Source organism: [Enterobacter] lignolyticus SCF1 (assembly GCF_000164865.1).
Classification (GTDB): domain Bacteria; phylum Pseudomonadota; class Gammaproteobacteria; order Enterobacterales; family Enterobacteriaceae; genus Enterobacter_B; species Enterobacter_B lignolyticus.
In genome coordinates this window covers 1,948,382-2,001,519 of the sequence record NC_014618.1, presented here as the reverse complement: position 1 = coordinate 2,001,519, position 53,138 = coordinate 1,948,382, and the positions used below count along the sequence as shown (strand labels likewise).

The 53,138-nt window shown below is 55.0% G+C and carries 67 protein-coding genes, 3 tRNA genes and 1 pseudogene (2 of these 71 running past the window's edge); 14 read left to right on the top strand and 57 right to left on the bottom strand.

The window, feature by feature from the left end:
- Positions 1–296, top strand: the end of a protein-coding gene (locus tag ENTCL_RS09445; RefSeq protein WP_013365890.1) for an MFS transporter. Its footprint begins 1,126 nt before the window's first position; only the last 296 of its 1,422 coding nucleotides appear in the window; its start codon lies beyond the left edge, outside the window; it ends in the stop codon at positions 294–296.
- 23 nt (positions 297–319) lie between these two features.
- On the opposite strand, the gene ENTCL_RS09440 is transcribed toward ENTCL_RS09445, so the two are convergent.
- Positions 320–958, bottom strand: coding sequence for an RpiB/LacA/LacB family sugar-phosphate isomerase (locus ENTCL_RS09440; protein WP_013365889.1), 639 nt, complete (start codon positions 956–958; stop codon positions 320–322).
- 223 nt (positions 959–1,181) lie between these two features.
- Here ENTCL_RS09440 and yecR point away from each other — a divergent pair, with 223 nt between their 5' ends.
- Both yecR and ftnA read left to right on the top strand, forming a co-directional pair.
- Complete coding sequence (yecR, locus tag ENTCL_RS09435; protein ID WP_013365888.1) at positions 1,182–1,523, top strand: YecR family lipoprotein; 342 nt, start codon at positions 1,182–1,184, stop codon at positions 1,521–1,523.
- Positions 1,524–1,711: 188 nt separating this feature from the next.
- Positions 1,712–2,209, top strand: coding sequence for a non-heme ferritin (gene ftnA / locus ENTCL_RS09430; protein ID WP_013365887.1), 498 nt, complete (start codon positions 1,712–1,714; stop codon positions 2,207–2,209).
- Between the two features lie 33 nt (positions 2,210–2,242).
- Here ftnA and ENTCL_RS09425 read toward each other — a convergent pair whose 3' ends face one another.
- Positions 2,243–2,482 (bottom strand): YecH family metal-binding protein, encoded by a 240-nt coding sequence (locus tag ENTCL_RS09425; RefSeq protein ID WP_013365886.1) that lies wholly within the window; start codon positions 2,480–2,482, stop codon positions 2,243–2,245.
- A gap of 192 nt (positions 2,483–2,674) precedes the next feature.
- Here ENTCL_RS09425 and tyrP point away from each other — a divergent pair, with 192 nt between their 5' ends.
- A complete protein-coding gene (tyrP, locus tag ENTCL_RS09420) occupies positions 2,675–3,886 on the top strand; it encodes a tyrosine transporter TyrP (protein ID WP_013365885.1) in 1,212 nt (403 codons plus the stop codon).
- 42 nt (positions 3,887–3,928) lie between these two features.
- Here the strand turns inward: tyrP and ENTCL_RS09415 are convergent, their stop codons facing one another.
- Complete coding sequence (locus tag ENTCL_RS09415; RefSeq protein WP_013365884.1) at positions 3,929–4,594, bottom strand: YecA/YgfB family protein; 666 nt, start codon at positions 4,592–4,594, stop codon at positions 3,929–3,931.
- A gap of 454 nt (positions 4,595–5,048) precedes the next feature.
- Between ENTCL_RS09415 and ENTCL_RS09410 the strand changes: the two genes are divergently transcribed.
- Complete coding sequence (locus tag ENTCL_RS09410) at positions 5,049–5,720, top strand: SOS response-associated peptidase (RefSeq protein ID WP_013365883.1); 672 nt, start codon at positions 5,049–5,051, stop codon at positions 5,718–5,720.
- On the opposite strand, the gene ENTCL_RS09405 is transcribed toward ENTCL_RS09410, so the two are convergent.
- From ENTCL_RS09405 to ENTCL_RS09265, 30 genes and pseudogenes are all read right to left on the bottom strand, one after another.
- Positions 5,713–6,981: a Y-family DNA polymerase gene (locus ENTCL_RS09405; RefSeq protein ID WP_013365882.1), complete on the bottom strand. Its 1,269-nt coding sequence runs from the start codon at positions 6,979–6,981 to the stop codon at positions 5,713–5,715. The two genes, ENTCL_RS09410 and ENTCL_RS09405, sit on opposite strands and share 8 nt — an antisense overlap.
- 2 nt (positions 6,982–6,983) lie before the next feature.
- Complete coding sequence (locus ENTCL_RS09400) at positions 6,984–7,403, bottom strand: translesion error-prone DNA polymerase V autoproteolytic subunit (RefSeq protein WP_013365881.1); 420 nt, start codon at positions 7,401–7,403, stop codon at positions 6,984–6,986.
- Positions 7,404–7,550: 147 nt separating this feature from the next.
- On the bottom strand, positions 7,551–7,940 hold the full coding sequence (locus tag ENTCL_RS09395; RefSeq protein ID WP_013365880.1) for a tail fiber assembly protein: 390 nt from the start codon (positions 7,938–7,940) through the stop codon (positions 7,551–7,553).
- Complete coding sequence (locus tag ENTCL_RS22400; RefSeq protein WP_013365879.1) at positions 7,937–9,610, bottom strand: hypothetical protein; 1,674 nt, start codon at positions 9,608–9,610, stop codon at positions 7,937–7,939. Before ENTCL_RS22400 ends, ENTCL_RS09395 begins: the two co-directional genes overlap by 4 nt.
- 27 nt (positions 9,611–9,637) lie before the next feature.
- Positions 9,638–13,165, bottom strand: coding sequence for a TipJ family phage tail tip protein (locus ENTCL_RS09385; protein ID WP_013365878.1), 3,528 nt, complete (start codon positions 13,163–13,165; stop codon positions 9,638–9,640).
- Between the two features lie 51 nt (positions 13,166–13,216).
- On the bottom strand, positions 13,217–13,804 hold the full coding sequence (locus ENTCL_RS09380) for a tail assembly protein (protein WP_044611932.1): 588 nt from the start codon (positions 13,802–13,804) through the stop codon (positions 13,217–13,219).
- Positions 13,805–13,856: 52 nt separating this feature from the next.
- Positions 13,857–14,282 carry a YajG family lipoprotein gene (locus ENTCL_RS22905; RefSeq protein WP_013365876.1) on the bottom strand — a complete coding sequence of 142 codons (426 nt, stop codon included), beginning with the start codon at positions 14,280–14,282 and terminating at the stop codon, positions 13,857–13,859.
- Between the two features lie 31 nt (positions 14,283–14,313).
- Positions 14,314–15,024, bottom strand: coding sequence for a C40 family peptidase (locus tag ENTCL_RS09375; protein WP_013365875.1), 711 nt, complete (start codon positions 15,022–15,024; stop codon positions 14,314–14,316).
- A gap of 1 nt (position 15,025) precedes the next feature.
- Positions 15,026–15,781, bottom strand: coding sequence for a phage minor tail protein L (locus ENTCL_RS09370; protein WP_013365874.1), 756 nt, complete (start codon positions 15,779–15,781; stop codon positions 15,026–15,028).
- Positions 15,778–16,125, bottom strand: a complete 348-nt coding sequence (locus ENTCL_RS09365) for a phage tail protein (protein WP_013365873.1) — start codon at positions 16,123–16,125, stop codon at positions 15,778–15,780. The genes ENTCL_RS09370 and ENTCL_RS09365 overlap by 4 nt, the downstream gene beginning before the upstream one ends.
- A gap of 2 nt (positions 16,126–16,127) precedes the next feature.
- On the bottom strand, positions 16,128–18,647 hold the full coding sequence (locus ENTCL_RS09360; protein ID WP_013365872.1) for a phage tail tape measure protein: 2,520 nt from the start codon (positions 18,645–18,647) through the stop codon (positions 16,128–16,130).
- A pseudogene (locus ENTCL_RS09355) lies at positions 18,631–18,957 on the bottom strand (phage tail assembly protein T); the annotation flags it as partial. The gene ENTCL_RS09360 and the pseudogene ENTCL_RS09355, both read right to left, overlap by 17 nt.
- Complete coding sequence (gene gpG / locus ENTCL_RS09350; RefSeq protein WP_013365870.1) at positions 18,954–19,361, bottom strand: phage tail assembly chaperone G; 408 nt, start codon at positions 19,359–19,361, stop codon at positions 18,954–18,956. The pseudogene ENTCL_RS09355 and the gene gpG, both read right to left, overlap by 4 nt.
- A gap of 37 nt (positions 19,362–19,398) precedes the next feature.
- The gene (locus tag ENTCL_RS09345; RefSeq protein ID WP_013365869.1) at positions 19,399–20,136 is read right to left on the bottom strand and encodes a phage tail protein; all 738 of its coding nucleotides are present in this window, start codon (positions 20,134–20,136) and stop codon (positions 19,399–19,401) included.
- 7 nt (positions 20,137–20,143) lie between these two features.
- The gene (locus ENTCL_RS09340; protein ID WP_013365868.1) at positions 20,144–20,542 is read right to left on the bottom strand and encodes a phage minor tail U family protein; all 399 of its coding nucleotides are present in this window, start codon (positions 20,540–20,542) and stop codon (positions 20,144–20,146) included.
- A complete protein-coding gene (locus ENTCL_RS09335; protein WP_013365867.1) occupies positions 20,539–21,093 on the bottom strand; it encodes a phage tail protein in 555 nt (184 codons plus the stop codon). Before ENTCL_RS09335 ends, ENTCL_RS09340 begins: the two co-directional genes overlap by 4 nt.
- Positions 21,094–21,103: 10 nt before the next feature.
- Positions 21,104–21,379 (bottom strand): DNA breaking-rejoining protein, encoded by a 276-nt coding sequence (locus ENTCL_RS09330; protein ID WP_013365866.1) that lies wholly within the window; start codon positions 21,377–21,379, stop codon positions 21,104–21,106.
- Positions 21,372–21,695, bottom strand: a complete 324-nt coding sequence (locus tag ENTCL_RS09325; protein ID WP_013365865.1) for a DUF2190 family protein — start codon at positions 21,693–21,695, stop codon at positions 21,372–21,374. Before ENTCL_RS09325 ends, ENTCL_RS09330 begins: the two co-directional genes overlap by 8 nt.
- A gap of 85 nt (positions 21,696–21,780) precedes the next feature.
- The gene (locus tag ENTCL_RS09320; protein ID WP_203415275.1) at positions 21,781–23,808 is read right to left on the bottom strand and encodes a ClpP-like prohead protease/major capsid protein fusion protein; all 2,028 of its coding nucleotides are present in this window, start codon (positions 23,806–23,808) and stop codon (positions 21,781–21,783) included.
- On the bottom strand, positions 23,735–25,243 hold the full coding sequence (locus ENTCL_RS09315) for a phage portal protein (RefSeq protein WP_013365863.1): 1,509 nt from the start codon (positions 25,241–25,243) through the stop codon (positions 23,735–23,737). The genes ENTCL_RS09320 and ENTCL_RS09315 overlap by 74 nt, the downstream gene beginning before the upstream one ends.
- The gene (locus ENTCL_RS09310) at positions 25,240–25,455 is read right to left on the bottom strand and encodes a hypothetical protein (RefSeq protein WP_013365862.1); all 216 of its coding nucleotides are present in this window, start codon (positions 25,453–25,455) and stop codon (positions 25,240–25,242) included. Before ENTCL_RS09310 ends, ENTCL_RS09315 begins: the two co-directional genes overlap by 4 nt.
- The gene (locus ENTCL_RS09305) at positions 25,452–27,554 is read right to left on the bottom strand and encodes a phage terminase large subunit family protein (protein ID WP_013365861.1); all 2,103 of its coding nucleotides are present in this window, start codon (positions 27,552–27,554) and stop codon (positions 25,452–25,454) included. The genes ENTCL_RS09310 and ENTCL_RS09305 overlap by 4 nt, the downstream gene beginning before the upstream one ends.
- Positions 27,554–28,042 carry a DUF1441 family protein gene (locus tag ENTCL_RS09300; protein WP_013365860.1) on the bottom strand — a complete coding sequence of 163 codons (489 nt, stop codon included), beginning with the start codon at positions 28,040–28,042 and terminating at the stop codon, positions 27,554–27,556. Before ENTCL_RS09300 ends, ENTCL_RS09305 begins: the two co-directional genes overlap by 1 nt.
- A gap of 268 nt (positions 28,043–28,310) precedes the next feature.
- A complete protein-coding gene (locus tag ENTCL_RS09295) occupies positions 28,311–28,511 on the bottom strand; it encodes a hypothetical protein (RefSeq protein ID WP_044611930.1) in 201 nt (66 codons plus the stop codon).
- A gap of 73 nt (positions 28,512–28,584) precedes the next feature.
- Positions 28,585–29,157, bottom strand: a complete 573-nt coding sequence (locus ENTCL_RS09290) for a hypothetical protein (RefSeq protein ID WP_013365859.1) — start codon at positions 29,155–29,157, stop codon at positions 28,585–28,587.
- On the bottom strand, positions 29,154–29,639 hold the full coding sequence (locus ENTCL_RS09285) for a TIGR02594 family protein (protein ID WP_013365858.1): 486 nt from the start codon (positions 29,637–29,639) through the stop codon (positions 29,154–29,156). Before ENTCL_RS09285 ends, ENTCL_RS09290 begins: the two co-directional genes overlap by 4 nt.
- Before the next feature lie 14 nt (positions 29,640–29,653).
- Positions 29,654–29,935, bottom strand: a complete 282-nt coding sequence (locus ENTCL_RS09280; RefSeq protein ID WP_013365857.1) for a phage holin family protein — start codon at positions 29,933–29,935, stop codon at positions 29,654–29,656.
- The gene (locus tag ENTCL_RS09275; RefSeq protein WP_013365856.1) at positions 29,922–30,317 is read right to left on the bottom strand and encodes a phage holin family protein; all 396 of its coding nucleotides are present in this window, start codon (positions 30,315–30,317) and stop codon (positions 29,922–29,924) included. Before ENTCL_RS09275 ends, ENTCL_RS09280 begins: the two co-directional genes overlap by 14 nt.
- Positions 30,318–30,476: 159 nt before the next feature.
- Positions 30,477–30,740: a bacteriocin immunity protein gene (locus ENTCL_RS09270; RefSeq protein WP_013365855.1), complete on the bottom strand. Its 264-nt coding sequence runs from the start codon at positions 30,738–30,740 to the stop codon at positions 30,477–30,479.
- A 21-nt stretch (positions 30,741–30,761) separates the two neighbouring features.
- The gene (locus tag ENTCL_RS09265; RefSeq protein WP_013365854.1) at positions 30,762–31,133 is read right to left on the bottom strand and encodes a DUF6979 family protein; all 372 of its coding nucleotides are present in this window, start codon (positions 31,131–31,133) and stop codon (positions 30,762–30,764) included.
- A 511-nt stretch (positions 31,134–31,644) separates the two neighbouring features.
- On the opposite strand from ENTCL_RS09265, the gene ENTCL_RS09260 reads away from it, so the two are divergent.
- Positions 31,645–32,196 carry a hypothetical protein gene (locus ENTCL_RS09260; RefSeq protein ID WP_013365853.1) on the top strand — a complete coding sequence of 184 codons (552 nt, stop codon included), beginning with the start codon at positions 31,645–31,647 and terminating at the stop codon, positions 32,194–32,196.
- 27 nt (positions 32,197–32,223) lie between these two features.
- On the opposite strand, the gene ENTCL_RS09255 is transcribed toward ENTCL_RS09260, so the two are convergent.
- From ENTCL_RS09255 to ENTCL_RS22895, 16 genes are all read right to left on the bottom strand, one after another.
- Positions 32,224–32,571: an antiterminator Q family protein gene (locus ENTCL_RS09255; RefSeq protein ID WP_013365852.1), complete on the bottom strand. Its 348-nt coding sequence runs from the start codon at positions 32,569–32,571 to the stop codon at positions 32,224–32,226.
- Positions 32,572–32,581: 10 nt separating this feature from the next.
- The gene (locus tag ENTCL_RS09250; protein ID WP_013365851.1) at positions 32,582–33,619 is read right to left on the bottom strand and encodes a DUF968 domain-containing protein; all 1,038 of its coding nucleotides are present in this window, start codon (positions 33,617–33,619) and stop codon (positions 32,582–32,584) included.
- Positions 33,604–33,975: a RusA family crossover junction endodeoxyribonuclease gene (locus tag ENTCL_RS09245; RefSeq protein ID WP_013365850.1), complete on the bottom strand. Its 372-nt coding sequence runs from the start codon at positions 33,973–33,975 to the stop codon at positions 33,604–33,606. The genes ENTCL_RS09250 and ENTCL_RS09245 overlap by 16 nt, the downstream gene beginning before the upstream one ends.
- Positions 33,972–34,178 carry a hypothetical protein gene (locus tag ENTCL_RS09240; protein ID WP_013365849.1) on the bottom strand — a complete coding sequence of 69 codons (207 nt, stop codon included), beginning with the start codon at positions 34,176–34,178 and terminating at the stop codon, positions 33,972–33,974. Before ENTCL_RS09240 ends, ENTCL_RS09245 begins: the two co-directional genes overlap by 4 nt.
- Before the next feature lie 419 nt (positions 34,179–34,597).
- Positions 34,598–34,831 (bottom strand): DinI family protein, encoded by a 234-nt coding sequence (locus ENTCL_RS09235; protein ID WP_013365847.1) that lies wholly within the window; start codon positions 34,829–34,831, stop codon positions 34,598–34,600.
- A 720-nt stretch (positions 34,832–35,551) separates the two neighbouring features.
- Complete coding sequence (locus ENTCL_RS09225; protein ID WP_013365845.1) at positions 35,552–37,531, bottom strand: DNA cytosine methyltransferase; 1,980 nt, start codon at positions 37,529–37,531, stop codon at positions 35,552–35,554.
- Positions 37,528–37,785: a hypothetical protein gene (locus tag ENTCL_RS09220; protein WP_013365844.1), complete on the bottom strand. Its 258-nt coding sequence runs from the start codon at positions 37,783–37,785 to the stop codon at positions 37,528–37,530. The genes ENTCL_RS09225 and ENTCL_RS09220 overlap by 4 nt, the downstream gene beginning before the upstream one ends.
- Positions 37,785–37,964, bottom strand: coding sequence for a hypothetical protein (locus tag ENTCL_RS09215; RefSeq protein WP_013365843.1), 180 nt, complete (start codon positions 37,962–37,964; stop codon positions 37,785–37,787). Before ENTCL_RS09215 ends, ENTCL_RS09220 begins: the two co-directional genes overlap by 1 nt.
- Positions 37,961–38,614 (bottom strand): ASCH domain-containing protein, encoded by a 654-nt coding sequence (locus tag ENTCL_RS24140; RefSeq protein ID WP_013365842.1) that lies wholly within the window; start codon positions 38,612–38,614, stop codon positions 37,961–37,963. Before ENTCL_RS24140 ends, ENTCL_RS09215 begins: the two co-directional genes overlap by 4 nt.
- A complete protein-coding gene (locus ENTCL_RS09205; protein ID WP_013365841.1) occupies positions 38,607–38,960 on the bottom strand; it encodes a hypothetical protein in 354 nt (117 codons plus the stop codon). Before ENTCL_RS09205 ends, ENTCL_RS24140 begins: the two co-directional genes overlap by 8 nt.
- Positions 38,957–39,292: a DUF977 family protein gene (locus ENTCL_RS09200; protein ID WP_013365840.1), complete on the bottom strand. Its 336-nt coding sequence runs from the start codon at positions 39,290–39,292 to the stop codon at positions 38,957–38,959. The genes ENTCL_RS09205 and ENTCL_RS09200 overlap by 4 nt, the downstream gene beginning before the upstream one ends.
- Positions 39,293–39,294: 2 nt before the next feature.
- Positions 39,295–39,717 (bottom strand): PerC family transcriptional regulator, encoded by a 423-nt coding sequence (locus ENTCL_RS09195; protein WP_013365839.1) that lies wholly within the window; start codon positions 39,715–39,717, stop codon positions 39,295–39,297.
- Between the two features lie 19 nt (positions 39,718–39,736).
- Positions 39,737–40,477 carry an ATP-binding protein gene (locus ENTCL_RS09190; RefSeq protein ID WP_013365838.1) on the bottom strand — a complete coding sequence of 247 codons (741 nt, stop codon included), beginning with the start codon at positions 40,475–40,477 and terminating at the stop codon, positions 39,737–39,739.
- Positions 40,478–40,479: 2 nt separating this feature from the next.
- Positions 40,480–41,313: a DUF1376 domain-containing protein gene (locus ENTCL_RS09185; RefSeq protein ID WP_013365837.1), complete on the bottom strand. Its 834-nt coding sequence runs from the start codon at positions 41,311–41,313 to the stop codon at positions 40,480–40,482.
- Between the two features lie 54 nt (positions 41,314–41,367).
- The gene (locus ENTCL_RS09180; RefSeq protein WP_013365836.1) at positions 41,368–41,922 is read right to left on the bottom strand and encodes a toxin YdaT family protein; all 555 of its coding nucleotides are present in this window, start codon (positions 41,920–41,922) and stop codon (positions 41,368–41,370) included.
- Between the two features lie 9 nt (positions 41,923–41,931).
- Positions 41,932–42,147 carry a helix-turn-helix domain-containing protein gene (locus ENTCL_RS22895; protein WP_013365835.1) on the bottom strand — a complete coding sequence of 72 codons (216 nt, stop codon included), beginning with the start codon at positions 42,145–42,147 and terminating at the stop codon, positions 41,932–41,934.
- Between the two features lie 108 nt (positions 42,148–42,255).
- Between ENTCL_RS22895 and ENTCL_RS09175 the strand changes: the two genes are divergently transcribed.
- Entirely contained in the window at positions 42,256–42,645 is a 390-nt protein-coding gene (locus ENTCL_RS09175) for a helix-turn-helix domain-containing protein (protein WP_013365834.1), read from the top strand.
- Between the two features lie 518 nt (positions 42,646–43,163).
- On the opposite strand, the gene ENTCL_RS09165 is transcribed toward ENTCL_RS09175, so the two are convergent.
- Positions 43,164–43,418 (bottom strand): hypothetical protein, encoded by a 255-nt coding sequence (locus tag ENTCL_RS09165; RefSeq protein ID WP_013365833.1) that lies wholly within the window; start codon positions 43,416–43,418, stop codon positions 43,164–43,166.
- Between the two features lie 88 nt (positions 43,419–43,506).
- Here ENTCL_RS09165 and ENTCL_RS23890 point away from each other — a divergent pair, with 88 nt between their 5' ends.
- The 5 genes from ENTCL_RS23890 to ENTCL_RS09145 all read left to right on the top strand — a co-directional run bounded on the left by ENTCL_RS23890 (position 43,507) and on the right by ENTCL_RS09145 (position 47,810).
- A complete protein-coding gene (locus ENTCL_RS23890; RefSeq protein WP_013365832.1) occupies positions 43,507–43,647 on the top strand; it encodes a hypothetical protein in 141 nt (46 codons plus the stop codon).
- 166 nt (positions 43,648–43,813) lie between these two features.
- The gene (locus ENTCL_RS09160; protein ID WP_013365831.1) at positions 43,814–44,146 is read left to right on the top strand and encodes a hypothetical protein; all 333 of its coding nucleotides are present in this window, start codon (positions 43,814–43,816) and stop codon (positions 44,144–44,146) included.
- A 140-nt stretch (positions 44,147–44,286) separates the two neighbouring features.
- Positions 44,287–46,503 (top strand): 3'-5' exonuclease, encoded by a 2,217-nt coding sequence (locus tag ENTCL_RS09155; protein ID WP_013365830.1) that lies wholly within the window; start codon positions 44,287–44,289, stop codon positions 46,501–46,503.
- A 67-nt stretch (positions 46,504–46,570) separates the two neighbouring features.
- Positions 46,571–46,792: a DUF4224 domain-containing protein gene (locus ENTCL_RS09150; RefSeq protein ID WP_013365829.1), complete on the top strand. Its 222-nt coding sequence runs from the start codon at positions 46,571–46,573 to the stop codon at positions 46,790–46,792.
- A gap of 1 nt (position 46,793) precedes the next feature.
- Positions 46,794–47,810 carry a tyrosine-type recombinase/integrase gene (locus ENTCL_RS09145; protein ID WP_013365828.1) on the top strand — a complete coding sequence of 339 codons (1,017 nt, stop codon included), beginning with the start codon at positions 46,794–46,796 and terminating at the stop codon, positions 47,808–47,810.
- A 130-nt stretch (positions 47,811–47,940) separates the two neighbouring features.
- On the opposite strand, the gene ENTCL_RS09140 is transcribed toward ENTCL_RS09145, so the two are convergent.
- The 6 genes from ENTCL_RS09140 to uvrY all read right to left on the bottom strand — a co-directional run bounded on the left by ENTCL_RS09140 (position 47,941) and on the right by uvrY (position 51,469).
- Positions 47,941–48,027: transfer RNA gene (locus ENTCL_RS09140), tRNA-Leu, on the bottom strand.
- A gap of 12 nt (positions 48,028–48,039) precedes the next feature.
- Positions 48,040–48,113: transfer RNA gene (locus ENTCL_RS09135), tRNA-Cys, on the bottom strand.
- A 38-nt stretch (positions 48,114–48,151) separates the two neighbouring features.
- Positions 48,152–48,227: transfer RNA gene (locus ENTCL_RS09130), tRNA-Gly, on the bottom strand.
- Between the two features lie 151 nt (positions 48,228–48,378).
- Complete coding sequence (pgsA, locus tag ENTCL_RS09125) at positions 48,379–48,927, bottom strand: CDP-diacylglycerol--glycerol-3-phosphate 3-phosphatidyltransferase (RefSeq protein WP_013365827.1); 549 nt, start codon at positions 48,925–48,927, stop codon at positions 48,379–48,381.
- Positions 48,928–48,983: 56 nt separating this feature from the next.
- Positions 48,984–50,816: an excinuclease ABC subunit UvrC gene (gene uvrC / locus ENTCL_RS09120; protein ID WP_013365826.1), complete on the bottom strand. Its 1,833-nt coding sequence runs from the start codon at positions 50,814–50,816 to the stop codon at positions 48,984–48,986.
- Positions 50,813–51,469 carry a UvrY/SirA/GacA family response regulator transcription factor gene (gene uvrY, locus ENTCL_RS09115; RefSeq protein ID WP_013365825.1) on the bottom strand — a complete coding sequence of 219 codons (657 nt, stop codon included), beginning with the start codon at positions 51,467–51,469 and terminating at the stop codon, positions 50,813–50,815. Before uvrY ends, uvrC begins: the two co-directional genes overlap by 4 nt.
- Positions 51,470–51,922: 453 nt before the next feature.
- Here uvrY and ENTCL_RS09110 point away from each other — a divergent pair, with 453 nt between their 5' ends.
- Complete coding sequence (locus ENTCL_RS09110) at positions 51,923–52,147, top strand: DUF2594 family protein (RefSeq protein ID WP_013365824.1); 225 nt, start codon at positions 51,923–51,925, stop codon at positions 52,145–52,147.
- Between the two features lie 59 nt (positions 52,148–52,206).
- On the opposite strand, the gene sdiA is transcribed toward ENTCL_RS09110, so the two are convergent.
- Positions 52,207–52,929, bottom strand: coding sequence for a quorum-sensing transcriptional regulator SdiA (sdiA, locus tag ENTCL_RS09105; RefSeq protein ID WP_013365823.1), 723 nt, complete (start codon positions 52,927–52,929; stop codon positions 52,207–52,209).
- Between the two features lie 148 nt (positions 52,930–53,077).
- On the opposite strand from sdiA, the gene ENTCL_RS09100 reads away from it, so the two are divergent.
- Positions 53,078–53,138 carry the 5' portion of a CoA transferase gene (locus ENTCL_RS09100; protein WP_013365822.1) on the top strand. It continues 1,304 nt past the right edge of the window, so the window shows 61 of its 1,365 coding nt (coding positions 1–61); the start codon lies at positions 53,078–53,080; the stop codon falls past the right edge of the window.

Here is a 53,138-nt window from a genome sequence, read left to right as displayed (position 1 = left end):
AGTTTACCGGCGTCAGCACCCTGGCGTTTGCCGATGTGCCGTCCGGACAGATGAGCTATGCCAATACGCTGTTCAGTACCGCCACGCAGCTCGCCGTCGGCCTCGGGATAACCCTGGGCGCCATCGGCATTCGGCTGGGGGAGAAAGTCGCGGAGGGGTTTGCGCTGACGACGATTCCCGGGATCAGTTTTCGCCTGGCGTTTGTGTTCATCGCCCTGATATGCCTGGCCGGGATGGTGGATACGCTGACGCTGGCAAAAGAGGCGGGAAGTTCGGTATCGAGAAAAGCCCGGTAGCGCGTCTACCGGGCTATCGCGTATCAGGCGAGGATCTGGCGGACAAAAGCCTCAATCTCTTTATCCTGGCCGTGTTCAAAGAAACACTGCTGGAAGCGCAGGCCGGACACGGCCGTCTTCACGAGCTCAGGATCGATGGCGCGCAGGGTATCAAGATAGTTCTCTTTCACGACCGCGGCTTTTACCTGGTTCAGGATCCCGGCGTTGCGAACCTGCGGCTCTTTACGCTCCGGCGGATAGCCCTCGCCCTTACGCCCGGTGAACGCTTTCTCAAAGATGAAGCGCACGTTCAGCTCCGCCCCCCAGCCAAACCCTTTAGCAAACGGCAGCGACAGCGCGTTGCCGTTGTTGATTTGCGCAAACAGGAACGCGTCCGCCGGGTCGATGCAGTAGCCGCACACCACGCCCGGGTGAATGTTCAGCGACATCAGCGCCCCCTGCCCGGTGCCGCATCCGGTAACCACGAAATCCACCGCTCTGGCGTTGAGCAGAATGCTGGCCATAATCCCAAGGTGAATATAGGTCAGATGGTGATCCTGCTCATCGCTCATCCCGACGTTAAATACCGGGAACCCTTTTTCACTGGCGACGGCGTTAAGTTCATTAAGGATGACGGCATTTTTGCCTGCCTGGCTGTTTTCCATCATCAGTGCGATTTTCATTCATTTTCTCCTGCGTGGTTTTCGCGGTAAACGCGTATATACCTCCACTTTACGCGACAAAAAACATGGATTCAATTTTTATGAAATCAGGTTTTATAAACTAAAAAGGGAGTCACACTTTTGCCGTTGCGAAAACTGGCGCACGATCCAGCGGCTTTTCTCCGCATTGCCGACCGGCTGGCGCGGTACCATACTGCGATCAGCCATTTACGCCGAGTGAGCCATGAAAAAAACCCTCCCCGTTGCTGTTATACTCCTTCTTAGCGCCTGCACCGTTCCCCGTCAGGCCAGCGTCAGCAGTGTCGATGCCAACAGCGGCATCGTTCGCCTCAGCTATGGCCAGGCGGTGCTGCAGTCCGCCACTACCGATAGCTACGTTGCCAACGGCATGGCCACCAAACAATGCCAGCAGATGGGTTATGCGACCGCCTTCCCCTACGGCCAGCCGGAGGCAACCTGCACGACGATAAGCGGTTCGCTGTGTCTCAATCACACCATTACCTTGCAATATCAGTGTCGCGGGGTGACGGTGACGCCGATGACCAGCACCGGTAGTTACTGGTAATTTTACTGCCGGAATATATTACCGGCGGTAAATATAATTATTCTCATTTTATTATTTAACAGCTGCAATGCGTGTTATTCCCATTTGCATTTAACAACTTTTGTTTTTCATTTTACCTTTTGCAAATAAAACAATAACAAATTATAGTGACGCCTGATTTTCATCACTTTTTATTCTGGAGCACTATCATGCTGAAAGCTGAAATGATTGAAAAACTGAATGAGCAGATGAACCTTGAGCTTTATTCTTCCCTGCTGTATCAGCAGATGAGCGCATGGTGCAGCTATCACAGTTTTGAAGGTGCTGCCGCGTTTCTGCGTCGTCATGCGCAGGAAGAGATGACCCACATGCAGCGCCTGTTCGCCTACCTGAGCGATACCGGAAACCTGCCGCGTATTAATTCGATTCCGACGCCGTTTGCTGAATATGATTCTCTGGATGCGCTGTTCCGCTCCACCTATGAACACGAGCAGTTAATTACTCAGAAAATAAATGAGCTGGCGCACGTCGCCATGACCAGCCAGGATTATCCGACCTTTAATTTCCTGCAGTGGTACGTTGCTGAACAGCATGAAGAAGAGAAGCTGTTTAAATCCGTTATCGATAAGCTGACGCTGGCCGGTAAAAGCGGCGAGGGTCTGTATTTTATCGATAAAGAACTGTCGACCCTCGACGCGCAAAATTAATTCCCGGGCGGCGGCATCTTTATGCCGCCCCGTTTAATGGCGGCAGATTTTTTCCGGTACCGTTGTGAATCCAGCATCCGCCGGAACAAATTTGCCTTTACGCTGTAAAAATTCCACCAGTTCCCCTGCCGACATATTTTCCGCCGAACAGGTATGAAAACGCGCCGCGGCGCCAAACTGCGCCTTAATCGCCGCTTCAAGGCTTTCTGCCGTATACGACTCTCCCGAGGCAATCATCATTTGTAATACCTCGTGACCATGAACTGAAGACATCCGCACCTCCGTAAATAAAAATCACCATAACATGCATTACAGATGCGCATTTTGCGCTGGCGCAGGTTTTAACGCCCTTACGGTGTAAACATATAATTACACACACTGTAATTGAGATTTGACGAAAACAGTGATTTAACATACTCTGCGCGGCATATTTTGTTGTGGTTATCCAAAGAGACAGAGGAATCCGTGAAGAACCGCACCGTTGGAAGTATTTTAATCGTTGCCGGTACCACGATAGGCGCAGGGATGCTGGCAATGCCGCTGGCCTCCGCGGGCGTCGGTTTTGGTGTCACCCTGGCGCTACTGTTTTGCCTGTGGGCGCTGATGTGCTACACCGCCCTGCTGCTGCTGGAGGTGTATCAGCACGTTCCCGCCGATACGGGGTTAGGATCGCTGGCGCAGCGCTATCTGGGCCGCTACGGCCAGTGGGTGACCGGGTTCAGTATGCTGTTCCTGATGTATGCCCTTACTGCGGCCTACATCAGCGGCGCAGGCGAACTGCTTGCTTCAAGCCTGAACCAGTGGCTTAACGCCAGCTTATCGCCTGCCGCGGGGGTGCTGATGTTTACCGGCGTGGGCGGCGCGGTTATCTGCGTCGGCACGTTCCTCGTCGATCTGTTCAACCGCTTTCTTTTCAGCGCCAAGATTATCTTCCTGGTGGTCATGCTGGCGCTGCTGCTGCCACATATCCACCAGGTCAACCTGCTGACGCTGCCGTTGCAGCAGGGTCTGGCGCTGTCGGCCATTCCGGTCATTTTTACCTCATTTGGATTCCACGGCAGCGTGCCAAGCATTATCAGCTATATGAACGGCGACCTGCGTAAACTGCGCCGGGTCTTTATCATTGGCAGCTTCATTCCGCTGGTCGCCTACATTTTCTGGCAGCTTGCGACGCTCGGCAGTATCGATTCGCCGGTGTTCAGCGCCCTGCTCAGCAATCATGCCGGGCTCAACGGCCTGCTGCAGGCAATTCGCGAGGTTGTCGCCTCGCCGCACGTTGAGCTGGCGGTGCACCTTTTTGCCGATCTGGCGCTGGCCACCTCATTCCTCGGCGTCGCACTGGGCTTATTTGACTATCTGGCCGACCTGTTCCAGCGTAAAAACTCCGCGGGCGGGCGCATACAAACCGGCGTCATCACCTTCCTGCCGCCGCTGGCGTTTGCCCTGTTTTATCCGCAAGGGTTCGTCATGGCGCTGGGATACGCGGGCGTCGCCCTCGCCGTGCTGGCGCTGATCGTTCCTTCGCTGCTGGCGATGAAAAGCCGTCAGCGGCATCCTGGCGCGGCATGGCGCGTTGCGGGAGGGCGACCGGCGCTCTGGCTGGTATTGCTCTGCGGTATTGCGGTGATAGCGATTCAGGCCGCCATTGCGACCGGGCTGCTGCCAGCCGTCGGCTGAGTTGACGTGGTAAAACAAACGGCCCCATCGCGGGGCCGTTTTTCATTTCAGGCAGCAGTTTTTATATTTCTTGCCGCTGCCGCAGGGGCACGGATCGTTGCGCCCCGTTTTGTTGTCATTCTTCACCGGCACGTTTACCGGCGCCGTCTGCGGATTCGCCATCCAGTACTGATACAGCGACAGCGCCGCCGGGGTGATAGCGTCAACGCTTGCCACATACTCATCTGCTGAAAGCGCCTCCAGACGCGAGAGCTGCGCCTCATCGCCGTGCAGGGCAATCGCGTCAAGCGACGGCTGCTGGTCAGCCGGCAGCGTCGACCAGTCGCTCAGACCCACGCCGCGCATATAGCCAAAACACCACTCTTCGACAATCGTAATATCCTGGCCTTCTTCTTCGCGGGTACCGAAAAGCGGCTCAAACTGATCCGGGTAATCGCTCAGACGCTCGGCCACATCGTCCATGTGCTGAAGCGTCAGGTTAACGAAACGATCCCGTTCGCGATCGTTGGCCCAGCGCGGTACGTGCTCCGCCCCGCCCCACAGCGACAGCAGCCACTCCGCCGGTTCGATAGCGTAAGGCGCAGAGAGAATTGCGGTCAGCATGCCGTCAAGCTCGGAGACATCCATAATAGAATGGTCGTTGCCGTAGCGGGCCAGCACATCGTCCAGCCATTCGAGTTCACTTTCGTTAAGGGGTCCGGTTTTCATAAAACGTCTCAGTCAGGAGGTCAGACACGCCGTGATGATCGCATCTGTAAGGAGATAAAAGCAATGTTTGTACAAAAACAAAAAAACCACCCGAAGGTGGTTTCACGACACTGCTTATTGCTTTGATTATTCTTGTTTTCCCACTGGTACCCGGAGCGGGACTTGAACCCGCACAGCGCGAACGCCGAGGGATTTTAAAATCCTCTTCTAAATCATAGCGATCAATAAGTTAACGCTTTCAGTCCTAACATGTTTATCTGTGTTAAGCCCTGTTATTGCTGGTATCGCAAAAGTTATCTTAGGAAGAAAGCAGCCTGTTTTTCATACATTACACGACATGGCAATCACCTAACTTTCCAAAGCGAACATCATCAATGATGCGCGGTATCACACCCAAATTTCGCCCCCTCCAGTTCCACCCTTCTATACTTTTGTCATAAATCTGGAGGTAAACATGTGTGGACGTTTTTCCCAGTCACAAACTAGGGAAGAGTATCTGGCTTACCTGGCCGATGAAGCTGAGCGCGATATTCCTTATGACCCTCTTCCCATAGGTCGCTACAACGTGGCGCCGGGTACCAGAGTCTTGCTGCTAAGCGAACGTGACGAGCAGTTGCATCTTGATCCTGTTTTGTGGGGTTACGCTCCAGGATGGTGGGACAAGCCACCACTGATTAATGCCAGACGAGAAACGGCGGCAACCAGCAGAATGTTCAAACCTCTTTGGCAGCATGGCCGGGCGATATGCTTCGCTGATGGCTGGTTCGAATGGAAAAAAGTAGGAGACAAGAAACAGCCCTACTTCATTCACCGGGCCGACGGGAAGCCAATTTTTATGGCAGCGATCGGCAGCACACCGTTCGAGCGCGGCGATGAAGCGGAAGGTTTTCTCATTGTGACTTCTGCAGCGGATAAAGGGCTGATGGATATTCACGACCGCCGGCCACTGGTGCTTTCATCGGAAGCAGCACGCGAGTGGATGCGCCAGGCTATAGACGGGAAAGAAGCAGAAGAGATTATTGCCGATGGTGTAGTGCCCGCCGACAAGTTTATCTGGCACGCTGTGTCGCGCGCCGTGGGGAATGTGAAAAATCAGGGATCAGAGCTAATTGCTCCAGTCACTTAACGGTTAGCAGGTCAGAGTATCTGGTGGTGTAGCGAGGAGAAAGCATTTCACGTTTCATTTGCCATCTCTGCTGAATACCCTGCCCCGCAAAATACAAAGTACCTCGTCCGCTTTTCGCGTTAAGCAGATCCAGCACTTCCATCAGTTTCGTGCTGTTCTTCTGTGGTGCATTGTCATCAAACAGGTTGAGCTGTGCCACGCCCTGGCTGTAGAAATCCCCCAGCATGACGCCTGCCTTTTGATACCGATGCCCCTCCTGCCAGATTGCATCTAGGCAACGTGTTGCCGCACGGATAATATCCCGGCTGTCCTGCGTCGGTGTGAGCAGTTTGATCGCTGAGTTTTTGCCGTAATAAGGTTCGTTCAGTGTAAAGGGGGATGTTTTGACGAACGCAGAGATAAACCGGCAAAACTGATGCTCGCTGCGCAGTTTCTCCGCCGCTCTGGCAGCATAACTACAGATAGCCTGGCGCATGTCCTCGTATTCAGTAATGCGTTCGCCGAATGAACGGGAACAGATGATCTCCTGCTTCGCTGGCGAAAACTCCTCCAGTTCGAGGCACGGCTCGCCGCGGAGTTCCCTGACAGTTCTCTCAAGTACGACGCTAAAGTGTTTCCTGATAAAACGGATATCGGTGTCGGCCAGCTGCAGCACGGTTTTTATCCCCATTGCTTCCAGCTTCTTTGAAATCCGACGCCCCACGCCCCAGACCTCATCCACTGGCAGAGCTGCCATCAGCTTTCTCTGCCGTTCAACATTTGATAAATCCACAACGCCGCCGGTCTGTCGCTGCCATTGCTTCGCCGCGTGATTGGCCAGCTTGGCCAGAGTTTTAGTCTGGGCAATACCGACACCGACCGTAAGGTGGGTATTCTGAAGCACTGTAGCCCGAATTTCCCGCCCAAAATCCGTCAGGTCCCTGCAGTTCCGTACGCCGGTCAGATCGCAGAATGCCTCGTCAATTGAATATATTTCACAGCGCGGCGACATCGCCTCCAGCGTGGACATAACCCGGTTCGACATGTCCGCATAAAGCTCATAATTGCTGCTGAAGCACACCACACCGTAGCGCCGGAACAACTCTTTCTGCTTAAAAAACGGATCGCCCATCGTGATACCGAGCCCTTTAGCTTCCGCATTGCGAGCAATGACACATCCGTCGTTATTCGAGAGCACAGCGACCGGCCTGCCCTTCAGGTCAGGGCGAAATACGGTCTCGCATGATGCATAGAATGCGTTCACATCGCACAACGCAAACATCGCTAACTCGCCGCTTTCACGATATAGGTCACTACGCCGAAGATATCCAGATTGTCTTCGGTACCTATCGTAATCGGGGCGTAGGCGCTGTTTTCCGCCTTGAGCATGATAACCGGATGCAGCAGCAGGCGTTTGACCGTGAATTCGCCGTCAACAGCGGCAATGACGATATCGCCATGATGAGCCTTACGTGAACTGTCCACCACCAGCAAATCCCCCTCACCGATACCAGCGTCCTTCATGGAGTCGCCTGATGTTTTGACAAAGTAGGTTGCGCTGGGATGCTGAACAAGCAACTCGTTGAGATCGATTCGCTTCTCAACATAATCCTGCGCCGGGGACGGAAAACCACACGGGACGAGGGTACTGTAAAGGGGAAAGAGCTGCACAGCACGCAACTCTTTAAGTGTGAAAAACTGCATGATAATCACCACAAATAGATACTGATTATATATACAGTAGTTTTAACGAGAGAGCAGATCAACCCCTGATTTCTGGCTTTCTTGTAACCCGTTATGGAATGTGGATTTTTAGTTTTCCGGTGCTGCTAATGCCAAGCTGTAGCACTGTTATTGCTCGGGCACTAGTGGCCAGTTGATATCCGGCGCAGAGTCGAGATTGAGGGCTTTGAGGTCCTTGGCGTACTGGCGCCAGATAATCAGTTGAGACCTATCAGCATCGCTAATCATCCCGAGCTGCAAATCAAGGATCCAGTCATCCATGGTATTATTTGCTGCGGTGATTAGTTGCTGCCGACGAACTTCAGCAGCCAGAACATGGTCTTCATGAGTCATCACGTACGGCGGGTCATCCACCCAGATGTTTGTCTCCGGATAATACGTCTTAGCACCACCGACAAAATCATCTGTAACCTGTACCGGGATCGTGGATCCCCCCCATAAATCAGCGGAATCACCATATGACCTGAAATCACCCGTCCAGACATAAATTGTTTTCATGAGACCACCTTATAAACATGAATACGACAGGGAGTCGCCGTGGTGAGATTAGGTACCATGGTATGTACACCACCACCTGATGAAGAAATACATGCCAGAGCTGAACCACCGCAGCACAACTTAATCCCCAGCCCCTCTACATAGTTTGCGCTGGTACCAATCCCGCCATTCGCGTAGACAAAACCTGTAGCCCCCCACACTCCCGCAACCTGTAGTTCTGCTAAAACGATAACAGCCGTGTTATTACCAAATGGATTATCGAAAAATGCAGCACGTCCGAGTGTGGCATTACCTGCATCAATAACAGCGTGCCCAATGCGGGAATTTGTAGCATTCAGACGGCTGATCAGGTCGGTATTGATGTTTTCCAGCCGGGTAGCTAGCGTGGCGCCGTCAACACTTCCTGGATTACTGACACGACCGAACATTTGTCCACAAATGACACCACTGGCCCGTGCCGCATGAATATCTTTTGCTAAATCCGAGTATCTTTCACTGGTTTTGGAGGCACTAATCTCATAATTAACTCCCCCCATCGACGAACCACCACTCCATGCTAACGTATTTGACGTATCCCCTGTCACAGAGATTGCGCCAGAAACAGTTGGCGGATTTGCAGTGATGATTCTATTAAGTACGACCTTAATATTCGGGGCTTCACCTCGCTTGATTCCCTCCAGATCTGCTGTGCCGCCTGTCATTGCAATCTGGGCAATACTTCCCGACGTGGCGCCATTCAAATCCGGAACACGAAATTTACCTGGCGTAGCCCCCAGGGTGAAACAATGCCGTTTACCCGGATCTGCCTGCCAGGTCGCTTCGGTGGTGACCGGAAGCGTACCGGCCAGCACACTGGCGTAAGCGTCAGGATACGTTGCCTGGTCAACCTCCTGCCCGTCATAAGCGAGACCACCAGCCGGAATAGTAGCGCGCGTCGGCCACCAGAACGGCAAACCAAGCGGTAGAGTGGCAACACCTTTAATCGCCGCGACGGCATCCGCCACATTACCGACATCGGCCTTTGCCTGCTGCGCGGCGGCACTGGCAACCTCCGCATCCCTCTTCGCATTTTCAGCCTCTGTTGCTTTCCCGGCTGCATCCGCTGCACTGTTACCTGCACTGGTGGCGCTGCTCGCTGAATCAGATGCCGACTGATGCGCGGCGTCTGCACTGGTACCGGCAGCATTCTTGTCGGTAGTGACCTGCTGCGCATCGATATGCACGGTATCCGCGATGTGCTGGAGATTATCCAGATCAATACTATTGAGCAGTTCCGTAATTTTATGCCAGCTCGGGCCGGTAAAGATTGAACCGTCGGGCAGCATTACCGTGATATCGCCGCTGGCGCTGAACACCGCCTGCCAGTTGCGCTTGTCATAGTTCTGGCCGCGCAGGGCTTCCGTTGTCTGGCTGACCAGCTCCGCGGTGATACGCTGCTGTGTCTTCCATGGAACCGCTGACCAGGCAGACCCGGCTTGTGTCGGCCCCGGAAAATTGCTGATGAGCGTAACCTGCGTGTCACTGTCGACGGACTGCACCGGCAGCGTATACGTGATGCCGCCAACGGTAGCGACTATAAAATCACGGGCGGCCAGTACGGTTGTAAACGCCGTTCCGACGCCCATGACAACGGAGCTGCCATTCGCCAGCGTAATAGTTCCTGCAGACATATCGTCTCCATAGTTTACAAGGGGGAATTATGAAAATGCGCCACTACCGCGGCTTACTGTCATTTGCGGGGATTCAATCTTTCCAGCAGCACCCGTACCGCCACGCACCACCATCTGTGCCGTAACCACTGGCTTTGTCGTCCTGATGGCGTGCTGAAGCGTGACCATCGTGGTTCCGCTACCCAGATTGTAAGATCGGGTATTTCCATCTATCGTCAGCGTGACGACGCCCTGACCTGAGAACACCGCGCTGATGCATACACTCTTGGCGAAGTATTCCCCTGTCGAGTCGTTGTAGGTCATGTTCAGCGTCCCGGTATTTGTGCCAGACACGGCAACATCACCGTAAACGCCCATGTTAGCGATATCTCCGATGAAGCGGCTGGCGCGAACTGTCCCTGCAAAAGTACCGTCGGTAGCATTCACATAGCCGGTAAACGAGCCATTCGTGGCATAGACCGTGCCACGAACAATGACGTTATTAAGTTCGGCGTCACCGTTCTTCGCAATCCGCCAGCCGCTGATGCCTTTCACATAATTCAGGGAATAAATCTCGTTGCCGATTTTGGCGTTAGTGATGGTGCCGTCGTGGATAAAGGCGTCACTGATAAAGACCTGCCCGTTAATGACCGAGAACGGAGAATACTGCGCATCACCGCTGCCGCTCATCAGGACAAACTGGTTAGCGTTAAACCCGATACGCGTCACTACCGGCTTCCCGGCCTCCGCCAGCACCGCGATGCTCATCCCGGCGTTGTACATCACGCCGTTTATCCGGACCCCGGCCTTCAGCGTGTGGATCGCCGTGGCGCCGTCGGCGTCGACCGTGGCGGTCAGCTTGTCTTCCAGTGTGGCCGTCACATCGTCAATCTGCGCCTGCACCGTCGTCGAGAGCTCGGCCATGGCCTTGTCGACGTCGGCGATCGTCGTCTTCACGACGAGAATATCGGCGCGCACCGTTCCGTACTGCTCCCACTGGTGATCGACAGTGGCTTTGTTGTTCAGCGCGTTCTGCAGCGCAGCTTCCAGGCTGGTGTCAATATCACTGGTCAGGCGGTCACCGTCTTCCGACGTCAGAAAGTCACTGGCAATATCGCCCAGGTAATCATCCGCATCGGCGTTGGACATCCCCCTGATCCAGTCTGTCCATCCTGACTCATTGCCCGTTTTGTCGACCAGCTGCGCGCGGTACCAGAATATCTGCCCGGCCTTCAGCCCGAGCTGCGTGTACTCGGCTGCCGGATACGGTACATCGCTGAGCAGCATCGGCTCCGACTGATCGGAATTGGGGGTGTACTGAATTTCGGTTTTCAGGGTGTCGGCGGTGTTCTCCGGGAATCCCCAGTTCAGCCGGATACCCCAGTTGATTGCCGTGGTCATGAAGCCCACGGGTTTTGGCGGGTTGCCCACTTTCCCGGTCAGCGTTTTCTCTTCCGAGTAGCCCCAGCCGCTGGATATCTCCGCCGCGTTGATGGCACGGACGCGGACCAGATAGCGCCCGGCGTAAATTGACGGCACCTCGAAGCTGGTCGTCGAGTTGCGCGGCACGTTCACCCAGTTCCCGTCGTTGCGGCGCCACTGCGCCTCATAAGAAATGGCGTTGTCGGCCTTATCCCAGGTCGCGCGCATCGTCTCCAGGCTGATGCCCTGGTTCACGACGGAATAGCTGCCGATCACGATATTAGCCGGTGCTGCCTGATTGCCTGGCGGGATCACGCTGACCGGGCGATCGTCAATAATGGCGCCGGTATCGATACGGGCATATTTATCCGGGTCGTGTGCGGCAGCGGAAATGGTGAAGGTGCCGTCATTATTGTCGGCGACGCTGACCACCCGGTACTGCTGCGCATAGAGCGTGTCGGATTCCACCACCCAGACGCATTCCGGCTCCGGCGTTTCGCTGTACGTCGTCGTGACCGTCACCGCCTCACCGTTGATGGACTGAATGGTCCGGCTCTGCGACGCACCCGACGGCAGGTTAAGGATAAGCCTGTCGCCTGCTGCGGCATCGGGTACACGGTCCAGTGTTATCACCCGGCCATTCACCTTGCTGATGCGTCCGCCGGTGACTTTGCCGGACAGCATTTCATCCGCGACCGCGATGATATAACCCGGCTGCGGGATGTTGCCATCGAGCCCTACGGAAAACGTCACCACACGGTCTTTGTTGTTAGTGAGGATGCCCCAGCGGCCTTTACGGTTGGCTTCTGACTGCCGGGTGCAGCCAATGGCGGTCACTTCCAGCTGGTTAAAACCGTAGCGCGCCACCAGCGGCTGTTCAAAGACCGGCTCCATGGCATCAGCGTAGGCGTTTGCCGGATCCGACCAGGAAACCAGCGCCGTGGTGTAACGGGTTTTGGTGGTGCTGCTGGCGTACGTGAAAATCCCGTCGATGACGTTGGCGCGGGTATAGGAATAATCGATATCGCGCGGCATGTCCGCCAGCGCCACAATCTGATCGCCGCCCCAGTAGGTCATCCCGCGGAATATCGCCGCAAAATCCCGCAGCACGGTGTAGGCGTCGTTCCGGTCCTGTACGTACACGTTGCAGGTATAGCGCGGCTCGGTCCCGCTGCCGCCCTTCCCGTCCGGTACCCGCTGGTCGCAATACTGCGCCACCTGGTACAGCGCCCATTTATCAATATTGGCGGCTGTCAGCCGGTGACCCAGACCAAAGCGATCCGTCACCACCAGATCGTAAAAAACCCACGCCGGGTTATCGGTCCATGCCCACTTAAACGCCCCGGCCCAGGTGCCGTTATAAACCCGGGTTGCCGGGTCATAGTTGTCCGGCACACGGATAACGCGCCCGCGCGGCTCGCAGGAAATCTGAGGTATAGACCCGTTAAACTGGCTGGAATCAAACTCAACATACAGCAACGCCGTGTTGGGATAACGCAGCTTGGCGTCGATGACCTCGGTGTAACTCTGGATCGTCATTTTGTCGCCAATTTTGGCGCTGTTGGCGTCAGCGGTGAGTTTACGCAGGCGAACGGTCCAGGTGCTGGCGCCGCGGGGTAAATCGATACGGTGGCTGCGCTCATAGCCCGAGGTGGTTTTCCCGGTGACGGTGGTATTAATGACGGTTGCGAATCCCCCGCCGTTCGTCTGCAGTTCGATCGCATAGGCCACGGAATAGCCCACCAGATCGCCGTCATTCTCCTGCTTATACAGCGAGCCCCACTTGAGGCGCAGGCGCACGGCGGAGAGCTGGGTATTTGTGAAGGTATGCGTCCAGGCCGCGCTGCTGGAAACGTCCGTGCCGACATTGATTTCATTTTCGGTACCGGGTATCCCCTGAATATAGGGCTGCGCCTGATTCCCGGCGCGAAAATCCCAGGCCACGCCGCCGAAGTTCAGAGAGCCATCGGCATTCTGCAACGGCGTGCCGTCCAGGTAGATATCCCGGGCCGTCAGCGCGCCGGCGAACTCACCTTCTCCCAGCGCGATCAGGACCTTTGCTTTTGCAACAGACTGCAGGTCATCAGGTTGTTCTGTGGGGGTACGTTGTTTTGAGCTGCCACCTTTGCGGCCAGAAATTTTACGCTGTGCCATATTGCACCCATAAAAAAACCACCCGAAGGTGGTTGATGGAAAGAAGGATGGTTATTGCTTATCTTCGACGTAAATCCCCGCTGATATGATGGCGCCGCCGATCCGGCGTTTACCGTAAAGAAGCGGTACAGGGTTGCCCTGTGCTGTGGTATTCGTTACTCCGCCGAAAGCATAGGAAGCCCGGTTATCCGGATCTTGTTTGCTCGCCAGTCCTGCAGGTTGGGGGGAAAGCATTTGGATAACACCACCAGCCATAAGAGCAACACCGGGCGCCACCAGAGCTAAACTTGCACCACCAGTAAATCCGGATAGCGCATAACCAGCCACGACAAGAACAGCTCCTAAAATAGTTTGAAGTAACCCTGCTTTCTTGCTTCCTATAATTACAGGGACAACCCGAATAACCTCGCCTGTAACTGGATAACCTAAATCATCCTCACCAATATTTTTCTTTCCCTTAAATACTGCATAGGTTATCCCGCGTCGCTTACTTGACAGCATATACTTTTCAAATCCATCAACGGTGGCGGCTAATGCTCTTGTTGCTTCATGGGCTTTACTAATTAAACGATGATGAATTTTGCCAAAAACCTTCCCCAAATCGCCACCAAGTTCAATTCGCGTCATTATCTCTTGCATATTTTCACCAAATAAAAAACCTCCCAAAGGAGGTCGTTTTGAATTTAACAATTTATATTGCAGTTGGTCTTATATCTAATCCTGAGTTTGCATCGCCAGTTATTCTAAATTTCTGTAACTCACTGATACTCAAATTCGTTGAGGTCTCTTTTAGTGGTTGACCCACCTTGAAACCGCATAATCCTTTCCCTTGAGAATCACCAGAAATACCAAGAATATGGCGACCTGGCTCAACTTTTATATTCACTGTCTCACCAGTATCAATTCTTGCATATGATTTACCATCAACGGTTAATTCAACAAAGCAACCACCACCAGCAAACCAGCCTTTATCTCTAGTTACCGTTATTGTTGAACTGCCATTCCCTGAAGCCAGAATTCGCTCTGCAGGAACAGGGCGCGCATGTTCCGTTGTGACCGATTCTGTCGCACAGCCAGCCAGTATAATTGCGGACAAGACCAGAAATATTTTTCTCATATCCCATTCCCTTTGTTGATTTCCCCAAAGGTTAGCACAGAGACCTGTGGCGCAAAATCTTCATAGTCCGTTCCTGCCAGTATCCGCCATAAGGAACGCGCTGGCTCAGGTGGCCGTAAAGATGGTGCAGGAGCATATTCCCCTCCAGCAATATCCCGGCATGGTTCCACTTGTTCGCCTGTACCTGCATGATCACCATGTCACCGGGCTGCGGTGCCCCACTGAATTCCCGAAAACCGCACTCATACCAGCAGTCCTGGTAAAAGTTATCCGGGTACTGATCCTCCCACCAGGGATAATCGACACGGTAATCCGTCAGCTCAACGCCGTGCATCTGCCGGAAGTAGCTCATCACCAGCCCCCAGCAGTCGCTGTGACCGAGCACAAACGGACGCTCGAGTAATGGCAGTTCCCCGCGGGGCTGAATAGTACGCAGGTCGCCTTCCGGCCAGCTCACAATATGCCAGGGCAGCAGCGTGGCGTCGCACTGCGCTTTGTCCAGCTCGCTCGGCTGGGTGGTGGCGTCGGGATGACTGTGAACGATGGCGATCACCGTTCCCCGGTCCTCCGCTGTGGCGTAGTCCTCCGGCGACAGGTAAAAGTGCTCCGCCGGATCAGCGGCAATATTCCGGCAGGGAAGATAACGCTGTACCCGACCCTTTTGCACGACCACCCCGCAGCACTCCTGCGGGTACTCGGCGGCGGCGTGCGCCAGGATGGCATCGATAATTTTCTGCCGCATATCAGCTCCTGATAAGGGAAGTTCCCGGGAAGCCGCCAAACGGCAGCTCGTTGCCTTCCCCAAACCGCAGCCTGCACGCCGTCAGCATACCGTTGCATTCATCGCGGGAGGGATCATCGACCGGGTTATTGTGTTTGTCGAAATAGCGCGTCCCGGCGTAGTCACAGCCATCGCCGGAGCGGTACTTGTTGCGGATACACCAGGTGCACAGCGAATGCAGCTGACGCGTGGGGATCATCAGCCCCTGCAGGTCCATCGGGCTGGAGAGGGTAAACGCCACAACCTCATTCGTTTCGCTGCTCTTGGCATCGATATAAAACACCTTCAGCTTTTCCTGCAGGGGGTCCGCTGACGGGTTGCCCGCCGGGAAGTTTCTGGCGTCCAGGTACTGTGCCAGCGTGTCGTGGATGGTCACCTTCGCCTGCAGCAAATCATCATACGCCAGACAAAGCGCGGTGATGGAGCCGTCCAGGTTGGCGACCGACAGCGTGGGCTGCGCGCTGGTGCCGTCCGTTGACGTTTCGATCCCTTCAATCTGGCAGGGCCAGGCTTTGTATTCCCGCCCCTGCCACCAGAGGGATTTGGCAGGCAGTTTGTCCTCATCGCCGCCGGCGGCCGCAATTTCCTCTGGCGTGTGCGCAATATTGTGGGCATGAAAATACAGCACGCCCCCGACGCCAAAGGCGGTGCCGTCCACATCAAACAGCCGGACCGTATTGCCCGGCTCCAGTTTCTGATAATCGCAGTTAAGACTCATGGTGCAAACGCCTGTTCAAAGGTGGCCGTGACGGTTTCCACCGTCTTGCTTTTAGTGACCCGCTGGAGGCTGTCAGCCTCCACGCGCCAGAGTGTGAGTTCACCGCCGGGCGGGGTGAACGTGAACGCCTTCGTTTTGTGCCTGCGCAGGAATGCGTGGATTTCTCTGGCCGTATCTGGTTTGCCGGTAAACGAAAACGCATAGCTGAGCTCTTCGTCATGCAGACCCGCACCGCTGACCTGTTTATACCCTTCGCCAAACCGGGCCACTCTGACGGTATCCTTGCTCTTCAGCGTGGGCTGGCTGGCGGCCTGAATTCGCCAGGCAAAATGTTCAATCGCCATGGTTACCTCTGTTTGCTCGCGTTCCAGATGATGCCGCCAGGACGGGTTTCCCGGGTGATGCCGTCCCGGACAGAGCGATCAATCACCTGCTGGTACGCCTTGCTGAGTGCATCGCCGTTCGCCTGCGCCTTCCCGTCGTCGTTCTGGCCGGTGGTGACCGACACCGGGGCGTAGACGCTGATCCCCATCGGAGATACCACGCCGCCGCTACCGCTGCCGCCGACCAGCCCTCCCGTCGCATAGCCGCGCATCATCCGGTACAGATTACCAACGCCGATCCGGCTGGTTGCCTCTTTGGTAAAGACAAATTCGCCGCGGTGTACCACGCCGGCAGGCTCGTATTTCCCGCCCGAACCGGTATATCCGCCGGAGGCAAAACCGAGCCAGGAGGAGGCGGAATCCACCAGACCCACCATTGCCTGCTTCATCATGATTTGGGTCAGCATGGAAAGCGTCGATCGGGTAAAGTCCGCCCAGTTGGCCTTCCCGGTGGTCAGCATGTCCGCCATGTTCTGGCCGATACCGTCAAAGGTACTGGCCGCAAAGGATTTCATCTGCCCGTAGGCATCACCGGCGGCTTCCGAATACTCTGCCCAGGCGGATTTTGCCCCTGCCTGCCAGTCCCCCCGCAGGCGGTCCTGCCCGGCATAGTAGTTTTTCAGCGCCGCCAGCTCGTTCTGGTAGCCCTGATCCGCATCAGTGCCCCCGGCATTCATCCAGCCCTGCCGCAGCTGCGCCTCTTCATTCTGTCGCTGGGCAGCGCGGCTGCTCAGGCTGCCCCCTGCCACCAGCGCCCGGGTCTTCTCGCTGATTTGGGTCACGTACTTTTGCGAGGTGTCCTGCAGGCGGTTGAGCCGCTCCTGCGCCACAATCTGATCGCCGAGCCGGGCATTCACTTCCGCCCGCGCCAGCACCTCGTTTTTGTTCGCCAGCAGCGACTGTTCATCGCTGGTCAGGGCACGCTTTTTGGCGGCCTCTTCCAGCACAGAGAAACGGGACTGCTGTTTCCACAGCTCCTGCCGCTGCTGGCTGATGGTATCGGTGAGGCTTTTATGCTCCCGGAGCGTACGCAGTTGCGCTTCCAGCTCCAGTGTCTGCGCGCTGGCGGTGTCCATGGACCGGACACCTGCCGGCGTTTTCACCGCCGGGGCCTTGTGCAGCTTCTTCAGGGAGTCTTCATACTCCTTTTTCGCGGCAGACAGGTTGATGTTGTAGTCTGCCTGAAGGATGCGTCCCTCCTTCAGCGCCCTGTTCAGCTCGTTCTGGCGGGCGGTGTACTTCTCCAGCGCAGACTGGGTTCTGGCGTAGTTCGACTGTGCCTGGGCGGCATATTTCTGGCGGTCAGATTCTGCCACCGCCTCCCTGGCAGCGCTCTCTTCCCGGGCTTTTGCGATCCCCGCCTGTTGCTGCGCCATGTCGAGCGCCAGCCGCGCCGTCTCGCGGTCATTCCAGAAGCGGGCACGGGCCTCGTCGTTAACGTAGCGATCGCCCTTACGCAGGTTCCAGATTTCATCCGCGCGCTTAAAAGCAGCCTGGGCTTTACCCACAATCTCCTGCGTGGTGTCCGGGCGCCCGATATCCAGCGCCGCATCCCACATCGATTTAAATGCGCGCTTCAGCGAGTCGGCCGCTGACTCAATGGTTCCCATGTTGTCGCGCAGGCTTTTCGTCTGCTCACGAAAACCACGGGTGGCCGCATCGTTTGCCGCCTGCAGCGCGCCCGCTTCATCACCGGAGCGCTGCAGCTGCGCCACATACGCAATCTGCTCCGCCGTCACGTTATGAAACTGCTGCGCCATCGCAATCAGGCCGGAGGTCGGATCGTTCGTCAGCCTGCCGAATGCCGCGGCAACCTTATCCAGCGGCACACCGGACGCATCGGTAAACTTCGCCACCGCCTGGCTCATATCGTCGAAACGGGCGCCGGCACGCACACCGGCATTCACCAGCTCCGTAAGCGCATCACTGGTCTGGCCAAAGGTGAGCCCGGCCTGTTCACCGGATTTCGCCAGCACCAGCATCCGGTTTGCCGTCAGCCCGGCGGTATTGCCGGACAGGACCAGCGTTTTGTTAAACCCGGAGAGCGTGGTGGAGCCCTGATACCAGGCGTACACCATGGCGCCGGTTGCTGCTGACAGCGCGCCGATCCCCACCATTACCGGTGATATTGTGCCCAGCAGCGCGCGGAACGTCGGGATAATACCGCCGAAAGAGTCTTTGACCTGTCCGCCCTGCTGAAGCAGGATGAGCCAGGGGCTCTGGCCACCCGCCAGCTGCGTGGCAATGTCCGTAAACTGCGCCGGGAGCATCCGCATCGCGGCGTTGTACTGACCAATCGAGATCCCGGCCTTTCTGGCAGCCGTTTCCTGGCGGGTAAAAGACTGCTGAACCTTCAGCGCGGCATCGTTGGCCGCATCACCGGCTTGTCCGAACTGCCGCTTAACATGGGCAATCTGCTCGTTAAACTTTGACGCGTTGACATCAAGGTTAACGACCAGGTCACCCACTGCCGTCTGGGCCATAGCGCATGCCTCCTGATAATCCTGCCGCTTTCGCCATCAGCATAGTGTCGTCCGGCGCCTCATCGTCGGAGGTGTCGGTGTCGCGGGACAAAAGGCTGAACGTGGCGGGGGTAAGCTGCGGATCACGGTTAAATAAAGACGCGATCATGTAGAGGACAGAGGAAAAGTGGATATCCAGCAGCGCGTCCTGAAAATAGTTGTCCTGGTAGAAGTTTCGCCAGTCGGCATACTCCGTGGAAGACATGCCAGCAAGCATGGCGCGCCAGTCCGGTCGTCCGAACTCCCGGGCCAGTCTCAGGACGAAGGTCAGCTCACTGGCGAGGACTTTTCCGCGCTGACGGGCTCCGCAGGCTCAGCGTCAGCGGTCAGGTCGTCCGTCACTGGCTGAACCATACCGGAGAGCAATTTTACGCTGTACTCGGCGGCGGAAATCGCCTCGAGCGGCCAGGTACTCATCACTTCAGACTGAATCAGCGCCACCTCTTCTGCCGCGGTTTTTGCCGTTCCCTTCTGCTCATGCCCGTGCCATAACGACATGGCAACAAGCAGCGCGCCAGTGGTGACGGTCATGCTGACGGCCTTTTGCATATCCGCATCCTCAATGCTTTCGAGTGATTTCAGGTACTCAAGGTGCTCAATACGCTGCAGGGCTGACAGCTGATACAGCGTGACGGACACGCCGTTATATTCAAACGGTTCGTTTTTCAGAAACATGGAGGTACTCCGGGAAACGGGGCCGAAGCCCCGGGGATCAGGAAACGGTGACTTTGCAGGTCGCCACAAACTGGCCATCGTTGGTCATCACAATGATATCGGCGGTGCCCGCGGCAACGCCGGTGACCGTCAGCACGCTGCCTGCAGCAGCCACGGTGGCTTTTGCCGGGTCCGACGTTGCCACGCGGAAGGATTTATCCGATGCGCTGGCAGGCGCCACGGTGACATTCAGTGTGGCCGTGGCCCCGATCGCGACGGCAGCGGTCGACTTGTCGAGGCTGACGCCGGACACGGCAATCACCGGCGCATTGTTGGCTTCAGCGAGACCCGGCTTACCGTTATTGTTGATTTTGACCGAACGGGTGATGGTATCTTTCGCCGTGACGGTTTTGCCCAGGCTGCTGACCCAGCCACGGAACAGGTCAACCGCGTTGTTCGGATATTTGATTTTGTAGACCAGTACCGTGCCATCATCGAACCAGCGCACCAGATCCTGCTGGCCGCTTTCCGCTGGTTTCCACGCGAGGGTAAAACTGGCTTCACCGGCCGATTTCTGCCCCTGCGACGTTGACGTCCAGTCGGCATCCTCGTCATCCAGGTAGGTGTCATCGTTCGATTCTGCCGTCAGCTCACCGGGCTGCAGATCCTTAATTTTCGCCAGGCGCGTCCAGTCCACATCCGAGGTCGGGTCAGCGAAGGGGTTGCCCGAACCAGAGTAAATCCAGAGCGTGGTGGTGGCGCCTTTTACCGGCTCCAGAGGGTTGGGTGTCGTCATTGTGTCCTCACATTATATAGCTGATGGAATAGCTCAGATCGGCAGAGCCCCATGTCATCGCTTCATCATCGCGCTGATAGTCATAGCCCTGCGCGGTCATCTTTTCGATAAGCCCCTGCAGCTCCGGAATATCCCCCATCGCCGGGTAAACACGGTCCTCCATCCAGGTATCCAGCGCGGAATCCGGCGCGGCTGCTTTAAGGAAAACCTCCACATGCAATGTCGCGGTCCATTCATCTTCATCAACAAGCTCTGCTGACGCGCGGGCATCTGAGAGGTATACCGCAACGGCAGGAAGATCCTGTTCATCAAGAAAACCAGGCCGGCCATCAAAAAAAGTGGCTGGATCGCTGATATTGCGTTTCAGCGCGGCCAGTACCGCACTGCGTATATCGCTGTGTTTCATCGGGTAAGAATTATCCTCAGTTGGTTGGCAAGGTTCTGCCGCAGGACAACCGGCATTCGTTCATCCATGAGCGCCGGCAGCTCAGCCCGGAATGCTTCGGTAAGAGGGATCGCCAGCGGAATGCTGACCACCTCGATGGGGTACCGACTTTTACTGGTACGCCGCAGAACATGCCAGCGTCCGTTAGCCAGTTGCCGGATAAAGGCACCGGGAAAACGAAAACGGCCGACCTGCAGGACACTGTTCGCGCCGGATTTATCCCGCCTGCGACGGGATAACCGGAGACTGGCCGGGCCCAGTTTGATAGCCGGGAGATTGCCACGGTTAACCCGGATGAGCGCCCGGGGTTTGCTGACGGTTGCCCGACGGATCCGGGCTCGCTGCTTGACCAGCTTTCGGGGGACACGGGTGGACTTTGCCACAACAGATACGCTGCGGTTCACGGCCTCTCCGGCAACACGGTTAACCGCCTGCGCAGAAGCGCGGGGAACGGCTGTTTTGCTGATGCTGTTCAGGTTGGCAATAGCCTGCTCCAGCCCTTTAATCGACATAACACCTCCGCTATTCGATGAAGATACGCGGCTTGCCGTTAAACCTCTCATGGCGGGTCAGTGTAAAGTTTTCACCGTCGTACTCCACCACATCAGTGCGCCGGGGCTGATAGCCGGCGGTAAAGACCACCAGCGAACGCCCGGTACCCGAAAGCGGCCCCATCTCCTCGAGAAGCTCGGCAGGAACCACATCAACCTGCTGGCCATTAATGATGGCGACCTTTCCCATCTTCCTGATGGTGGCCGCATCCATGCGGCTGGCAATACGGTCAAACGGATTAGCCATTGATTTTCACTTCAACGACAGAGGTGTTTGCGCCAGCATCTTCCCAGGCAACCCCCGCCGCATCTGCCCCTGTGGTATCAAGCTGGATCTTGCCGCCTTTGATATAAACCTGTTTCCCGGCCGTAATCACGTCTGCCGGCAGTTTGGGGAGCAGGAAAACCCCGTCGGTAGCGCCATCCCCGGTTTGCCCGGCGGGAATATCTGTGATCGCCACGGCCAGCACTTTTCCGACCATGACCGGGTCGCCACTGTGAATGTCGGCAGCATCCGCAACCAGCGCGATGGTTTTACCGTCCTGAACAAAATTCTTTGCCATAACTTCAGTCTCCGTTCAGCCCCTTATGGGGCTGATTTCAGGTATAAAAAAAGCCCTTACGGGCGGGGTAACACTACGGGAGCGATTACTGCCCCGTGGATTTGGTCAGGCCGCGGTAATCCAGCGGTGCCACGCCCGCATCAATACGTACTTTGGTGGCAATACCGTCAGTGGTGAAACCTTCCTGCTGGTCGATATACGGCGTATCGACGCCATTCAGGTACGCCACCTCGATGGTGTCGGTCCCCTGTGCCGCGGTGAGATACCAGGCTTTGGCGTCCGCCTCATCCAGGCGGGACTCCGCGATAACTTCGGCAAAGTTCTGGATCGGGTTAACAATACCTGCGTTGATATCGGCACCTTTCACACTGGCCGATTTGATGGTCTGATTTGCCAGGGTTTCCAGCGCCACCGGCACCAGCATGAAGGCCGGGCGAATGTTCAGGGAGCGCTCACCCTCTTTCTGCAGACGCATCAGCTTGCGGGCATCATCCAGGCTGCTGACAGAAATGGCCCCGCTGGACAGGTTCCGGTGATCCGCGTGGAACAGCGCTTTACCGTCGGAGAGTTTCGGGTTTTTGGTCAACACGGCGTAGACCAGGTCACCGATGGTACCCTTGGCGGCACGCCCCATTTTCATGGGAACATCGGTCAGCTGGTTCAGGTCATCGTTGATGATGGCCTGGCGGGTGATGGAGAAGATTTCCCCGTACGTCGCCAGCGCGATGGTTTCACCTTTGTCGCCGGTGGTGATGTACTTGTACTCTGCCCCCTCGCGAACCTGACGCAGCGCCGGGAATCCGCCCATACCAACGCGATGCGCGGTCTTGAAGTCGGACAACTGGCCTTTCTTGGTCCAGCGCTGGAAGGTTTCCTCAGCCTCATCCCAGCCCTGCAGCAGCGCCTTGTTCGCCACATCCAGCAGGATATTGCCGAAATCGGAAGTACTGTGCGTAAGCGCCAGCCCCACCATCTGCATCGGGTTATAGCTGGAGACTCCAATGCCGCGTTCGGTCAGCGCCATGCGGGCATATTCACGCAGAGTCATCCCGTTGTAGACGTTATCGCGCTCCTGATTTTCAAACCCGGCGCGCGCCATCAGCGCCTGACGGATACCGTCACTGGCAAAGTTACCGTTACCGGCATAGATATGCGCCTGAGTGGACTTATCTGATGGCGTTGAGTTTTTACCCAGCGCTTCCAGTAGCGCGTCTTTCGCCTGCGCTACGGAGCATTCCGGATCGGCAATGCACTTGTTCTGTAACTCGTGATGTTTGCCACCGAACATGGCAAAGAGATCGTTAATCGCGCTGACGCGGACTTTCTGCTCTGCCAGAATCTGCGCGCGCAGTGCTGAGTCATCCACCACCGGATCCGGAAGGGTGTTTTGCGGCTGCGGCTTCTGCGGATCACGCTGAGTGGTGTTGCGCGGCGGGGTGACCATATTACGAATGCTGTTTGGCATCTTCTCAAATTCCTCAATACGTTTCGAATGGATACAGGCCATCGCCTGCAGGGAGGGAGTAACCTGGTCGGCAAAACCCAGGGCGAGACATTCCGCGCCATCCATCCAGGTTTCGTCTTCCAGCATGGCGGCAATATCCTCGGTGGATTTCCCCGTTTTGTCCGCGTAGGCAGGGATCAGGACGGATTCCACCTTATCCAGCAGATCGGCATAATCGCGCATGTCGTTGGCGTCACCGCCAGCGAATCCCCACGGCTTGTGAATCATCATCATGGTGTTTTCCGGCATGATGACCGGGTTACCCACCATGGCGATAACCGACGCCATGGAGGCGGCCAGACCGTCAATATGGACGGTGATAGCGGCGCCGTGGTGCTTCAGGGCATTAAAAATGGCGATGCCGTCGAAGACATCGCCACCGGGCGAGTTGATATGAAGGTTTATGTGGGTCACGTCACCCAGCGCCTTCAGATCGTTCACGAACTGGCGGGCGGTGACGCCCCAGTAACCGATTTCGTCGTAGATGTAGATGTCCGCTTCGTTGTCGGCGCTGGCCTGCATACGGAACCAGGAGTTATTTTTTACGCTGGCTTTCGGGCGGTGGTGCGCCCGGTTCTTTAGCTTCGGCACTGGTGCCTCCTTTATCATTGGCAGGGTCGGTATCGAACACCAGCCCCAGTTCACGGTTTTCATCGATCTCAGCCTTCCGGCGTGCTTTCACATCATCCGGGTTGCGGCCACTGGCGCGGACCCAGTCAGATTCCGTCGCCGCACCGCCACGGATCTGGCATTTCCATGCATTGGCCTCTTTAACCGGATCAATCCATGGCATCACCGGCCCTGAATACACTGCGGTGTAAAGCGAATCCATATCCAGCCCACGGGGTAACTTAATCCCGCCAGAAGTGATCAACATCTTCAGGAACGCGCGGTACATCGGGCGCGTCACGGCGCCAATAAACCAGTCCTGGAGAATGAGATAACCGTCGGTGGATTCCACCAGCTCCTGGCGCTGCGCGCTGTAGGTACCGTTGTAATTCCGGGCGGTACTGGAAAAGCTCAGGCGGCTGCCCGCCGCGACCGCCCGCAGCTGGCCGTTGCGGAAGGTTTCGAGGTTGGGGTTAGGACGGTCGGACTTCACCATCCCGATTTCTTCGCCGGGCTTCAGGTCGTCATAGATAATGCCGGGTTGTATCGTGACCTCCCGGTCATCCTCTTCCTTCCCGCTGCCATCGGTGTCGTAACTCTGGCCATCGCCCTTTTTGATATACATGCCGAGCGCGGCAGCAATCCGGGCCGCCGTCAGCTCTGCATCTTCATACTCTTTCAGCGCGCTGAGCCGCATCAGGACACCGGACAACATTGAAACACCGCGGGTCTGGTGCAGACGGCGGACAAACTTCAGATGCAGCATGTTTTCCGCATCGATCTCTTTCGTCTCCATCTGCCTGCCAGCCACCGGCAGGCTTTTACACACCTGATATTTCTTCGGCTTGCCCCAGTCATCGACAAACACCCCCTGATTAAGCTTGAGGGAGGGATCACTGTTCATGGGGACAAAATCCGGTTCGAGTGCTTCCAGCCAGAAAGGAACACCGGCGGAAGGCGTGAGCCCGTTTCCGGTGCCATTGACTAACTGCGCAAACACCTCACCATCCCGCAGCCAGGTACGCAGCATCAGGCGCTCCAGCATCGGACGGGTAAACTGGCTGGTGACCTCCGGCCGGACAGACCACTCGCCCCATTTTTTACGGATGTCATCAGCGAGTTTTTTGGCGATCCTGCCGTTGGTCAGTTTCGGGTGCGGCTCGACAATAATCCCGTTTTTACCGACAACACGCTCCTCCAGTTTGTCAAAGACTCCAATCACCAGATCGTGGTTATTATCCAGCCAGCGGGCCTGCTCACGCAGGGAGACCGCCCCCATCTGACTGAGCTGGTCACCAGAGCGGTTTTCACGGCGCCCTTTATGCGTCCGGGTGGTCTTCACCGCCTCATACGCCTGAATCATCGCCCGGGAGCGCAGACGGGCTGCTTTCCAGCCGGGGGAAAGCACGCCGATCGCATCATCTAACAGTGTCATGGAAACCTCGCCAGTCGGTAACCCGGTCGCCCGCGGCGCCGGTTAAGGAGGGATGAAAGCCGCCCCTCCCATTCCTGCCGCCCTTTGCGGATTTCGGAGAGGTTCTCCATCGTCATTTCCTGCCCGTTAAAACGGATGGTCTTGCCGTCGAGCACCGCCATTTCCGCTTCGGTATAGCGCTGGATCATGGTTTCAATATCGCTTTGGTTCACAACCAGCCTCCGGAGGTGGTCCAGGGATTATTGTCATCGGTTACGGGCTTTTTCCGCTTCCGTTTTTTAGCCGGTACCTGCTCTGGTACCGGGGATGTCGTTTCGCCAGTTTCCGCCGGCGTGTTCTCCAGCCACGTCTCCCGCCGCGCCCATTCAGGCGCATCCGGCCATTTGATTTTCTCGTAACCGTGGAGGATGGCGAGCGCATCGGCGTAGACCAGCAGGTCAAAGGCTTCGTTGGCACCGCGCCCGGGTTTACTCCATTTCCCATCGACAGATCGCTCCTCATAGGTCAGTTCGTCGTAAAACCAGCTGCCCAGCCATGCCGGAAAATGCACATAACCAGGACCGGGTGAATCGCGCCACAGCGAGTTATTCACACGGTCTTTTAAGGCATCGGTCTGGAGAAGGAAGAGAGGAACATCACCGGCCGCCTGAGCCCGGCGACTGGAGCGCCCCGTATTGTCCGGGAAGGTTCGGTTAATCAGTTTGCCGCGCCGGACGCTGTCCCCTTTGAAGAGATAGATGCGCTTACCCAGCCCTTCACGGCGGCAGCGGCGCCAGAATTTATACGCGTTGTCGGTAACACCGTCCTCACCGCCGGAGTCGACCGCCAGCGCCATCAGGCGCATGCACTTTGCCGGATCAGAGGCCAGCGACCAGCCCTTGCTGAAAACGTCAGTCAGCAGCAAATCCCAGTCTTCCGGGTAGCTGGCAGGATCGACCGGCAGGCTCTCGCCATTTTCGTCGTAGCGCATGGACTGGCGGATGTTGTAGCGATCCACCAGCCAGCGTTCCCCCATACTGCCGTATCCGGTCACCTGAACCACAAAACGACGGTTGCGCCCGGCCTGCACATCCACGGTCGCCGTCAGGAAACAGACGCCGTCCGGAACGGTACGTTTTGGCACCTCTTCAGCGCGCTGCTCCAGCAACTCACTTTTGCGCTGCTCCATGCCCGCCCGGGGAAGATAGGGTCGCCCGAAGTCGGTGTTCACCACCGTTTTTAACGTTTCTTCGCTGCCGGTTGCTTCGTAATCCTGCTCAGCCGTGAGAAATTTATAGATGAGCTGCGCCCAGGTCTGGTATGCCGCCGCCGGACCTTCCATCCAGAACGAGGCAATACGCGAACGTCTCCCTTCCCCGCTGACGACGCCGCTTCGGTCAATCGTCTGACCATCGCGGAGCCAGACGCCCTTTATGTTGAGGGCGCGCTTCTGGTCAGCCGTGATTTTCCCCTTGCAGGAAGGACACTGTAAAAATGCCGCTTCGCTGGCCTGCACCGGATCGGCGACATCCCGGTAGCCGGTCATGTTGTCCATTTCCGGCTGGAAATGCTCGCCGCAGTGTGGACAGGGCCAGTACAGCCGCCGTCGGTCGCCACGGTTGTACAGCGCCAGGATGCCGGTTGTCGGCGGGGCTTCATGCGGCGTGCTGCGCCGCCATTTGGTATCCCGGATATCGCGGCCCGGTGAACTCTCCACCAGCGTCATCCCCGAGGACATAAACGTGGTGGTTCGTTTGGACGCAAGGGAAAAACCATCCCCTTCACCGTCGATATCTTCGGGGAAACGATCGTAATCCGTCAGCGCCACGCACTTGTAATCCGAGGAGGACATAATATTGACGGAGGGCCAGCCGATTTTCAGGTAGTTGCCCGCGCGAAAGGTACGATCGAAGACGTTGTTATCATTACGGCGCGGACTCAGCCGGGTTTTCACCTCAGGGCTGCAGCGGAAGGTACGATCAAGACGCTTTTTGGAGTGCTCACGCGCTTTCTCTTCCGTCATCTGGATGAGCAGCATATCCGCCGGATCACAGACGACGTTGTAAACTATCCAGCCATCAATCAGGCCGATGGTTTTACCCGTTCGCGCCGGACCGACAAACACCACAGCATCATATTCACGCGATGCCAGGCAGTTCATGGGCTCCAGCACATAAGGCGCAAGGTCAGGGTCCCACGGTACCGAGTTGCCCGCCCCCATCGGCACACGCATATAAGTGCTGACCGCATCGGCCACCTGCATACGACGCGGGGCACGTAAAATACCGGATACATCGCGGCGGATGCCCCTGGCAGATGCCCGCTTTGCCATCAGTCCTCCTCTGGCTCTTCCTCCTCTGCTTCAGCGTCCCGTACCTTCTCCGCCATCTGGTCACGCAAATCGTCAATAACGCTCTGAACACGGGCAACCGCAGAAGGCGTCAGCGCACAGTCGCGCTCCAGTACATCAGGAAGGGTTTCAAGTACCATGACGACGGCTTTCGCCATCAGTGAGAATTCCCTGGCCACATCTTCCGCAGGGATGAGTTGCTTCGTGTCCAGTTCGTGCTTTAACTTTTCATTCTCAGCTTTCCAGTGCGCCAGCCTGTCGGGTGGCGACATATCTTCGAGGTTCACTGAAACCGAGGGGATCATCAGCTCGGCGAGAATGTCGGTAACGAGATAGAGCTTTAACTTGCTGTTACTGCCTGACGCCGGATCGATGTTTTTCAGCCGGGCGGCGACAGTTTGCCGGTGCACGCCCGTGATCCCCGCCAGCTGATTGATATTCAGTTTGAGAGAGGCAATTTCCTGGTCCATGATGGTGAACACTTTTTAAACGATTCGACATCCGCACGAAATCGCCTCTAATGAGATCAATAACCTGCGCACATGATGATGATGACCTTAGATCGCAAAAACTAGCCGTTTTCCGCGCGCCCGCCGCCCCGTGGCAGCCTGCCCCGTCGGGAGGACCCGTTAATAATAATGATTACCATTTATCATGCGGGTTTATATCATTCAGATTTTTGAAATAAAACGACCCCGCAATGCGAGGCCATTTATTAAATAATGTCAAAAGCAGGTATTAGTCTTTTTTAATTACAACTTCTTGTGGTCTCATCTGTTGGATTGCACGGCAGATACAGTATGGAATAACAGCCCAGGCAACGCCCATTGCCGCACCTGCGGCCTGTTGCGGAGCACTAACAGCTCCGAAAACAAAGACAATACCTTGCGCAAACCCGATGATGCTGCAGATTAAACTAATTACCCAGAGAAACTTCATTCTAAAAACTCCATTTTCAAATAGGGATCTTAGGATAATTCCTAGAAATGAATAGTAAAGCTTAATTCTCGGGTTAATAACTCCTTGAGTTCGACGATACTCTGACTTTCTCTATTTCACGGATACCCGCAAAATTGTTGTTCCCCTTCTCCAGTTCAACGAGAAGAGGCTCTATCCAAAGTACCGCCTGGCAGTACGTCAGCCCGCTGGCGGCAGCGGTATCAGCATCGGCTGTGTCAGCGAGGCTGGTATCGGCGTGCATTGCGCTGGCGCGTAAACGGTATGTGTGCGAGAGCAGCCCGTCAGCAATAGCAGCAGGAACAGGCAAATCGCAGGTTTTTTCACGGCGGAGGATCTCCCGGTATTCGATAACAGTTTTTTCTGCGCTGGCGTCTGCTGCTGCGTTTGCCTGTGCGGCCAGCTGCGCGACCTGGTTGAAGCGGTTTATGTTAAAAACCTGCGTGGCAATAACCTGCCCCTGCAGCGCATTGTCATTACGCAGAACATCGTTATCGCTCTGCGCTGCGCTCAGGTTCGCGCGGCTGTTTACCAGCAGGAGGCAGAGTACGGCGATACAAATCAGGCCACCTGCAGCCAGCCACCAGCGCCAGTTATTTTTGAACAATGCAGCCAGCGTGGTGATCATGACTCGGCCACCGAGCGCGCCCCGGTCATTACCGGCAGTTCCCGGCTATCACGGAGCTCATTAACAGGCCAGCGATATCCCGACACGCGCGAGCGCGGGAATGCGCGAATGTTGATAGCGTCGGACTGATTACCGCCCAATACCATCAGGTCGCCGTTTTGCTGCTGTCCAACAGCAAATCCGACATGGCCGCCGCCGTCGCGACTGAATACCACAACACAGCCGTAGGCAGGCTCGCGAAGTTCGACGCCCCAGTTGAGGTAAGATTTTGCCGATTCAAAGCGGGTAGACTTAATACCGACACGTTCGAGCATTGCGCCAACATAGGCGGCACACCAAGGCGTTTCGTCATCTTTAATCCCGCCTCGCTTGATATCTTTCCAGAACTGGAGAATTAACGGGTTATGGCGCGGACCTTTGATTTCCATCTGCCCCATATATTTGCGGCCTTCAACCAGCCAGCGCGGTTCGTTCTGTTGCATCAGTGCCACCTTTTTTAATGCCGAAGCATATCGATGAGACGCGCCATGTTGCCCCGTACCCAGAGCACCGCGGCGCATATAAACAGGTTGCCAAGCACCACCAGCCAGTGCGATTCGTGGTACAGGCCAAACAGGAAGCGGAAAGGTACGAAGGCGTAAACCAGAATGGTCAGATACGCCAGAAAGGAAACGCCTGGGCGGTGCCTGGCGCCGCGGCGCTGGTAGAACATCAGGACAATTACGATAACGGCGCAGATAATGACGTTCGCCAGCGTTGCCGGATCACTTACTACCATTTGAACCTCCTCCCCGCAGGCGGGAGAGCATACCGAACAGGCTGTTCAGATCCTGACTGTTCAGAAACGTCAGCACTTTGATGATCAGCGCTGATATCAGAACGGCGCCCAGTGCATCCAGAGGTCTGTCGGTATAACCGAGCCAGGTGCTGAGCTTCGCGCCCAGCAGGCCAGCCCCCAGCACACCGACAATAAACGACGTCAGAAAGTAAGCTGCCAGCCGTCGGCGAGTCAGGTTCGCCGTGGTCGCCACGTAGAACACAGCCCCGGCGAACGCGCCAAAGACCACACCGAAATCGGTTTGCGTCAGGATGCCGTACAGAGTTGCGCCCAGCAGGCCGCCACCCAGCACGACGCCAGTGCCAGTTACAGGATCGGACATTAAGCCCCCTCATTATTGCTGTGGGTCCTCTCAGAATTGAGGGGATTGGGATCAAGCGTTCGGGCTCTTGTGTCAAAGTTGAGTAGTTAGTGATACCCGAAGCCTGAAAATGAAAAAGGCTCCCGGTTGGGAGCCTTTGGCATGTACCATCGTTGTGACTTAGCTAGCTTTAAAACCGGGTTTACCGTTAGCTGCGCGCCACTCTTTTACTTCTTGAACAATCCCTTCAGGACTATCTTCGCGATCATCACGCGGATAAAAGATCAAGTCTGAACCGTCAGGATGCTCTGTCAGTCGTTCGAACGCTTTGACAAGAGTTTCGTCTTCTTTTTCAGTTCGTTCATCAAAGTTGCAAAGTTCAGTGACAAAAGCCAAAAACTCCAACTCGGTGAAATCGCTAATGCCGCTTTTTCTATTAGCCATAGAATTACTCAATCCAAAACTTCACGGTTTTTTCAGAACACCATGTTCATTCAACGCAAACACAATATCGTATGCTCCCTGCTTGTCCACATACTCAAGCTGTGATGAAAGCTCTTGTTTACTTATGGTTGGTCTCGCAAGAACGGCATCAGCCGCATCCAACGCCCGCCTCCTCAACACTCCCTCGTGCTTTGCTGAAGGATCTGCATAAACATCCTTCAAATACCCCGCATAGGCTAGGCCTAAAAAAGTGTTTCTTGGGCATCCTTTCTTTTGAGAGGTTTTGGAATTCGTGACCGTTACAACGGCTTGATTCCATGCTTCGGGTGGATCCATACATTCCTGAACAATCAGGCTATGAGCTTTTAGGGCTGTTTTTGCGTAGTTATTCATGCGTCCCTCCATTGAACAATGGTGGGAATATTAGCAGGTTAAGAAACAGAACAATGTGATCACGCAAAATCTCAAAGAGTTTTCTGTAGATTCAGGATGAACTCCGGCCAGATGCCCAAGGAGCATCACCTGATACCGAGGCTAAAATCTGTCGCCGCTATAGGTCGCGCAGCGCACCATCTCATTTTTAGGCTACTTACGCGTTAAACCGGGAGCCAGCCGTAACTCAGTGATGCTTTACGCCACCTTTCCCTCACTACGTCGCCGTGGGAACCCGACTGGATTAACGCCGTTGTCACGCTGCCTGAACTCAATCAGGCATCCAATATGCGGTCTGTCCGTTTATCGGGTCATAGTTGCATCCTCCAGAAAGCAAAAAACCACCGAAGTGAGGTTAGTTTGTTGTTTAAGTTTGTGTCTCAGTGACCACACTTAGCAGGTTACGATAAATTTTGCGTACGCGTTAGTAATTTTGATAAAATACATAAAACCACTAACCAAGGCTATGTAAATGATTGAGTTTATTAAATATATCACCCCTTTTCTAATTTTTGCTTTAGGTATTTATTCATCTCCATTCATTGAGGGTTTGAAAGAAAAAAGGAATATAAAAAATAAAATTAAAAATATTTTCGTGGAAATAAATGACGAGTACGATATACTTATAAAGTCCATTCAAACCACAAACAAAAGCATTATATCCCGCACTGGAAAACCCAAAAATTATTCATATTTATCACTCCCAATGACTCTAAATCTTAAAATAATGGCATCAAGCATCGATGATATCTACTCTCATATAGACAAAGATACGAGAAAAGCATTCAAAGTACTTTTGTTATGTCAGAACTTAATCAATGAGCACTATTCTGAAATTGCAACCATTTTTAAAGAGGATAATATCCTGTGCCTTGCAAAAGAGAAAGCCATGCTAAAATCAATGCTATCGGCATATTATTTACTAAATGAACTAAAAAGTCATCAAAAATTCAAGTATCCAGTGCAAACCAACGAAGAGTTGTGGATGATTTCGGCGAAATCCTTGAAAATAAAATTACAGTAAAAGCGCCATTAATGGCGCTTTACCTAGTTAGTTGCTAAATACACTTAGACATCCATCAATAAAACCCATCGCCATTTGCAATTCTTTTCTGATGGTGCCATCTGAACACTTACGCTTTTTTGCTATCGCCCGAAGCGAGATACCAATAACAAAGTGAGCAATAATCAGCTCATACTCTTCTGGTTTATATTTCTTAAATCGAGCTACACAACTGTCTATCATTATCCCTTCGTCATCGTCGCACTGAAAACGTGTTTTTTTTCCATGTGGCAGTAACCCTTTAAATCCCGCAGCTATGGGCTGCCAGTCTACTCCACTACTTTCAGCCGCTGCCCATGCCCCCCACATATCCATAACTTCGTACATATCCCGCATTTGGTTCTCCTTATGCCAGCACGCCAAGCGCAAAGGCCCGGTCCAGCAGTTGAATGATTAATACAGGCTGCAGGCCGAATTCCTGCTCAAACTTAATCCGGTCGTGATGCAGCTGGTCGTGGTGCCTGCGGCACAGCGGCAGCGTGAAAATATCGTGTGCTTTGGTGGCGGTACCGCCCTGCCCCCAGCCAATGAGGTGATGGGGATCGTCCGACGGCTTACCGCAGCACACGCAGGGCTGGATCTTGACCCATTTGATGAAGGCCGGGTTCGTCCAGCGGATGCGCTTAGGGCGGGCAAAAAAGGTGGCCGGCGCTTCTGGCTCGACGGCAACATCCACCAGCGGCTGCCCGAGGGGTTGTTCCTGCCAGTCAGGCTCCGCACTGTACCCGTCCAGCCTGTTCTCCAGAATGCTGGTGGCCGGTAACGCTGGCACGATATCGCTTTCACGGTACACCGTGGGTTCAGGTTCTGACGGCAGTCGCAGAGCGCGCTGCGCCATTTCTTCGGTGATGGCCCCGGCGATACCGGCTGATACCGCCCACCAGCAGAGCTCCGCGACGGAAAGCTCCCGTTCGCGGTTATAGCCCAGCGACGCAAGGACGGTATCAATCACCCAGGCGATGACGTTCTCGCGGGCCAGTTCGGCCAGTTGTTCGGTCGTCTGCTGTCGCAGCTCGTTATCGCAGTGCCAGCAGACCGCCAGCGCACCGGGCGGGTGTCGCATCGTAACCAGTTCGTGATGGTGATAACTGGCGTGCGGGTACTGGCAGATGTCCGTCCTCAGTAACAGCCAGTGCTCCAGCGCGGCCAGACCACCAGCGGCACGAATAACGCGCTCATCGGTGAAGAAGGGTCGAAGGAGGTGATCTTCCGCCAGCGGCTGCCGGGCATCAGGAATGCGCCCGGACGGCAGGTGGGCCATATTCGCCGGGGCTTCTTCCACCAACACCCGGCCCTGGGCGAAAACCCCCATCAGATCGTTGCCGGGCTTCAGCAGCACAATGCCCATCTGTCTGGCGATCTCAGGTCTCAGCAGCAGACGCATGGGCAAGCCTCCCGGATGATAATCTGTCCTGTCTGCCCCCAGACCTTTGACACGCGCCCGTCCCAGATATGGCTGTCCTCGCCGAAGATGGCGTCCAGCAGCGCCTTTTCCAGGTTATCCTTGTCCGGACGTTGCTGGTGCGGCTTCCCGTCGTAGTCAGCGCGCTTCTTCCTGCTCCAGCTCGGCGGCATGGGTAGTACGAAAATAACGTGGTAGCCGCTGGCGGGCAACGTGATGTTGTTCAGCCGGACCTCGTCGCAGAACGCACGGTAACGGAGAACCTCCGGCCGTTTCTTCCATTTGTCTGCCCGGGTCTGCCGCGGTTTGCCCAGCGGCGTGATGTTGTAGGTCGTCATACATCACCCCAGCAGCGATGCTGCCAGCGTTTGCTTTGCCGCGGTGATTTGCCGGATTCAGGAAGGAATGCGCTCACCGTCCAGTGGATAAGGTCGGTATCCAGGCTTTTCTCGGTGCGTACGTTATTTTCACGATAGCGCGCCACCAGCTCGTCGGCTTCTTCTGTGGTGAGATTGTCCTGCAGGAACCAGCTTTTCTTCATTTGCCACCCCGGAAGGATTCAGGCAAAAAGAAATCGCTGGCGCCGGATAACGTCAGTGTGTGGAATTTTTGGATTTGATTTTGCGCCATGGTATCTCCCAGTGGCGCAGCAGGTGTAGGTTGTTCAGGCCTACGACGGAAGTCTAACAGAATTCCCGGTAACCCGGTAACCTGCCCTTTCAAGCATCTGTGTGAAGAGTGTTGGCGTGCCCACTATCTCATCGTCCTTTAGTGGCGTGAACGACACAATATCGCCGCGCCGGTACATAAGCGCGCGCTCACATTCAGGAAATGAGTGCAGTCTGGCAACGATAACCCCATCGTGACACCTGATGACCGCATAGCCCTTTTTTGGTAATTCTTCTTGTTTTTGCACCACGGTTCCCCTTCTGAACACCGGAAAAATGCACTGCACAGCAATTAGTAGAACCAGTCGTCAGCGCTTTCCCACGTCTCCTGAAGGATGCTCTCTACTGCCTTTTTGTCATCTGTTCCGGCACCGATGACTGTCAGCCCGTCGGCGCTGGCGCGCCTGATGGTAATGCTGCAGTCATCAAAGCGGTTGCCAAGACGTTTTAACAACTCTTTCTCCAGCGCCGGTACAGCCCCATCAGGAAGATTCTTAGTCCGATCAATGGTTAACTCGACCTTCATGTTTCCCTCCAAATCGATATACTGTATGAATATACAGTTACATTATTAACCCTTCAACTGCTGATTGCAATCGGTTTAAGAGCACGTTTTGTTAACTGATTCTGTATAAATTTCTGCAAAAGCCCGCCGGAGCGGGCTTCATATGATTAGCAGGTTTATATATGCGGTCCTCACGCAGAAATTGCAGTGGAAATGTGATGACTTATGTTCTCGCTAACGCCAAAACCAACTGCTTAACATTTTTTGGATATACACTATCGTCTGCTGAACTGGTGAAATGCGGCTCTTGCATAGTTGCAAATATGTCATAACGAACCGCTCTTGCACTGAGCGTTGTCAGTTGTTCAGGTTGAAACTGGAAGCAGGGATTCTGCTAAATCCAAGAACAAAACTGTTGGGGGGTACGATGATATCCAAGAGAAAAATTACAGACATAATCATTAATTTCATACATGGTTGGAATGAGGCATTTCATGAGTCCTTCGAGCAAAAAGTAAGACAGGGATATAGTAAAATGTTCCCCAATGGCACCGAAACACTCGAAAATGCCAATCAGACTATGAAGGGAATGAGAGAGTTTTATCATTCACGAATGGTAGCTACTACCTCAATTCTGTTGACAATATCCTCATTTTTTGTGTCTATCGTGGCGCTTTTTGTGGCGATTATTGCGTTGTTTGTTGGGGGGAACTAGCCCCCCTTGTATCAGGGGGACTAGTATTAAGCTGCCTCAACTTGCACTGTACATAACTCTGGTAAATTAGCTCTTACCAACGCTTCGGCGAACTGTGGCGGTACTGCATTACCGCAGCGTGCCACCTGCTTATCTTTCGCGTAGCGCTTTCCGGTATAGTCCTGGTCGATGATGTACCACTCAGGGAAACCCTGCGCGCGATACAGCTCACGCGGCTGCAGCATACGCATCCCGATATCCACAATACGGTATGTCACGCCGTCGATCTCAACAATCCCGGTACAATCTTCGCCACAATACTTTCTCAGGAATTCGACGACCTGCTGCGCGCGCTCTTCGTCGTAGCTCACGGCCGCGAGCGTATTCTGCACTTCCCCGACATGCTGGCCACCAGCAGTGATGGTCGGCATTGGCTCATCCACGCGCTGCCCGTCGCGGCACGTTCCGCGCAGCTTGACCAGATGAGAGGCAACAACAGCATGGTGATCGACCGTCGTCACGGAGTGTGCTGGCTCATCCAGACCCACGCCCGGGCCCGTATAATTCCCGCCGTAGTGCTTCGCCAGGAATGCGCTCACCGTTGCAAACTTATTGCCACCAGCGGTAACGGTACCCAGCGGGTTATTAAGTTGCAGCACCCGCGGCTCCTGCCCGGGTCGCTCGCCGTAGCCCATCTGGATCAGCGTCGGTGTCACCAGCTGCGATTTACCGCCACCGCCCGCAGTGATCGTTGCGCTGGGTTCGTCTGCCCGGTGGCCGATACTGGCGCCGAACTGGCGGGCAATCACTGGAGCAACCACGCAGGCGCGGGATTGCTTCAGGATAGTGTGGGCAGGCTTATTCAGCGCGCGCGGCTTCGCCTGGTATTCGCTACCGCCGTTACCTGCCAGGAATGGTGTCAGCGCCGCCTCAACAACGCCGAGGGCATGACCATTCCCGCCCGGGCGCGCCGATGTGCCGGCGGTCACCGTAGGAACCGGTTCGGTAACGGGCTGCCCAGTTGCGCCGGTACGGAATTTAGTCAGGTGAGGTACCGCTATCGCGTAGCCGTGGGTTTTAGTGATGGTCTGCAGCGGTGCGCCCAGCTCCTGACCACGAAAACAGTCATAGTTACCTTTCGTCGTGGTGTGGTTACATTTCACGATGAACGGCGAGGCGCTCTCGATGACAAACCGCTGGATGCCGCGCGCGATACGCTTCAGGGTATTTTCTGCCAGCGGCTTCTTCCGCCCGAAAATGGAAGGGGCCGGTATTGACCAGTCGATACACTCAGCAGCTGTACGCCACGGCACCCGTTTACCAGCCATGACTGCGGCTGATTTAGGGTCACCGTGCGTAGGTTCCGGCCACACTATCGGCTTCCCGTCGCAGCGCATCACCATGAAAAAACGTTTGCGGATCGTCGGCGTACCGTGGTCGCATGCCCGCAGCTCTCGGTACTCGACGACATAGCCCAGCCCCCTGACCAGCCGCGCAGCATCATCACTATCAAGCGGGATGCCCAGAAACTCGCAGCACTCCGCCAGCGCGGGATGATCCGCCGGGATGCCAGTAGTCAGCATGCCGATGAAAGCCTGGAAGGTTTCGCCAGAGCGAGCCGGATCAGGCCTCATCTCCCCTGCAAGCAGCGGCCCCCACGTTTTGAACTCTTCGACGTTCTCCAGCTTCATTACCCGCGGTTTGACATCCAGCCCCCAGCGCAGCACAACCCAGGCCAGACCGCGAATCGCTTTCTCTACAGGCTTCGCCCCCTTCGCTTTCGAGAAATGACGGCAATCCGGCGAGAACCACGCCAGCGCCACAGGACGGCCGGCGGTCGCGACGCGCGGGTCGATATCGAAAACATCCTCGCAGTAGTGAAGCGTTTCCGGGTGGTTGGTGGTGTGCATCGCCACGGCGTTCTGGTCGTGGTTGATAGCGATGTCCACGCTGCGGCCGATGGCCATCTCAATGCCGGTACTGGCGCCGCCGCCACCAGCAAAATTATCAACGATGATTTCTCTCACTCGTATTTCTCCATGGCGTGGGCCAGCGACCAGGCTGCGGTGATAACTGCCGGAACAGGCATTCTTTCCAGCAACATGCGGTTGATGTGGTGCTTAAGTCGGCGCTGGTGGTGCGCCGGGAGATCCCCGGCGCGCTCTACCTGCGAAAAGACCATGCCGATCTCGGCGGGCCATACCGTTTCCGGTACATCCACCAGCAGCATTTTTTCCAGCTCAATGATGCGGCTGGTGGCGTATTGCAGCAGAGCCTCCATCACCTCACCTCCTGCTCATCAGCTTTCCGGCGCTGCTGAAGCTCGCGCAGGGCACAAATAATTTGGTCATACTCCCGCGCGTTACCCTCCCAGCCCTGATGTCGGCAGCGGTTGGCGCACAGCTGCATTTCTTCGGCAAGGCCGTTCAACTCTTCTTCTGTCAGGTTGTTATTGGTCATGCTTCACCACCTTGAATTCGTTTGAACTCGATAACCCACACCCACGGGTTAGCCTGCCAGGACTCTTCGCCGTAAATGGACTTCCACAGCGTCACGAAAGAACCGCGGGCGCTCAACTGGTGTTGCGTCCACTCCGGCTGGTAGTGTTTCCAGTAACCACCGCGCAGTTGTGCCACACCTTCCGCCTGCGCGTCTGCCTCGCTGATATCGTTCAGCCGCTCCACGCGCACGTCGGAGACTTCCAGCAGGATGCGGCTGGCACGGCGCGGCATGTGAATGGAAGGAGTCCATTTACCGCTGACAGGCTGTCCATTGGCTGTTGCGCGGTAGTCAGGAGAATAACTCCCGTCCTCAGCATCGATACTTTCCGGTGTCCACGTCTCCCGTACCCAGATGCGATCGCCGGGCTTACCGTGAGGGCAGTGCGCCGGGTATGTCCGATCGTTCCAACACGCTCCGCCCCTAGAACGGAGAACGTACCCGCGGTCCGGAGCGCCGTTGCAGTAATACCCCAACCCGAGGCCAATGGAGTTGAGGTCTAAACCTGGTTCCCTCGGCTTAAACTTCACAGGTCGCCGCGTCTGCGTCTTCCTGCCGTCCAGCAGCGCGCGCACCATTTCAGAGTTAAAAATCATCCCGCGCTCAATCATTCCAGGCCTCCAGCTCGTTCTGAATTTCCTCGTCGATTTCATCGTTGGTGGCTTCTTCGTTCAGATAGTCCAACGCCTCTTTGCGGTATTGCTCCCGGCGTTCGCGGTACCAGGCGGAAAACCCGGGAGTCCAACCGTTCTGATCTCCCACCTCAGAGAAAAAATCATGCATCGCGTTGTTGTAGGCCAGGTTGTCAACCATGCAGTCAGCGGTGGTCAGCGCGGCATCGCGGATGTACCCGCGCAGATCGCGTTTACGCCACCACGGGCTCACTTTGGAGTCACACAGCCCTTTAAATTCGACGGTCCAGCGGCGTATGCACCGCCCGTTAAGTGTCTTGCTCATAGCCCCGCTCCGTACAAACTGAACACACGCCCCATTACAGGGCTTTTGCTGAAATCCTGCTTTGTGGCTGCTGCCGTGGGTGACCGCCGGTAGCTGTAGCGCTGCAGGTCAAAGTCGATAATCGCGCGCTGGTCGCGGAACAACCCGAGGCGACCATGGCGAACCACTTCGCCGCCGGTAGCTGCTTCGCGGAAATACTTTTCCGTCGTGCCGCGGTTAAGCCCCAGAATGGCGGATGCCTGCTTCACCGTCAGGCGGCCATGCTGCCGGGTAAGTTCGATGATTCGCCCGATACAGGCAGATTTCTGTTCCGGTGTTTTTGGTCTGGCCATCGTCACCACCTCCGTGCCGTTCTCAGGCAGGCGTCACGGCGCTGCGAGATACGCAGGACTTCATGCGCATTGCAGGCCAGTCCGAGGATGTCGGTGTAAACCGTCGCCGCACGGCGCCAGAGCCCGCGGGATTCGAGTTCACGCGCGATGCGTTCGGCACTCTCGATGCGCGCCGGGTCCGGCTTATCCAGCATGAAGGGCAGCACCACGTCGGGAATGTCTGCGCCGGGCACCGCGGTGTAGGTGTACTGCGTGCCGTTGTGCTCACGGATAACTGTTCCACTGTTCGTCAGCTTGCGCAGAAAGTTTCCGGCGGAGCTGGAAGTGATATCCAGCGCCTCGCAGACATCCTGCAGGACGCAGCCAGGTATGTGGCGGACAACCACCGCCACCTGGTCAATCTGGTTGATTCGTTCACTGGTCATTGGTCAAAACTCGCTGTTGTTACTTCACGACCCGTAAGTGGGTCACGTTCTTGCGGTAACTGCTCCAGGTGAAATTCACCCAGATACCGCCGTCCATCGTCAGGCGATCCATCACGCGTTCGCCGAGCGTTTTTGTTAACTCCTGGTGATTCAGGTTTGTCAGCACCCCCACTGGTTTCATTGCCGCCAGGCGGCGGTCGATAATCTGGTTCAGTAACACCCACTCCCCGCGGGTTTCCCGCTGCACGCCGACTTCATCCAGCACCAGCAGGTCAACGCGACACAGGTCGTCCAGCAGCGCCGCCTCTGACTTGCCGCCGTCATAGCATTCACGAATACGCAGCATCAGGTCAGGAACGGTGACAACCAGCACGCTATGCCCGCGCTGCAGCAGGTAGTTGCCGACGGCCGCCGCCAGATGATTTTTCCCGGTGCCGCAGCCACCGCTGAACACAAAGCTGGCAAAGCCGTTGCCGAAGTTCTGCGCATAGCTTTTGGCGAGGGAAAGCGCCTGCTTCTGACCGTCATTGCCCACCTGGTAGCTGTTGAACGTACAGTTCCGGTGCAAATCGCAGATGCCGGACCGTCCGAGGATTTTCTGCGCGCGGGAAAGCCGGTTTTCCTTCTCGACCTCTTCGGCCCGTTTCAGCCCTTCCTGGCGCTGCCACTCCATCAGCTCGCTGGCGCTGCGGAATCTGGGCTGAGTACCGGCGGGCATCAGCTTCTGCAGGCGAACAAACAGTTCTGTCGTCGATTTCATGGTTACCCCCTGAACCCTGGCGGGATCGTTGAGTCAGGTTGAGAAATACCCATCGCTGCTGGTTTGCGTTGCGACGGTATCTGCTGGCGTACCCGGGATGTTCTCAGGCTCTGTGCGAAGGTCTGCTCCCATTGCATCTGGTGCTTCACCCTCCCCTCGCAGCTCCAGTAATCTCGGAACTGCTGAAGTTCTTCGGCGGTATAGCCCGGCTCGTCGCCGAGGTTTATTCCCCAGAGCGTCGCCTGGCGGGTGAAGTCGGTTCCCGGTAGCCAGTCAGGAGTGATCGAAAATTTGCCCATGGGTGCGAGATAGTCCGTGTCCGGGTTATCCACTGGCGGAGTATCGTCAGTAGCGCGCGTATCTCTCTCTGGGTTTAGATCTTTTATATCTGTATCTGTATCTGTATCTGTATCTTTATTAGTTGGATTCCCGTCGGTGTTCTGTTGCAGCGGACGATTAACGACCGTTGAACACCCGTTGTAATCCCGTTCAGGTTGCGTTGATTTTTTTGCTTTTCTGGCCCGTGCAGAGGCTTTTCCCGCGGCAGACTTTTGTTCAAGGGAAGACCTTACCCCTTCCAGATCCCTCTCAATCCGCTCATGCACCCAGTCGGTGCCGTTATCGTTGAAAAATTCTCTCAACGAAGATTCAACGGCATTCCAACGGTCGTTACTCATCCGTGCAATTTTCGCCAGACGGTTTTTCGGTATTGCTCTCCCTGTCTGCCAGTAATTGAACATCAGCAGCAGGTAAGCTCCATGTTCCTCAGTAGACAGATGCATGGTGTCCGCCAGATAGTCAGCAATGTAGAGTTGCATGTAAGGCAGCGCTGCCATGGTTACTCCTCTCCCCTGTAAGCAGGGAAATAATGGTCGTTGGTCAAAACTCGATTAAAAACACTGAGGCGCCACGGCGCCGATACTTGCCAGTAGCGGCCCGGCAGCATCAGCGGGCAGCAGGTTAAAAAGGGCAATTGCTGCTTCTCTAATCTCCTTCTCCAGCTTCTGCAGCGGCGCGCCGAGCAGCTTCGCCTGATGCGCTTCGCCACACTCCTTAACCGCACTGGCCACCAGCTCGGATTCCGTCATCCCCTGCTTCAGTCCGTGCTTTCTGGCGATCTCAATCGGCATTGCCTCGGCGATCGCAGCCGACAGCTGCATGACGTAGCCGGTGTATTTGTCCGTGTTGTTTTCGTTCTTCAGGTAGCGGAAAAGGTTCTGCTTGTTGACAGTGATCCCCCGCCCGCCCAGGACACGCCATTGCTCGGCCACCAGCAGGGCAATCTTTTCCTGCGCCTGACCGGGTATGCTGGTCTCCCACTCGCGAACGGCATCATGGATAGCGCGGCGACGTATTGAATCCCGGCGGCGCGGTGCATTCTGATTTTGTGTTTTCAGGGGAATAGCTTTCCGCTGACTATGCTGACTTGCAGTGATTGATTGCATCTCAACCCCTTACTCATGGTTCTGGTCTGATGGGAAGACGCTATCCAAACTGCAATCAGCGCCAAGCATGTTCAGTGTTTCGACAATTTGCCTGCATTCAGATAGCCCGGGTTGTCTTAGATTGGACTCGTAATTTGAGAGGCGGGAACGTCCCCAACCGAGGGTCTGAGCAAACTTAGATTGAGATAGGCCTAGCTTCTGTCGCTCAACGGCAATGTTGTTCACGTCAGTTCTCCTGAATTAAGTGTTGGCATAATTTAGTCACGATATGTGTCCATTGTCAACCTCAAAACGTGATCATTGATTTGCCACAATACGTGGTATTATTTGGGTATGAAAACAATGGCGGAAATCATCGGCGAGAGACTCAAAGCTCTTCGCGAAAGCAAGAACCTAAGCCAAGCGCAGCTGTCAAAACTGTGCGGATGGGCCACAGCTTCACGGGTGGGGAACTATGAGTTAGGTGTCAGGAATATAGGGGTAGACGATGCAGTTGTTCTGGCCCGCATTCTAGACACGAGTCCCAGTTTCTTGCTGTTTGGTGATGAAGTTAGTCAAGGCAATGAGCTCCCTGAAAAACAAAGACGCATGCTCAAGCTTTTCACACAGCTTCCTGAGTCCGAGCAGGATCGAATGATCGATCTTTTTGAAGTACGTCTCAAAGAAATTGATGAATATGTAGAGAAATATTTGAGGGGCCGATTTAAACCAGCTTCAGAATAAATACAAAAACAAACCAGCTCGAAGCTGGTTTTTTTACACCCCAAGCAGACACAAATTGTGTATTGACATGCAACCACAATTCGTGACTATAATAATCCCACATTAACGTCATCAAGGCAGGACGCCCACGAAGTAGCTGCCGGCGGCATACGAAACACCGGATGAGATGACTAAGAGCGTGCTTTGCGGTGAGCCAGTTTCAGCTCTCACCCTGAATTGCGAGTTATAGGGGATGGGCGCGACGACCAACGCGTTACTGACTCACCAGCAAAGCACGCACTGTTAAGCACGCAGCAGGTTTTACCGTTCCGCCAGCCTGGCGTTAAGGGCAACGAGGTGAAAATACGTGGAAACGAAAACGCAGGAGTTGCTGGACAAAATCAGTCGGATGGAGCAAGCCGCTGAACGCGGCATTGAGATGGCTCACGCTCATGATTCGCTAATCCATCCAGATAAAATAATCTCGGTCCAGCAGTGCGAATGGACCCTGAAGGATTGTGCAATGTTTCGTAAGTGGGTTAACGAGTTCCTCGGATCATGAAAATTGATTGTTGTTCAGACATGCCATAAGCCTGAACAAAAACCTCAATCTCTTCATCCGATGTCTCGTTAAAAAAAGTCTCGCCGCCAAGACTGTGGAGATCGCCAGATATGACGTGTTCCTTCTCGACGTTATATCCACCGAGAAGCTCTGCAACTGTGAACTCTCCGACAGGATCACGGATAACGATATAACCGATGCGGTGCTCATGATGAACAACGACTCCGCGCATATAAGTCTCCTTCTTGGTTGTGTGAGAACTCCAAGATACCACCGAGGCTGAAGTGGTGAAAAGACAGACATAAAAAAGGAGAAAAATGATGGTTGATTTAGCTCGCAGACCAGTGCACTGCCAGGCCGTCCGCCTGCCCATCTTCTGGTCTATCGTTCGCCGCATCTGCTACGTGCTGGCACAGAAAGGAAATCCGGCTGCCGACCAACAGCCTGCAGTTCGTTCTTAATCGAGTTTTGACCAATGGCTGTTGCCAGCCTGATGCTCAGTGCACGGGGCATCGTGATGGTAATACCGCCATCGCAACCAGAGAGAGGAAGACGACCCCGATCTGGTTAAGTTGGAAAAATGTTCTTTTAGCCCGTCTGGTGGCGGGCTCTTTTTCCGGAGGCGACATGTCAGCAGATGACCTTGATCTCAGATTCAGCACTGCACCAGCAGAACAGCTGATTGGTGTTTTGCCCGTTCTCGAAGTGAAAGAGGCGTTACGGGAAGAAGTTGAAGACGATGTGACGACCGAACTATGGCAGGAACATCAGTTCGAAATGGACGCCGTCGAAGAACAGGCGGAGGAAGAAAGACGTCGCGCCAGTAAGCATGAAGATGCGGCCGATGATTTCGCAACAGCAATCATGCAGGCGGCGAAGCTGTTACCCGACTGCGAAGCCAAAACCATTCTTAACGAGGCGATAGAGGATAACCCGGGATACGGGCGTAACCCCCTATAACGCAAAAACCCGCGCAAGGCGGGTTAGTACGCCGGTCAGCCGACCAAAGCTTTCCGGAATCGAGTTTTGACCAATGACCACTACCGAGGCGGCAATCATCAGCTGCCGGGTATCTTACAACCTCAAGGAGCCCGAACGCAATGAACAACTATGCGTATCTCATCAAAGCCAGAGCCAAAGCAACCGAGGCCAAAAGCCTGTTTTGCTGGTTCTCCTCTAAATCAGATTCTCGCGCCGACCGCGAAATTCTCAACATTCTGGAAGACAACGGAATTGAGACCGGCCGTGGCGCCGACCACCAGCTGCCGATCCGGACAAACTGGTTTATCGTTGACGATATGCCGGAAGAAGGCGTGCTTGATGACACCTGGTGCGACCGCTACGAGCTGGACGGCGACAGCAATAACTGGAAGAAGATTGTCAGCGATGAGCCACCAGCAGCGCCAGCAGCGCCAGCAGCGCCAGCAGCGCCAGCAGCGCCAGCAGCGCCAGCAGCGCCAGCAGCGCCAGCAGCGCCAGCAGCGCCAGCAGCGCCAGCAGCGCCAGCAGCGCCAGCAGCGCCGGACACTACCCCTACCCCAGCGGCTGTGCAACCTATCCCGGAGCCATTCGACCCGGACCTGGTTGTCGAAGAGGGCGACACCGACCGTACTGAATACGCTGTCGCTGAAATGACTTTCAGCAGACGCCTGCTCGCGGAGTTTATCTCCACTTCTACAGCTCACCACATCCGGCACGCACAGCGCGTCCAGATCATCGAGCTCTCTCTGGACACCGACAACCACTATGTCCAGAACCTGTTGCTGGCGGCCAGCAACGTCAAGGAGCTGGATACCCTCAGTAACGCGCTGCTGTGGAAATATACCGATGCAGTAAAAACGGTATTCGCCCCTGCCCTGCATCATGAGCTGTCGCGCGTCATTCAGTTCTCGAAGCTCTGGTTGACAACGGACCATATTGACCGCGGGATCCTAGTCCGGGAATGGGCAAAAGGAAACCGTATTACTTCCGTGCAGCGAGCAGACAGCGGCGTGAATGCGGGCGGCGGCAATGCCACAGACCGTAACCCCGAGATGGTTCACACGCTGGGTACTCTGGACGTAGAGATTGCGCTGGCCACTTTGCCAATGGATTTCAACATCTATGATATCCCGGGGGGTGTGTACCGCAGGGCAAAAGAAATCATGGAAGCCAAAGAAAGCCCATTCAAAGAGTGGTCCGCTGCTCTGCGCAAGTGCGCCGGCATCCTCGATTATTCACGCGCGGCAGTTTTCGCGCTGATCCGCGGCGCCACGGAGAATGTGCATCACTTCCCCGTCAGCCTGCAAACGTATATCAACGCAAACCTGACGGAAACCGACCACGAGCACCCAACCGAAGAAATGCTGGCAGCAGCCCGACATACTCCTGAAGAAAGCTGGGAAAAAGAGATTAACGATAAAGTTGCTGCTGGACACGCAAAGGACGTCAAACAGCCCGAGGTCGCCAACATGGGCAACGGCGTGTTCTCCATCGATGGTCTGATGGGTAACCAAACGGAACAACCGCTCTCAATCGTGGACCAGGCGCGCCAACATGCCGCTGAAGAAAAACTAAATCCAGCAAACAGCCAGGAGACCACCAGCAATGTGCCGATGGAAGAGACTGTCAGCGTCGAAAACAAAGCTCCGGCAGCGGTACCAGAAAGCCAGACAGCAGATTTGCCAGTTGAAAGCGATGCTACGGCTGTTGAGCAAACAACTGCCCTGAATACTGATTCCGGTCATCATAATGACGATGCCGTTGAATGCCCGGATTTCCATCACCTGATGCTTGATGTCGAGACAATGGGCTCGAACCCTGACGCCCCCATCGTTTCCATCGGCGCCGTGTTCTTTAACCCGGACACTGGTGTCTGTGGTCCGGAGTTCTACAAAGTCATCAGCCTCGAATCGGCGATGGCCTCCGGCGGTATCCCGGACGCCAGCACGATTATCTGGTGGCTGAAACAGTCCTCCGAAGCGCGCGCGGCAATCGTCGTGGACGACGCCATTCCCCTGGACGACGCCCTGCTCCAGTTTAACGAGTTTATCAGCGAGAACGCCGCCGGCAGCGCCGGGTCCGTCCAGGTCTGGGGGAATGGTGCGACATTCGACAACGTACTGATGCGGCGTTCCTACGAACGCAACGGGATAGTCTGCTCGTGGAAATTCTTCAACGACCGCGATGTGAGAACCATCGTCGAGCTGGGTAAAGCCGTCGGCATCAATCCGCGCTATTCCATTCCGTTTGAGGGAGACAAACACAACGCGCTGGCCGACGCCCGCCACCAGGCAAAGTACGTATCGGCAATCTGGCAGCGCCTGACCGCAAACTGATTATCAAAAATCAATCCATGCCAGTTATTGCGCATATCGTAATAGCTGGCTATCAGGAGCGATAGCTATGAGTGACAACATTTTAAGCCCAGCCGATTTGGTTGCGCTGACGAAATATAAGCAACCAAAGAAGCAGTGTGCATGGCTTGCCTCGGCGGGAATATGGTTTGAGCGAGGGCGTGACGGACATCCTTCTACGACCTGGCATCATGTAAATAATCCGCTTACGCTACGTTTTGCGAAGCAAATTGACCCAGCACTGTCCGAACCTAATTTTGATGCGATGTGATATGGCCGGTAAACGTAAAAATCCAGAAGACAGAATTTTCCCACCACGAGTTTATCGGGGAAAATCTAAATTTGAGTACCACCCCGCCGGGGGTGGCTCCATCTCATTATGTCCTCTGGATTCTCCGGTATCTCTCGTATGGGCGAAGTATGAAGAAGCCAAAATGAAAAAGGAGCAGTCGGCAAACCTTCAGTCGCTCGCTTTAGAGTTTTTCGAATCAGCTGACTTCAACAAATTAAGCCAGGACACCAGGAAGGACTATACAAAATATTCTAACAAGCTGATGCCTGTATTCGGGAAGATGGCTCCTGATCTCGTGAAACCGCAGCATATAAGGCAGTACATGGACAAACGCGGCGTCGCAAGTCAGACGCAGGCCAACCGTGAGAAAGCATTTCTGTCCAGGCTGTACAGCTGGGCTTACGAACGTGGGAAGGTCAAAGCTAACCCATGCAAAGGCGTGCGTCAGTTTAAAGAGGTAGAGCGCGATCGGTACACCACTGATGAAGAGTATGATGCTCTGTACAGCGTTAGCCCTGTGGTGGTACAGGTGGCAATGGAGATCGCATATCTCTGCCTCGCCCGGCAAAAAGACGTTCTCACGCTAAAAAAATCTGAATTGCTGGAGCCCGGGATTTTCATCGAGCAGCACAAAACAGGCAAAAAGCAGATTAAGGCATGGTCGGATCGGCTGCGCGCGGCGATCGCTCTGGCGAAGGAGCTGCAGCTTAAAGCCGGAATGTCATCGATTTACGTGCTGCATAAAGCTGATGGGCAAAAATATACGAGGGATGGTTTTAACAGTCGCTGGGAGGCAGCAAGAGAGGAAGCGCGGAAGAAGTTCCCACACCTTAGCTTCGATTTTACTTTTCACGATCTGAAGGCAAAAGGCGTATCCGATCTGGAGGGAACGCTGCAGGAGAAACAGCAGATTTCCGGACACAAGACCATTACGCAAACCGCGCGCTATGATAGAAAAGTTAAGATCGTTCCTGTCGTCGGCGGTCAGGGGAAGTGAAAAACTTTCCCGGCATGGCGAAAATAATGTTAGGAAAGATGTTAGGAAAATGGATTTCAGGCACAAAAAAACCACCCGAAGGTGGTTTCACGACACTGCTTATTGCTTTGATTATTCTGCTTTTTCCCACTGGTACCCGGAGCGGGACTTGAACCCGCACAGCGCGAACGCCGAGGGATTTTAAATCCCTTGTGTCTACCGATTCCACCATCCGGGCTCGGGAAGAAAGTGGAGGCGCGTTCCGGAGTCGAACCGGACTAGACGGATTTGCAATCCGCTACATAACCGCTTTGCTAACGCGCCAATTTGTTGCCGCACCCGCAGCTGCCGATGCTTTAAACTGGAGCGGGAAACGAGACTCGAACTCGCGACCCCGACCTTGGCAAGGTCGTGCTCTACCAACTGAGCTATTCCCGCATTATCAGGTGATTTGTTTAATCACTTGATTTTATTACCGTCTGGCAATCTGTGCTGCCGTTCGATGCGTTGCATTCTACTTACCTGGCGCACTGAGTCAACGATATTTTTCGCAACCCAGGATCGTTTGCTGAAATTTGCGGCGAAACGATCACTGATCAAGCAAATCGCCGCGCGCCGCGTTGAGATACTGGATCATCGACCACAGCGTCAGCACCGCCGCCACGAAGAACAGGCCGATTCCCGCCCACTCTACCCAGGCGTTTGGACGCCACAGCATCCACACCAGCGCCGTCATCTGCGCGGTGGTTTTGACTTTGCCAATCCAGGAAACCGCCACGCTGCTGCGCTTGCCGAGCTCCGCCATCCATTCGCGCAGCGCGGAAATAATAATTTCACGGGCGATCATGGTGGCCGCCGGCAGCGTTACCCACCAGCTGTGGTAGTGTTCCGCCACCAGCACCATGGCAATCGCTACCATGACTTTATCCGCAACCGGGTCGAGGAACGCGCCAAAGCGGGTGCTCTGGTTCCAGCGGCGCGCCAGATAGCCGTCAAACCAGTCGGTGACCGCGGCAATGAAGAAAATCAGCGCGCAGAGGAACGGCGCCCAGCTGAACGGCAGATAGAACGCCAGCACAAAAAACGGGATCAGGATGACGCGAAAGATGGTAAGCAACGTAGGGATATTAAATTGCATGGCGACGGTAACTGTCTGTTGTCAGTGAATATTAGCCCTATGTTGCTACAGAGCCCCTAATGTTTCAACGAGTAGAAGATCTTTTCTGCCAGACCGTGGGAGATGCCTGGCACTTTTGCGATCTCCTCGACACTCGCTTTCTGCAAACCCTGCAACCCGCCCATATATTTCAGCAGCATCTGGCGGCGTTTCGGCCCGACGCCTTCAATGGTTTCCAGGGTGCTGGTGCTTTTAACCTTGGCCCGTTTTTTACGGTGCCCGCTAATCGCGTGATCGTGCGATTCATCGCGGATATGCTGGATAACATGCAGCGCCGGGGAATCCGGCGGCAGGCTAAAGCCCTCGCCCTCCGGCTCCAGAAACAGCGTCTCCAGCCCCGCCTTACGGTCGCTGCCTTTTGCAACTCCCAGCAGCAGCGGGTGATGCTTATCCCAGGACACGTCAAGCTCGGCAAAAACCTGCTTCGCCTGCCCCAGTTGCCCTTTCCCGCCGTCAATCAAAATGACGTCAGGGATTTTACTCTCTTCAATCGCTTTGCCATAGCGACGACGCAGCACCTGATTCATAGCCGCATAGTCATCGCCGGGCGTAATGCCGGTGATATTGTAGCGCCGATACTCCGCGCGCAGCGGACCGTTGCTGTCGAATACCACGCACGACGCCACGGTCTGCTCGCCCATGGTATGGCTGATGTCGAAACACTCCATGCGCTTAACGTCCGGCATCTTCAGGATCGTCGCCAGCGCCTTCAGCCGCTGGCTGATGGTGGACTGCTGCGACAGCTTCGTCACCAGCGCGGTGGCGGCATTCGTACGGGCAAGCTTCAGATAGCGCGCGCGGTCGCCGCGCGGTTTAGTCTGCACGTTAATCCGTCGTCCCGCCAGCGCCGACAGCGACTCGGCCAGCAGCGTCTTATCGCCAAGATTAAAATCAAGCAGGATTTCTCCCGGCAACGTGCGCGCCTGGCTGCCCTGCAGATAAAACTGTCCGACAAAGGTTTCCACCACTTCGCCAAGCTCAGTGCCGCCCGGCACTTTCGGGAAGTAGCTGCGGCTGCCCAGCACCTTGCCCTGGCGAATAAACAGCACATGAACGCAGGCCATACCGGCATCAAAGGCTACGCCGATCACATCCAGATCGTCGCCCGCATTTGAGACGAACTGCTTCTCGGTGACCCGGCGCACCGCCTGAATCTGGTCACGCAGGCGCGCCGCCTCCTCAAAGGCCAGCGCCTGGCTTGCCTTTTCCATCTTCGCCACCAGCTGATTAACCACCTGCTCATCTTTCCCGGCCAGGAACAGCCGCACGTATTCAACCTGCTGCGCATACTCCTCTTCGCTGACCAGACCAGCGACGCAGGGGCCCAGGCAGCGGCCTATCTGATACTGCAGACAGGGACGAGAGCGGTTACGGTAAACGCTGTTTTCACACTGGCGGACGGGAAAAATTTTCTGCAGCAGCGCCAGCGTCTCCCGCACGGCGTAACCGTTGGGAAAAGGGCCGAAGTATTCGCCTTTCGCATGCTTCGCCCCACGGTGCATCGCCAGCCGGGGGTGCGTATCGCCGCTGAGGAAAATAAAAGGATAGGATTTATCGTCGCGCAGCAGCACGTTATAGCGCGGCTGGTAAAGCTTGATGTAGTTATGTTCGAGCAGCAACGCTTCCGTCTCGGTGTGCGTAACGGTCACGTCGATTTGCGCAATCTGAGCGACCAGCGCTTCGGTTTTGCGCGACGCCAGATTGCTGCGAAAATAGCTTGAAAGGCGTTTCTTCAGGTCTTTGGCTTTACCGACATAAATAACCGTACCGCCGGCGTCATACATACGGTAGACGCCAGGCTGGCTGGTCACGGTTTTTAAAAACGCCTTTGAATCAAAAACATCACTCACTGACTTGCTAACGACTCCGCATTACACAGACCATGACGAATGGCCAGGTGCGTCAGCTCGACATCGCCATGAATGTTTAATTTGCTAAACATTCGATAGCGGTAGCTGTTCACCGTTTTCGGACTGAGATTCAGCTGTTCAGAGATCTCGTTGACCTTCTGGCCTTTGGTGATCATCAGCATAATCTGCAATTCGCGTTCAGACAAACTGGCAAACGGTGATTCTGTTTTTTCCGGCTCAATCTGGCTTAGCGCCATCTGCTGAGCGATATCAGAGGCGATGTAGCGCTGCCCGGCGAATACGGAGCGGATAGCATTCACCACCTCCTGAGGTGCGGCGCCTTTGCTCAGGTAACCGGCCGCACCGGCCTGCATCACCTTCGCGGGTAGCGGGTTCTCCGTGTGCACGGTCAGCATGATGACTTTGGTGTCGGTGGCGGAACGCGCAATCTTCCGCGTGGCCTCAAGGCCACCGATACCCGGCATATTCATGTCCATCAGCACGACGTCCGCCGCGTTGGCGCGACACCATTTCACCGCGTCTTCGCCGCAGCAGACCTCACCGGCAACTTTAATACCCTTTATATCTTCGAGAATGCGTCGTATCCCTGCGCGCACCAGTTCGTGGTCATCAACAAGAAGGACGTTGATCAAAGGAATAATCTCCAGAATAGGGATAACGCTACTGACTCTAAATTCCCACCATATTAACGGGTTTTATCGTCACTTTAAAAGGCAAAAGATGTTGAGGTTAAGATTTTGTTCATATTTTTGGAAATCAGAATGTACATCAACTGGAAACTACGGCGAAGCAGGCGGATACCGCAGCCCCTATTTGATGAGTTGATCGACAAAAACTTAGCAAAAGCATGAAAAATTGCGCAGATGATAAATACGAAATCCAATGTGTAACAATAATTAACTGAGTAAAAACCTCTTTTATACAAATTGACTTTTGCCCCATCGCCGGGCGATATATTAATCGCCAGCCGGTCAGGATCCGCGAACAAAAATCAGGCACTCCATTTTTTCCCTCAGCCTGTGGTATACTGCGCGACCTTTACTATAGCTACCGCGCGTTTGCGCAAAAATCAAACGAGGAAATAGATGAGTACACCTGATTTCTCCACTGCTGAAAATAATCAACAGCTCTCCCAGGAAGTCTCCTGCCTGAAAGCAATGCTGACGCTGATGCTGCAGGCAATGGGGCAGGCAGATGCCGGTCGCGTGATTATTAAAATGGAAAAACAAATCTCGCAGATGGACGATGAAGCTCAGGCGGCCGTATTTTCCAGCACCGTTCAGCAAATTAAACAAGCCTATCGCCAGTGATTCGCTGCCGGCTGCGCCATGCAGCCGGTTTTCCCCCGGACGCAAAGCGCTGCGTCTCCTCAGATAAGCCCCGTCGCTACCGCATAGCAGGCTATCTGCGTCTTGTTAGGCGCATTAAATTTCTTCTGCATATTCTTCTGATGGAAATTCACCGTATTCTCAGAAATAGATAAAATGATTGAAATTTCTGCCGATGTCTTTCCTTCCGCGGTCCACTTCAGGATTTCCAGCTCCCGCTTGCTGAACTTCATCTCCGGAGTCAGTATCGCCGAGTCGTCAAGGCGCAGCAGCGCGGTCGTGCTGAATTCAGCCAGCATCTGCAGGCGCATTTGCGTTTCGTCCTCCGCCAGCGGGTCTTTTTGTATCCCCTCGCGCGAGACGGACAAGAAGCCCAGCGCGCGGTTTGGCAGTATCAGACACTGCGTAACGCCTTTGCGCAAACCATGGTCGCGAGCGGCATCCCAGAACTCCTGCGCATCCTGAAATAAACGATCGGTCCAGGGCAAATAACCGTGTCGATAATTCTCCGGCTTAAGCACTGGGTCGATAGTGAAATAGTTTTCGGCCTGATATTGCGCAATCCATGCCCGGGGATAGGTCGTTTGCAATGCAATTTTAGGGCGCGTAAACGGCACCGGATGCCGGACACACAATGCATACCAGTCATATTCCAGCATTTCAGTTTGCTGTTGCAAAATGGAATATATCTCTTCGCTTGACGAGGCTAACTGAAATTTTTGCAGCACATCCCGCCGCCAGCTGAAAAAGTCGATGTCCCTCATATCTGACGAGAAAACCCCTGATTGATAATCATTATTATGAATACAAGCAAACTAACACATAAATCTTATTTATATGTATAAAATATCATGGTAAGAGAAAATAGTCTGAAATCCCGACGCGCCGCCGACGTTCGCAGAGGAGAATAAAATGCGCGAATATGCACAAAGCACGAGATGTTATTCAACGCTCTGGCAGGCGTTTGATTCCT

What these genes read in the sequence shown, in the direction of transcription:
- sdiA (WP_013365823.1), bottom strand. Translation starts at nt 52,929, where the DNA reads ATGAGGGACATCGACTTTTTCAGCTGGCGGCGGGATGTGCTGCAAAAA.
- ENTCL_RS09285 (WP_013365858.1), bottom strand. Translation starts at nt 29,639, where the DNA reads ATGCAACAGAACGAACCGCGCTGGCTGGTTGAAGGCCGCAAATATATG.
- ENTCL_RS09425 (WP_013365886.1), bottom strand. Translation starts at nt 2,482, where the DNA reads ATGTCTTCAGTTCATGGTCACGAGGTATTACAAATGATGATTGCCTCG.
- ENTCL_RS09325 (WP_013365865.1), bottom strand. Translation starts at nt 21,695, where the DNA reads ATGGCAAAGAATTTTGTTCAGGACGGTAAAACCATCGCGCTGGTTGCG.
- ftnA (WP_013365887.1), top strand. Translation starts at nt 1,712, where the DNA reads ATGCTGAAAGCTGAAATGATTGAAAAACTGAATGAGCAGATGAACCTT.
- pgsA (WP_013365827.1), bottom strand. Translation starts at nt 48,927, where the DNA reads ATGCAATTTAATATCCCTACGTTGCTTACCATCTTTCGCGTCATCCTG.
- ENTCL_RS09215 (WP_013365843.1), bottom strand. Translation starts at nt 37,964, where the DNA reads ATGACCAATAACAACCTGACAGAAGAAGAGTTGAACGGCCTTGCCGAA.
- ENTCL_RS09275 (WP_013365856.1), bottom strand. Translation starts at nt 30,317, where the DNA reads ATGTCCGATCCTGTAACTGGCACTGGCGTCGTGCTGGGTGGCGGCCTG.
- ENTCL_RS09155 (WP_013365830.1), top strand. Translation starts at nt 44,287, where the DNA reads ATGAACAACTATGCGTATCTCATCAAAGCCAGAGCCAAAGCAACCGAG.
- ENTCL_RS09340 (WP_013365868.1), bottom strand. Translation starts at nt 20,542, where the DNA reads ATGAAACACAGCGATATACGCAGTGCGGTACTGGCCGCGCTGAAACGC.
- ENTCL_RS09295 (WP_044611930.1), bottom strand. Translation starts at nt 28,511, where the DNA reads ATGAAGTTTCTCTGGGTAATTAGTTTAATCTGCAGCATCATCGGGTTT.
- ENTCL_RS09165 (WP_013365833.1), bottom strand. Translation starts at nt 43,418, where the DNA reads ATGCGCGGAGTCGTTGTTCATCATGAGCACCGCATCGGTTATATCGTT.
- ENTCL_RS09180 (WP_013365836.1), bottom strand. Translation starts at nt 41,922, where the DNA reads ATGCAATCAATCACTGCAAGTCAGCATAGTCAGCGGAAAGCTATTCCC.
- ENTCL_RS09240 (WP_013365849.1), bottom strand. Translation starts at nt 34,178, where the DNA reads ATGAAGAAAAGCTGGTTCCTGCAGGACAATCTCACCACAGAAGAAGCC.
- ENTCL_RS22905 (WP_013365876.1), bottom strand. Translation starts at nt 14,282, where the DNA reads ATGAGAAAAATATTTCTGGTCTTGTCCGCAATTATACTGGCTGGCTGT.
- ENTCL_RS09440 (WP_013365889.1), bottom strand. Translation starts at nt 958, where the DNA reads ATGAAAATCGCACTGATGATGGAAAACAGCCAGGCAGGCAAAAATGCC.
- ENTCL_RS09200 (WP_013365840.1), bottom strand. Translation starts at nt 39,292, where the DNA reads ATGGCCAGACCAAAAACACCGGAACAGAAATCTGCCTGTATCGGGCGA.
- gpG (WP_013365870.1), bottom strand. Translation starts at nt 19,361, where the DNA reads ATGTTTCTGAAAAACGAACCGTTTGAATATAACGGCGTGTCCGTCACG.
- ENTCL_RS09415 (WP_013365884.1), bottom strand. Translation starts at nt 4,594, where the DNA reads ATGAAAACCGGACCCCTTAACGAAAGTGAACTCGAATGGCTGGACGAT.
- ENTCL_RS09370 (WP_013365874.1), bottom strand. Translation starts at nt 15,781, where the DNA reads ATGAGTCTTAACTGCGATTATCAGAAACTGGAGCCGGGCAATACGGTC.
- ENTCL_RS09195 (WP_013365839.1), bottom strand. Translation starts at nt 39,717, where the DNA reads ATGACCAGTGAACGAATCAACCAGATTGACCAGGTGGCGGTGGTTGTC.
- ENTCL_RS09160 (WP_013365831.1), top strand. Translation starts at nt 43,814, where the DNA reads ATGTCAGCAGATGACCTTGATCTCAGATTCAGCACTGCACCAGCAGAA.
- ENTCL_RS09110 (WP_013365824.1), top strand. Translation starts at nt 51,923, where the DNA reads ATGAGTACACCTGATTTCTCCACTGCTGAAAATAATCAACAGCTCTCC.
- ENTCL_RS09255 (WP_013365852.1), bottom strand. Translation starts at nt 32,571, where the DNA reads ATGCGGGATATGTACGAAGTTATGGATATGTGGGGGGCATGGGCAGCG.
- ENTCL_RS09185 (WP_013365837.1), bottom strand. Translation starts at nt 41,313, where the DNA reads ATGGCAGCGCTGCCTTACATGCAACTCTACATTGCTGACTATCTGGCG.
- ENTCL_RS09385 (WP_013365878.1), bottom strand. Translation starts at nt 13,165, where the DNA reads ATGGCACAGCGTAAAATTTCTGGCCGCAAAGGTGGCAGCTCAAAACAA.
- ENTCL_RS09330 (WP_013365866.1), bottom strand. Translation starts at nt 21,379, where the DNA reads ATGGCTAATCCGTTTGACCGTATTGCCAGCCGCATGGATGCGGCCACC.
- ENTCL_RS09365 (WP_013365873.1), bottom strand. Translation starts at nt 16,125, where the DNA reads ATGGCGATTGAACATTTTGCCTGGCGAATTCAGGCCGCCAGCCAGCCC.
- ENTCL_RS09315 (WP_013365863.1), bottom strand. Translation starts at nt 25,243, where the DNA reads ATGACACTGTTAGATGATGCGATCGGCGTGCTTTCCCCCGGCTGGAAA.
- ENTCL_RS22400 (WP_013365879.1), bottom strand. Translation starts at nt 9,610, where the DNA reads ATGTCTGCAGGAACTATTACGCTGGCGAATGGCAGCTCCGTTGTCATG.
- ENTCL_RS09265 (WP_013365854.1), bottom strand. Translation starts at nt 31,133, where the DNA reads ATGAATAACTACGCAAAAACAGCCCTAAAAGCTCATAGCCTGATTGTT.
- ENTCL_RS24140 (WP_013365842.1), bottom strand. Translation starts at nt 38,614, where the DNA reads ATGATTGAGCGCGGGATGATTTTTAACTCTGAAATGGTGCGCGCGCTG.
- ENTCL_RS09380 (WP_044611932.1), bottom strand. Translation starts at nt 13,804, where the DNA reads ATGCAAGAGATAATGACGCGAATTGAACTTGGTGGCGATTTGGGGAAG.
- ENTCL_RS09335 (WP_013365867.1), bottom strand. Translation starts at nt 21,093, where the DNA reads ATGTCGATTAAAGGGCTGGAGCAGGCTATTGCCAACCTGAACAGCATC.
- ENTCL_RS09260 (WP_013365853.1), top strand. Translation starts at nt 31,645, where the DNA reads ATGATTGAGTTTATTAAATATATCACCCCTTTTCTAATTTTTGCTTTA.
- ENTCL_RS09400 (WP_013365881.1), bottom strand. Translation starts at nt 7,403, where the DNA reads ATGCAGTTTTTCACACTTAAAGAGTTGCGTGCTGTGCAGCTCTTTCCC.
- ENTCL_RS09280 (WP_013365857.1), bottom strand. Translation starts at nt 29,935, where the DNA reads ATGGTAGTAAGTGATCCGGCAACGCTGGCGAACGTCATTATCTGCGCC.
- ENTCL_RS09220 (WP_013365844.1), bottom strand. Translation starts at nt 37,785, where the DNA reads ATGGAGGCTCTGCTGCAATACGCCACCAGCCGCATCATTGAGCTGGAA.
- yecR (WP_013365888.1), top strand. Translation starts at nt 1,182, where the DNA reads ATGAAAAAAACCCTCCCCGTTGCTGTTATACTCCTTCTTAGCGCCTGC.
- ENTCL_RS09410 (WP_013365883.1), top strand. Translation starts at nt 5,049, where the DNA reads ATGTGTGGACGTTTTTCCCAGTCACAAACTAGGGAAGAGTATCTGGCT.
- ENTCL_RS09405 (WP_013365882.1), bottom strand. Translation starts at nt 6,981, where the DNA reads ATGTTTGCGTTGTGCGATGTGAACGCATTCTATGCATCATGCGAGACC.
- ENTCL_RS09145 (WP_013365828.1), top strand. Translation starts at nt 46,794, where the DNA reads ATGGCCGGTAAACGTAAAAATCCAGAAGACAGAATTTTCCCACCACGA.
- ENTCL_RS09395 (WP_013365880.1), bottom strand. Translation starts at nt 7,940, where the DNA reads ATGAAAACAATTTATGTCTGGACGGGTGATTTCAGGTCATATGGTGAT.
- ENTCL_RS09305 (WP_013365861.1), bottom strand. Translation starts at nt 27,554, where the DNA reads ATGGCAAAGCGGGCATCTGCCAGGGGCATCCGCCGCGATGTATCCGGT.
- ENTCL_RS09375 (WP_013365875.1), bottom strand. Translation starts at nt 15,024, where the DNA reads ATGCGGCAGAAAATTATCGATGCCATCCTGGCGCACGCCGCCGCCGAG.
- ENTCL_RS09320 (WP_203415275.1), bottom strand. Translation starts at nt 23,808, where the DNA reads ATGATAAAGGAGGCACCAGTGCCGAAGCTAAAGAACCGGGCGCACCAC.
- ENTCL_RS09175 (WP_013365834.1), top strand. Translation starts at nt 42,256, where the DNA reads ATGAAAACAATGGCGGAAATCATCGGCGAGAGACTCAAAGCTCTTCGC.
- ENTCL_RS09270 (WP_013365855.1), bottom strand. Translation starts at nt 30,740, where the DNA reads ATGGCTAATAGAAAAAGCGGCATTAGCGATTTCACCGAGTTGGAGTTT.
- ENTCL_RS23890 (WP_013365832.1), top strand. Translation starts at nt 43,507, where the DNA reads ATGGTTGATTTAGCTCGCAGACCAGTGCACTGCCAGGCCGTCCGCCTG.
- ENTCL_RS09205 (WP_013365841.1), bottom strand. Translation starts at nt 38,960, where the DNA reads ATGAGCAAGACACTTAACGGGCGGTGCATACGCCGCTGGACCGTCGAA.
- ENTCL_RS09245 (WP_013365850.1), bottom strand. Translation starts at nt 33,975, where the DNA reads ATGACGACCTACAACATCACGCCGCTGGGCAAACCGCGGCAGACCCGG.
- ENTCL_RS09290 (WP_013365859.1), bottom strand. Translation starts at nt 29,157, where the DNA reads ATGATCACCACGCTGGCTGCATTGTTCAAAAATAACTGGCGCTGGTGG.
- ENTCL_RS09360 (WP_013365872.1), bottom strand. Translation starts at nt 18,647, where the DNA reads ATGGCCCAGACGGCAGTGGGTGACCTGGTCGTTAACCTTGATGTCAAC.
- ENTCL_RS09345 (WP_013365869.1), bottom strand. Translation starts at nt 20,136, where the DNA reads ATGACGACACCCAACCCTCTGGAGCCGGTAAAAGGCGCCACCACCACG.
- ENTCL_RS09235 (WP_013365847.1), bottom strand. Translation starts at nt 34,831, where the DNA reads ATGAAGGTCGAGTTAACCATTGATCGGACTAAGAATCTTCCTGATGGG.
- ENTCL_RS09150 (WP_013365829.1), top strand. Translation starts at nt 46,571, where the DNA reads ATGAGTGACAACATTTTAAGCCCAGCCGATTTGGTTGCGCTGACGAAA.
- ENTCL_RS09300 (WP_013365860.1), bottom strand. Translation starts at nt 28,042, where the DNA reads ATGGACCAGGAAATTGCCTCTCTCAAACTGAATATCAATCAGCTGGCG.
- ENTCL_RS09250 (WP_013365851.1), bottom strand. Translation starts at nt 33,619, where the DNA reads ATGCGTCTGCTGCTGAGACCTGAGATCGCCAGACAGATGGGCATTGTG.
- ENTCL_RS09190 (WP_013365838.1), bottom strand. Translation starts at nt 40,477, where the DNA reads ATGAAATCGACGACAGAACTGTTTGTTCGCCTGCAGAAGCTGATGCCC.